Source organism: Bacillus sp. EU63 (assembly GCF_038592915.1).
Taxonomy (GTDB): domain Bacteria; phylum Bacillota; class Bacilli; order Bacillales; family Bacillaceae; genus Bacillus; species Bacillus velezensis.
On sequence record NZ_CP151944.1, the window covers coordinates 2351902 to 2409572 of the forward strand.

24 protein-coding genes (2 of these 24 only partly in view) are annotated in these 57671 nt (G+C 49.1%); 8 read left to right on the plus strand and 16 right to left on the minus strand.

Annotated elements, in window-relative coordinates:
* The 11 genes in view from NYE38_RS11625 to fabD are tightly spaced (at most 51 nt apart) and all read right to left on the minus strand, a layout consistent with a single transcriptional unit that may run on beyond the window.
* Positions 1 to 203, minus strand: the 5' end (the start) of a protein-coding gene (locus tag NYE38_RS11625; RefSeq protein WP_340802503.1) for a type I polyketide synthase. The gene continues 7516 nt to the left of window position 1, outside the view; 203 of the gene's 7719 nt are visible here — the first part of the coding sequence; its start codon is at positions 201 to 203; its stop codon lies beyond the left edge, outside the window.
* A gap of 4 nt (positions 204 to 207) precedes the next feature.
* The gene (locus NYE38_RS11630) at positions 208 to 15822 is read right to left on the minus strand and encodes an SDR family NAD(P)-dependent oxidoreductase (RefSeq protein ID WP_340802501.1); all 15615 of its coding nucleotides are present in this window, start codon (positions 15820 to 15822) and stop codon (positions 208 to 210) included.
* 51 nt (positions 15823 to 15873) lie between these two features.
* Complete coding sequence (locus NYE38_RS11635; RefSeq protein WP_340802499.1) at positions 15874 to 16686, minus strand: SDR family NAD(P)-dependent oxidoreductase; 813 nt, start codon at positions 16684 to 16686, stop codon at positions 15874 to 15876.
* A gap of 7 nt (positions 16687 to 16693) precedes the next feature.
* Entirely contained in the window at positions 16694 to 21601 is a 4908-nt protein-coding gene (locus NYE38_RS11640; RefSeq protein ID WP_340802497.1) for a beta-ketoacyl synthase N-terminal-like domain-containing protein, read from the minus strand.
* A 39-nt stretch (positions 21602 to 21640) separates the two neighbouring features.
* Entirely contained in the window at positions 21641 to 27937 is a 6297-nt protein-coding gene (locus tag NYE38_RS11645; protein ID WP_340802496.1) for a type I polyketide synthase, read from the minus strand.
* An 18-nt stretch (positions 27938 to 27955) separates the two neighbouring features.
* The gene (locus NYE38_RS11650; protein ID WP_340802494.1) at positions 27956 to 40549 is read right to left on the minus strand and encodes a type I polyketide synthase; all 12594 of its coding nucleotides are present in this window, start codon (positions 40547 to 40549) and stop codon (positions 27956 to 27958) included.
* A gap of 39 nt (positions 40550 to 40588) precedes the next feature.
* A complete protein-coding gene (locus NYE38_RS11655; protein ID WP_014418315.1) occupies positions 40589 to 41326 on the minus strand; it encodes an SDR family oxidoreductase in 738 nt (245 codons plus the stop codon).
* Positions 41327 to 41340: 14 nt separating this feature from the next.
* Positions 41341 to 42705: an AMP-binding protein gene (locus NYE38_RS11660; protein WP_014418316.1), complete on the minus strand. Its 1365-nt coding sequence runs from the start codon at positions 42703 to 42705 to the stop codon at positions 41341 to 41343.
* On the minus strand, positions 42702 to 42974 hold the full coding sequence (locus tag NYE38_RS11665; protein ID WP_017418095.1) for an acyl carrier protein: 273 nt from the start codon (positions 42972 to 42974) through the stop codon (positions 42702 to 42704). Before NYE38_RS11665 ends, NYE38_RS11660 begins: the two co-directional genes overlap by 4 nt.
* A gap of 24 nt (positions 42975 to 42998) precedes the next feature.
* Positions 42999 to 43979 carry an LnmK family bifunctional acyltransferase/decarboxylase gene (locus NYE38_RS11670; protein WP_340802492.1) on the minus strand — a complete coding sequence of 327 codons (981 nt, stop codon included), beginning with the start codon at positions 43977 to 43979 and terminating at the stop codon, positions 42999 to 43001.
* Between the two features lie 40 nt (positions 43980 to 44019).
* Entirely contained in the window at positions 44020 to 46278 is a 2259-nt protein-coding gene (gene fabD, locus NYE38_RS11675) for an ACP S-malonyltransferase (protein WP_017418096.1), read from the minus strand.
* Between the two features lie 734 nt (positions 46279 to 47012).
* Here fabD and loaP point away from each other — a divergent pair.
* Both loaP and NYE38_RS11685 read left to right on the plus strand, forming a co-directional pair.
* Positions 47013 to 47543: an antiterminator LoaP gene (gene loaP, locus NYE38_RS11680; RefSeq protein WP_025649872.1), complete on the plus strand. Its 531-nt coding sequence runs from the start codon at positions 47013 to 47015 to the stop codon at positions 47541 to 47543.
* A gap of 35 nt (positions 47544 to 47578) precedes the next feature.
* Positions 47579 to 47812, plus strand: a complete 234-nt coding sequence (locus NYE38_RS11685; protein WP_025649871.1) for a cupin domain-containing protein — start codon at positions 47579 to 47581, stop codon at positions 47810 to 47812.
* A 75-nt stretch (positions 47813 to 47887) separates the two neighbouring features.
* Here NYE38_RS11685 and NYE38_RS11690 read toward each other — a convergent pair whose 3' ends face one another.
* Positions 47888 to 48766 carry a LysR family transcriptional regulator gene (locus tag NYE38_RS11690; protein WP_022552993.1) on the minus strand — a complete coding sequence of 293 codons (879 nt, stop codon included), beginning with the start codon at positions 48764 to 48766 and terminating at the stop codon, positions 47888 to 47890.
* A gap of 138 nt (positions 48767 to 48904) precedes the next feature.
* Here NYE38_RS11690 and NYE38_RS11695 point away from each other — a divergent pair, with 138 nt between their 5' ends.
* From NYE38_RS11695 to NYE38_RS11705, 3 genes are all read left to right on the plus strand, one after another.
* The gene (locus NYE38_RS11695) at positions 48905 to 49228 is read left to right on the plus strand and encodes a GlpM family protein (protein ID WP_021494284.1); all 324 of its coding nucleotides are present in this window, start codon (positions 48905 to 48907) and stop codon (positions 49226 to 49228) included.
* A 138-nt stretch (positions 49229 to 49366) separates the two neighbouring features.
* Positions 49367 to 50383, plus strand: a complete 1017-nt coding sequence (gene namA / locus NYE38_RS11700) for an NADPH dehydrogenase NamA (protein WP_003153250.1) — start codon at positions 49367 to 49369, stop codon at positions 50381 to 50383.
* 113 nt (positions 50384 to 50496) lie between these two features.
* Positions 50497 to 51270: an alpha/beta hydrolase gene (locus NYE38_RS11705; RefSeq protein WP_014418323.1), complete on the plus strand. Its 774-nt coding sequence runs from the start codon at positions 50497 to 50499 to the stop codon at positions 51268 to 51270.
* Between the two features lie 49 nt (positions 51271 to 51319).
* On the opposite strand, the gene rpmG is transcribed toward NYE38_RS11705, so the two are convergent.
* Both rpmG and rnz read right to left on the minus strand, forming a co-directional pair.
* Positions 51320 to 51469 (minus strand): 50S ribosomal protein L33, encoded by a 150-nt coding sequence (gene rpmG, locus NYE38_RS11710; protein WP_003153246.1) that lies wholly within the window; start codon positions 51467 to 51469, stop codon positions 51320 to 51322.
* A 78-nt stretch (positions 51470 to 51547) separates the two neighbouring features.
* Positions 51548 to 52474, minus strand: a complete 927-nt coding sequence (gene rnz, locus NYE38_RS11715; RefSeq protein ID WP_017418101.1) for a ribonuclease Z — start codon at positions 52472 to 52474, stop codon at positions 51548 to 51550.
* 208 nt (positions 52475 to 52682) lie between these two features.
* Here rnz and zwf point away from each other — a divergent pair, with 208 nt between their 5' ends.
* Positions 52683 to 54152 (plus strand): glucose-6-phosphate dehydrogenase, encoded by a 1470-nt coding sequence (gene zwf / locus NYE38_RS11720; RefSeq protein ID WP_013352785.1) that lies wholly within the window; start codon positions 52683 to 52685, stop codon positions 54150 to 54152.
* An 87-nt stretch (positions 54153 to 54239) separates the two neighbouring features.
* Here zwf and gndA read toward each other — a convergent pair whose 3' ends face one another.
* Together gndA and NYE38_RS11730 are read right to left on the minus strand one after the other, a co-directional pair.
* Complete coding sequence (gene gndA, locus NYE38_RS11725) at positions 54240 to 55649, minus strand: NADP-dependent phosphogluconate dehydrogenase (protein WP_013352786.1); 1410 nt, start codon at positions 55647 to 55649, stop codon at positions 54240 to 54242.
* 108 nt (positions 55650 to 55757) lie between these two features.
* Positions 55758 to 57002 carry a DNA polymerase IV gene (locus NYE38_RS11730; protein ID WP_340802482.1) on the minus strand — a complete coding sequence of 415 codons (1245 nt, stop codon included), beginning with the start codon at positions 57000 to 57002 and terminating at the stop codon, positions 55758 to 55760.
* 75 nt (positions 57003 to 57077) lie between these two features.
* Between NYE38_RS11730 and NYE38_RS11735 the strand changes: the two genes are divergently transcribed.
* A complete protein-coding gene (locus tag NYE38_RS11735; protein ID WP_014418326.1) occupies positions 57078 to 57359 on the plus strand; it encodes a hypothetical protein in 282 nt (93 codons plus the stop codon).
* 32 nt (positions 57360 to 57391) lie between these two features.
* Positions 57392 to 57671, plus strand: the beginning of a protein-coding gene (locus NYE38_RS11740; protein ID WP_007408393.1) for a membrane protein insertase YidC. Its footprint extends 557 nt past the window's final position; the window shows 280 of its 837 coding nt (coding positions 1–280); its start codon is at positions 57392 to 57394; the stop codon falls past the right edge of the window.

The window sequence follows — 57671 nt, forward strand, 5'->3', positions numbered from 1 at the left end:
GTTACAACAGGCTGCTTAAAAATAATCTGTCTTAATTCTATAGGCCTTTCACCGAGATACCCGGCGGCGAGCCGATACAGCATATCTATTAAAGTCACGCCCGGGAGGACGCGGATTTGATGAACGCGATGATCCCGGACGATATAATTCGTATGGCTGATTTTCTGCAGGAACGTTTTGACTTGATCGGTGGCAACTGCCAATCTATCACACCTCGCTTATTTCAAACATTGCTTCTGTGCCCGCCTTATTTTCTTCCGCTTCGGACACCTGTGCTTTTTCAGGCCAATACCGCTGTTTTCGGTATACTGTCTGGCCGCCTTTCGGTTCCATGGCCGCTTTTCGCTCTTTCGGTATTCCTTCGTTGCTGACAATGATATGGGCATTATTCCCGCCCAAACCGAACGCGCTGACCCCGGCCCTGAGTATCTCTTTTTTTCCGTCCCACCGCTTCAGCTCAAGCACAGGATAAAGCGGCGAATCATTAAATTGAAAGCGGGGGTTCGGTTTATGGCAATGCAAAGTCGGCGGCAGTTCTTCATTGGCAATCGCCAGCAATACTTTGATGATTCCCGCCGCGCCCGCCGCACTCAGCAAGTGGCCGATATTGCTTTTGACGCTTCCTACACCGCAAAATTGTTTTTCATCGGAATAAGCAGACAAGACATTGGTTAATCCTTTTAATTCAATCGGGTCGCCGATCAATGTACCGGTTCCGTGCATCTCTACGTATGTCATGGTGTCCGGCTCGATTTCCGCTGATTGAACCGCCTGCTCAATCAAGTCCTGCTGCGCCCGGGGATTCGGCGTCGTCACGCCCATTGTGCTGCCGTCATTATTTATCGCAGAGCCGTCAATAACGCCGTATATTTTATCTTCATCTTCTATCGCTTTTTCGAGCGGCTTGAGCATCAGCACACCGCAGCCCTCTCCGATTCCTGTTCCGTCCGCACCGGCATCGAAAGATTTTGAACGGCCATTTGGCGATAAGATTCTCGCCGCGCTCATTGTGAGAAAAGGTTTTTCATCAAGCAAAATGTCAACCCCGCCCGCAAAGGCCGCTTCCGCTTCTCCATTTTGAATAGCCTGCACGGCCAAATGAATTGCCGTAAGCGAACTGGAGCAAGCTGTATCTACGACCAGGTTGGGCCCTGTAAAGTTATAAATGTGCGCCATGTGTGCGGTAATAAAATTTTGCCCCGCGCCAATAATCGCGTCTTTTTGCAGATATTGAAATTTCTGATGAAACGCACCTGCCCTTGCACCGGCAAAAACGCCGATACGGCGGCCCCAGAGATCCTCTTTTTGATAACCGGCATCGGCCAAAGCTTCCGCGCTCACTTCGAGCCACTGCCTTTGCAGCGGGTCTATCATCGGTGCCAGCGTTTCTGAAATATTAAAATACTCCGGGTCAAATTGATCAATATCGTGAATAAAACCGCCCCATTTACTGATGCTTTTTCCTTCTTGATATTCACCCGGCTGATAGTGTTCCCCGGTGTCCCATCTGTCCGGCGGAACTTCAGTGACGGCATCCGTTCCGCTGCGGAGATTCTTCCAAAATTCTTTTATATCCCCCGCTTTCGGAAAATGACAGGCCATGCCGATGATCGCAACCTTTCCCCGTTTCCCGGGCTTATCTGCCGTTTTTTTGCTCCGTTTCGGCATCTTCTGCAAAGGGACCTTCTCCGCGGAAACTGCTGTATCTGCCGAAAAAGCTTCCGGACAATGTGCAGCTAAATAATCCGCGAGCTGTTCAATGGTAGGATGCTCCAGAAGGACAGTCGGATCAATTGAAACGGATGGCAGTTTTTGATCGATCTTTGTCAGCACTTGCGCCAGAAAGATAGAATCCATTCCGTATTCCTGAAAAGGCACATCGATATCCATATGCGTTTCATCGATACTCAGCTCTTTTGCCAAAAGCGACCTCAGCCAAGATTGAATATCAGTCCGGTTATGTCCCCGTTTTTTGGTTTCAGGAGGTTTGGAAGCTGCTTTCATTCCTTTATGGGCGGCTGGCTTGGCGTTTTCCAGCGCTTTGATGTCCCAATCATGTTTCACTTGTGCCGGCAGCACGACAGCTCCGGGTTTTTCTCTTAAAATGTAATCAAGCATCTTGAGACCTTCTGCGTCAGAGTGCCGCAGCAATCCCGTTTGCTGATACATCCCGCTTTTTATATCCCTGCTCATGCCCGTCTCATCCCATGCCGGCCATTGTATGCTGATGATGCCGCTCTTATTGTTTTCTGCAAAATAGTCCATGTAAGAATTAGCCATCGCATAATCGCTCTGTCCCACCGCAAGAATCGGGACGGCTGCCGAGACAGATGAAAACAGGGCGAAAAATGCCGGCGCATCATCCTTTACACTCTCATACAGACTGTGAAGACCGTCTGCTTTCGGGGCGAGCACCCGCGCGATACTGTCTTTGGATTTGCGGAGAAAAGCAGGGTTTTCACGGTCCGCAATTCCCGCGCAATGCAGAATGCCTCCGACAGGTCCGAGCGTTGAGGTTACCTCTTTTATAAGCCGTCCGACGGCCTGCTTATCCGTCAGATCAACTGCTGAGACGCACACTTTTACGCCTTGTGATTCCAGCTGCCGGATAAGCTGTATTTTTTCCGAAACGACAGGGTCTGTTTGCTCAAGATCCCACTCGGTTTTCGGCGGCAGCTCCTTTCTGCCTGTCAAAAGCAGTTTCTTCACACCATACGCTGAAACGAAATGCTTGGCGCATAAAGCGCCGAGACCGCGCGTTCCTCCGGTTATCATCAGGACGGCGTCTTTTGGAAACACAGTCCGGTCTGTTTGCACGGCTTCAGGTTCAATCTGATCAGTCTGCCGAAGAACATAGCTGAAGCGCATGCCGTCCCTGCAGCAAACAGCAGACTCCGTTAAGTCTGATTCAATTTCTTGTTTAATAAAAGCGGCTGTCTGCTCCAGCGGCTCTTCAGGATCAATATCGGCGTGACAGGTGAGAATATGGCTGTATTCATGCCGCAGCATGCGATAAAGTCCCGCTTTTTCAATACCATGCATAACGGCAGCCTTATTTTTGAATGATTCAAGCCCTTTTGTAAGATAAAGCATTTTCATGTTTTCTTGTCCGCGGCCGTATTCAATCAGCTGCTGCAGCGATGCCACCCAGCTGATGTCCTGCCGCTTTTGTCGAGAGCCGCAGCCAGTGAAGTCAATAAACCCGGAATAGACGGCCGCATTCGCATCCTGTAAGAAAGAGATGAGCTGATTTTCCTGCACAATGTCAGCATCATTCAGCTGTTTTTTCACCTCGGCGGCAAGGTCTTTTGTATCCTCGGAAACGATGAGCGCTATTTTGCTGAATGGCTCGGATGAAGACACTGCCTCGCAAGGCTCCCATGTTTTCTGCAATAATACTGTTTTTTGATTCGAAAGCGGCAGCTGCTCCCGTTTCGGCACCCAATAGCGGTCTGCTCTGAACGGATAGGAGGGCAGGCTGATGCGGCGCGGCTTACTGTCCGTATACAGCTGCTCCCAATCTGTGTCAAATCCGTTTGCCCAGAGCCGCAGCACTTTCTTGTATTTCTTTTTCTCAAGCCAGGCGCTGACGAGATCAGCGGCGTCTTCATCGTCTGAGAACATGGAAATCGTGTTATTCTCGCGTTTTTTACGGCCGCTGATGATATCTTCGCTGTTTTTTCCCAACAGAAACGCGTTCAGTTTTTCAGTCAGTTCCTCTGCGGAGCCTGCAATGATTCCCAGCCTCGCTTCCATCGCATCCCGTCCGGTCTGCAGTGTGTATGCGGCATCTGCAAGATCGATATGGCGGAATGATCCGTTTTGGATAAAATCGCGAAGGAGACGCGCTCTTTCTTTCAGCCGCTCTTCATTTTTAGCCGACAAAACAAAAAGAGATGACGCTTTCTCACGGGTTTCCTGCTGTTCCGTCTCACTTCTGCCCATGTATTCTTCAATAACGATATGCGCATTGACGCCTCCGAAACCGAATGAGCTTACACCCGCCCGGCGGGGCAGGACCCGGCCGTTTTCATCACGCAGCGCTTCCCACTCCTTTGTTTCTGTCACAATGTAAAACGGGCTGTCCTTCAATTTGATATGGGGATTGATGTTCTCGCAATGCAGACTTTTGGCGAGCGTCCGATGTTTCAGCTGCATCAATACTTTGATAACGCCCGCAATGCCTGCCGCGAGCTCCAAATGTCCGATATTTGTCTTCACTGAGCCTATCCCGCAATATCCGCCCGGAGCCCCGTCTGTTTGGAAAGCTTTTTTCAATGCATTGATCTCAATCGGATCTCCGAGTGCCGTTCCTGTTCCGTGCGCTTCTATATAAGTGATGGTTGACGGGTGAATACCGGCTTTTTGATAAGCGCTTTTCAGCACATCCGTCTGAGCCTGCGGATTCGGCGCGGTAAGCGACGCTGAGCGTCCGCCGTGATTTTCCGCTGTACCGCGGATGAGGCCGTAGATGTGGTCCCTGTCACGCTCAGCCTCTGAAAGCTTTTTCAAGACAATCATGCCGGCACCTTCTCCTCTGACATAACCGTCAGCCTGATCAGAAAATGTTTTGCAGCGCCCGTCTTCACTGAGCATGCCTGCTTTTTGAAAGCCGATATGCCCTTCAGGCGTGACGATCGTGTTGACGCCCCCTGCGACCGCCATATCACAATCTCCCGTTTCAATGGCTTTTACCGCGCGGTGAATGGCGACTAAAGAGCTTGAACAAGCGGTTTCTACCGGCTCGCTCGGCCCGTGGATATCAAGAAAATAACTCATCCGGTTCGGCCCGACGGACGGCACGATTCCGGTCATCGTATACCCCTCGACAGGAAGACCCGCCTTATTGATTAAGGTTTGATATCCGCTTCCCAATGTGCCGGTGAAAATGCCGGTTTTTGTTCCGGCAATCCGTTTTGCTGAGTACCCCGCGTCTTCAATGGCTTTCCACACATACATCATTAATAGACGCTGCTGAGGATCCATCATTTCAGCTTCTTTCGGAGATATCCCGAAAAACAGCGGGTCAAACCCGGCGATTCCATCTATAAAACCGCCCCATTTTATTGACGTTTTATTTGCATCCGCTGCCGGATCGCCGTAATATTCGCGCCAATCCCAGCGATCTCGTGGAATTTCTGTAATGCAATGCTCCCCTTTTTGTAAACGAGTCCAGAATTCATCTATGTCTTTCGCCTGCGGAAAAATACCGCTGATTCCGATAATGGCTATCGGTTCAGTTTTTTCTTCTGATTTTCCTTTTACGGATACGGGCGTTTCCCGCTTGACATGAACGGCCGCCGGAGCTTCAGCTTTTCTTATTCCGGCTTTTGGAGCGGTTTTTAAACTCTCTCTTTCTAAGCCGCTGAATGCTTCTTTCCATTCAGATATCAAATAGCCGCTCAGTTTGCGCAATGTCGGAAATTCAAAGAAGATAGTCGGGCTGAGCTCAAGCTGATAAGACCGATTTAGTAGATTTGTAAATTCAGTGAAAATGATCGAATCAAATCCGTATTCCGTCAGTTCGCTGTCAGCCTCAATATCTTTCATGCTTACCTTTAAAAGATCTGATACATGCCGCTTTAGTTTCTCTTGCACCTGATCTTTCAGATCTCTTGCATCTGCCACTGCCGGAGCTTTTCCGGCGGCGCTTTGTTCTTCGCCCAGATCGAAAATATGGCTGCGAATCCGTTTTTCGTCGCCTTCTGCCACCATGACCTGGTGTTCTCCGGTGGCAAAAGCGGCGTAAAGCGCTTGGATGCCTGAGGCCGATCGCATGGCTTTCATTCCGGTCTGTTCATACATCAGCCGTTCTGTCTCTTTGTCCACGCGCATACCGCCCTCTTCCCAAAGCGGCCAGTTGACGGACAGGGTCTGCCCGCTCCGCTCGTTGTCCCGCACGAGACGGTTTCGGCGGGCTGCATAAACATCCATAAATGCGTTGGCTGCCGCATAACCGGCCTGCCCCGGATTTCCCATGCCTCCCGCCAAGGAAGAAAACAGAATGAAAAAGTCCAGCCGCACATCTTTCGCTGCTTCATCAAGATTGATAAGCCCTTTCACCTTCGGCGCCATGACGGTCTTCCGTTCGTTTTCTGTCTGGTTCAGAATGTAGTTGTCGGCGATCACGCCTGCGCCGTGAATGATCCCGTCGAGTGTTCCGTGCTCCTCCTGTATGCCGCGGACGAGGGCGGTGACCGCCGCCCTGTCTGTCACGTCAGCCGGTTGATAAAATACGCGGGCACCCGACGCTTCCAAGCGCCGTAAGCGGGCGGAGCGGTCTTCATCAAGCGCTTCCGCCCTCCCCGTTAAAACGAGGACGGCGTTTTTGACGCGGGAGGCTATTTCTTCAGCGAAAATCAGGCCGATGCCGCCCGCTCCCCCGGTGAGGAGGTAAACCCCTTCGTCTTTCCACGGAACGGCGCCGCTTTGAGGGGCCGGCAGATGACGCCAGTTTCTGACGAGACGTTTGCCGTCTTCATAACGGATTTCCGCTTGTTCAGGATGCGCCCGGTTTTCTTTCAGCTTGGCAAAAAGCGATGATGCTGACTCGTCCGGATCGGCTTGGATGACTTGGCCGTACAGCTTCGGATGTTCAAGGTGAGCCGTTTTCAGAAAAGCGGCCAGCCCTGCCAATACATTGTCTTCCCCCCTGTCGGGGACAAGAAGCTGGATCAGCGTTTTTCCCTTCTGTTTTTCTTTGATAAGACGCGTGACGATCGCTGACAGCTCCGCCGCGCAGGCGTCATAACGGTCTTCAATCGGACCTTCGCCGTCAGCCGCACATACGGCGCCGCTTATGTCCTCAGCGTTCATTCCGCCATACAGCGTCACGTATCTGAAAGACTCTTCTTGTCCGCCGCCTTCACTCGGCGGTGATTCCTGCCACTTTGGCTGAAGCAAGAGCGGTTTTTCCTCCGTGTCCTCTTCCAGAAAACGGGCGGTGAGCCCCGTCAATCGGACACATACCGCGCCGTTTTCATCACACAGCTCAATATGATAGGCGCCGGCCGCTGAGGAAAGCACCGCCCACATCGTCTCACGGCACGCAGAAAACACCTGCATATCCTGCAGGGCAAACGGCAGAAACGGCCGTCCGGACGCGGAACCGTCTGAGAGCACGAGACCGATAGAAGCCTGAAGGGCGGCGTCCAGCATGCTCGGATGCAGGATGAACGGCTCCTTTTCTTCGCGGGCGGACGGCGGAAGAGTGAGCTTTGCGAGCACTTCTCCGTTTCCGGCATAGACGGCGTCAAGCGCCTGATGAGACGGTCCGTAGGTGATGCCGAGGCTGTCGAACGCTTCATAGCACTCAGCCTTTGACATACGCCGGCCGCCGCAGCGCGCCTGAACCGCTTCCACATCGAGAACAGGAGCACGTTCCGTCTCTTCGAGCACGGCCTTTCCCTGGAAAAAGACAAGCGGCTCTTCCCCTTCGGCATACGCTTCAAAAGCGATGTCTCCGTTTTCTTCCGGCTGAAGCTTTACATGAAGCGTCACTCCTTCAGAAAGCGCCGTCACCGGACGGAGCCAAACGATCTGTTTGAGCCGGACACCCGTTTTCCCGCCGGGCAAGTCTTCAGCAGCCAGCGTAACGGCGGCCCGGGCCATTTCTAAAGCAGCCGTGCCCGGAAGCACCGGTTTTCCATTGACGATATGATCCGCAAAAAACGGTTCATGCCCTGAAAAAACAGAAGTAAAGCGCTGGGCGGTAAAGGTCGATGTATTCGCATGGAGCAGCGGGTGAAGCTTTTCACGTTCAGCTGAATTCCGGCTTTCAAGCTCTCTCTGAAGACGATCGGACGCCCAATACGTCTGCCTGGCAAACGGGTAGCCCGGCAGATTGCCGATTCGCGGCAAAGGTCCGCCATAAAGCAAGTCCCCTTCGATTTCATAACCTTGACAATAAAAATCTGCCAGCACGCATAACAGCTCCTGATACTTTCTATGGTCAGAATATGAGGCGCTGCACTTGCCGAGCACTTCTATTATGTGCTCCTGAATATGCTGACGGCCTGCAAAGTGCTGCGGTACTTTTCCCGAAAACACATAAGGATGATGTTCATTAAGCTTTGCCTGCTTCCATACATACACTGCGTCATCAGCATCTTGCACTACGATGGCGGCGCGATGGTTAAAATGATGCCGTCCTTTTAACAACGTATAGCTGAGCTGGGCCAGATCATTTTCTTTCAGTCCGCCATTTTCCGCCCAAGTGATCATATCTTCGATTTTTTCCTGAAGGGCCTCCTCTGTTTTTGCAGACAAAGTAAGTAAATATGCAGGGGCATCACGATGAGGTGAAGCATTGCGCTTATAGCTTTCCATAACGACATGGGCGTTTGTTCCGCTCATCCCGAATGCGCTGACTGCCCCCATTCGGTTTTTACCCGGCAGAGAAGGCCACGGTTTACCCGTTTTATTCACATAAAAAGGACTCTTCTCCCAGTTGATATAGCGGTTTTCCCCGCTGCAATGCAGACTGGCGGGAATCATTTCACGGGAAAACGCCTGTAAAAGACTGATCAAACTGACAATGCCTGACGCGGCAAACGTGTGGCCGATATTGGTTTTAATTGATGTGAGCGCGCAAAAAGCTTCTTCGTTTGTATAGGCAGAAAATGCGTCATAAAGCGCGTTAATTTCCACCGGATCACCGAGTTTTGTACCTGTACCGTGTGTGACGATATATTCGATATCTTCAGGGTTGATACGCCCCCGGTCATAAACGGAAGTAAGCAGCTGGGTCTGCGCGACGCCGCTCGGAGCGGTAATTCCGTTTGTTTTCCCATCATAATTGATGCCGCTCGCCCGAATCACCCCGTAAATCGGATCACCATCTTTTTCCGCCTCTCTCAGCGGCTTAAGAACAACCGCCGCGGCCGCTTCCCCCGGAACCATGCCGTCAGCCCTTTTATCAAACGCGAAGCATTTCCCGTTTTCCGACAGCATTCCGGCTTTATCTATCGTTTCAAAAAAGTCCGGGGTATTCATGATATTCACCCCGGCCGCAACAGCTGTTGTGCACTCTTTATTCTGCAGGCTTAATACCGCCTGATGGACAGAAACGAGCCCCGAAGAACATGCTGTATTTATCGCCATCACAGGACCGGATAAATTCAAGTGATAAGCCAGCCGCGCCGCCAAAATACCGTTATGATGAGACGTGACATTGCCTTTGTCCCGTGTTAAAAGGTGATAATCTCCTTCTTCCGCCCCCACAAACATACCGATCGTCTGCTGCCTGATATGACTGGCGCCGTAGCCGGCGTCCTCAAGGGCCCTCCACGCTTCCTGAAGAAGCAGCCGCTGTTTCGGATCCATCGTTTCAGCTTCCCTCGGCGATATTTCAAAAAATAAAGGGTCGAATTCGTCCGCCCCCGGTACAGCGCCGAGTTTCCATTTTGAACTTGTGAAGCCTTTTTTTGCGACCGGTGCGACAACGTCCTCTTCCTGAAACAGAATGTCCCACAGCTCGTCCGCCGTGCGCGCCTGAGGAAATCGGCCGCTCATGCCGATAATGGCAATGGAATCAGCTGCCTGACTGCCCTCGGTTCCGGCATTCAGCTTATTTCTTCCCCACTGCTTCTTTCGCTTTTCCGTTCCTCCCTTTTCAAAGACAGATTGATCTGCGGATTCAGGTTTCTTTTCTTCATAGACATGCTCCATGACGGACTTGTGTTCCGTCAGAAAATAGCGGACGACCTTCTCCAGTGTGGAATGTCCGAAAAACAGGGCCGGTGTCACTTCAATTCCGTAGTGAGCGGACAAAGAAGAGGCGAATTCCGCCAAACTGATAGAATCAAAGCCGAAATCAGCCAGATTGTCAGCGTCCGTCAGTCTGTTCTTGTCTATTTTCAAAAGCCCCGCCGCCAGTTCTTTCACATCCCAGGTTACGCATTCTTCCAGCGTGAAGCCTTTCATTTCACTCCGCCTTCCTGAAAACGGGACGTTCCTGTTTACAGAACCCGAAATCGGCCGTTCGCCTTGATCTATCTGCAGGAAGCGTTTGGCCCTCGACGGAAAACCGGCCAGGACGAGATACTGGCTGGACGGCTGGACTAACAATGTTTCAAAAGCTTCGAGTCCTTCCTCTGTGTATAAATAACGCTGTCCGCTTGATTTTAAATACATATCGGTGCTTTCCGCCGTGCCGACATGCATCCCCCCTTCTTTCCAAAGCGGCCAATTGATTGCAAGTGACTTGCCGCTTCTGAGTCCGAGGCTCACAAGTTTATCCCGATGACGGACAAAAGCCATTTGGAAGCGGTTCCCCGTCGCGTAGTCACAAGAACCGAAGTCTCCTAAAATCGCTGAAGAAGAAGAGAAACAACAGAAGAAGTCAAGCGGCTCCCGTGACAGAACCTGATCTAACACCGCAGTGCCGTCCGCTTTTGGCGATAAGACTTGCTGAAAGGTTTGCAGATCTTTCTCCAGAATGCTTTCAGTGCCTTGAAGACCTGCAGCGTGAATGACACCGTGAATCGGCCCGCATCCTTTCTCTTTCGCTTCTTGCAAACCTTTCTCCATCTGAGCTTGATCTGCGGCATCCGCCTGCACGTAAAACACCTTGGCGCCCGATTCTTCCAATCTCTTTATCTTGTTCAGCACCGGGCCGCCTGCCGCTGATCTCCCCGTCAAAATGAGCGTAACCGGTCCTTTTTCAGCAAAATATCCGGCAAATAACAAGCCTAAACCCCCGCATCCGCCGGTAATCAAGTACGTTTTCCCGCTTTTTATCACACGCTTCTCAACAGGGGCAATATCCGTCTGCTTCATTTCCATGACGTGACGGATTTCCCCACTGTACATGACACTGCGGAACGACTCGCTGTGAAGTTCTTCACATACGTTATGGATCAGTTTTTCTAACGGTCCTTTTTGTCCAAAATAAACCGCGGCCGTATCCGTCTCCGGCAAGATCAGTTTCAGCGACCGTTCCAGCCCGATCCATGACTCGGCGTAACTGATATCGGTATCAATCCCGCACTGAGCGGAAAGAAGGATTCGCCTCGGTTTAGAACGCAAAGAAGCAGCTGCGCGGATCACATGATACAGAATAGAATAGTCTTTCACGACCTTTTCATCTTCAAGCGGCCATCCATATAAAACGGCATCCGCTTTGCCTGCAGCCGTTTCAATATGCCGAAACGTTTCTTGATATGCTTGTCCGTCAGTGATTTTAATTTGATAATGCGTGTTTGAAAGCTTTTGAGTTTTCTCACCCTGTGAAATAAAAAACACGCCGGCTCCCGGATAAAGGGATTGTAAAGACCGATAAGCATGCATTCTGGCAGCTTCTTCCGTAAGAAAACAGATGACCGTTTTCAGCTCTTCATGAATGGATTTCATCAGAGGCTGCTGCGTCCACCTTTCCTCAAATATCATCATCTCGGATTGTTCCTCTTGCCCGTGATCCTGCTGAGACGGGTGTCTCATTCTTATCCCTTTGATTTCTGCGCAGACAGTGCCGGTTTCGTCACAAAATTGAATGTCACAGCCGGTTTGATTCTTTTTATTCATATACATCCACATGCCGGATGAGCACGGACGCATGACGCGCAGTTCTTCAACCGCTTCAGGCACGATATGGACTGACGGCTCCGTTTTTGCCAGGACATGAAAAGCTGCGTCCAGAAATTCCGGCGGCAGATGATATCCCGGATTACGGACGCTTTCATCTGTGAGAGCAAGCTTCGCCCAAACCGCATTTTCTCCCGCATAAAGCTTTTCAACGGTGCGGAACTCCTTACTGATCGTTACACCTGATGTGCCTGGTGTTTCATAATCAAATGACAGCGGGCGGCAGTCTTTTTGTAAGGAGGCAATATCCAGCACGCGGGATGGCTGTATGTTCCCTTGTCCGATGATTCCATAATGATGCAGCTTCTCTTCGTCACTGTATATTTCATAACGGATGCCTTCCTCGTCTTCAGACAGAAGGGAGAGATTGACGCCCGCACCGTGATGTCCGCCGGTAATCGGGTCAGTCCATGCCGCCGTTCGGATCCATATCTCTTTTTCTTCAGAGCTGTCCGCCGCATGATGATAAGCCGCAAGCGCCATTTCTAAATAAACGGCTGCCGACAGAACCCGCTCCCCTCTCACATCGTGGAAAACGTGTTCCCGGCCTGTAAAAGAAGTATGATAGCTTTGCTCCGCCAAGGTTGACGTATTTTCATGCAGAAAAGGATGCACATATTCAGTTGTTCCTGTTTTTGGTTCTTCCCGCTTCATCCAGTAGCTTTCTTTTGCAAATGGATAAGACGGCAGACTGATACGATGCGGCAGCGCACCTTTATATAAAGATGCCCAATCGACGGGCGTCCCGTGAACCCAGGCATTCAAAAGACTGTCAAATTGACGTTTTTCCGTCCAATCACTGACTGTGCCTGCCGTCTTTGTGACAGCACTATCACCCCGGCCTGTAAACACCCCGCTTACGGAACCGGCATGATTCAGAAAAGCAGTCAGCTTCTGTTCCAATTCAGAAACAGAGCCCACTGTCATCGCCAGCCGTTCTTCCATCGGGACCCTGCCGACTTGAAGGGTAAATGCCGCGTCAAGCAGGTTCGCATCTGTAATTGTTCCGTTTCCGGCGGCATCCGACAGCAACAGAGCCCGCTCGCGCAAGCGGTCTTTATCTTTTGCCGATAAAACAAAAAGTGCCGGACGGCCGGTGTCTGCCGAAGTCATTTCAGCCGGTTCATACTCTTCTATCAGCAGGTGGGCATTTGCACCGCCCGCTCCGAAAGAAGATGTACCCGCGAGTCTCGGATATTCCCGTGTTACTCCTTCAGATTCTATGACCGGCCGTCTCCATTCCGCCGTTTCCTGCTGCACGATAAAAGGAGAAGTTTCAAAATCAATTTCCGGGTTCAGCTGCTCAGAATGCAGCGATGGCACCAGATATCCGTGTTTCATCTGAAGAAGAATTTTGGTGACCGCAGCAATGCCCGCCGCACTTTCCAGGTGTCCGATATTGGATTTAACAGAACCGATGGAACAAAATTGGTTTGCATCCGTGTAGCGTCGGAAAGCCTTGGTTAACCCTGCGATTTCAATCGGATCTCCCAAGGAAGTGCCGGTGCCGTGGGCTTCCAGATAGCTGATTGCTCTCGGGTCAATCCCTGCCCGCTCCATCGCCTCTGCGATCACTTCTCCTTGTGCATTCGGATTCGGAACGGTGAACCCGTTCGTTTTGCCGCCGGCGTTCAGAGCGCTTCCTTTAATGACACCGTATATATGATCATGATCTTCAACAGCCTTTTTCAACGGCTTTAACACGATACAGCCGACGCCCTCTCCGTCAACAAACCCGTCAGCCTTATCACCGAACGCTTTGCACGCGTTTGACGGTGACAGCATTCTCATAGAAGAAAGTCCGATATAATGAACCGGATCTGTAATCAGGTTTACGCCGCCGGCAATCGCACATTCAGATGCACCTGTTCTGATGCTTTCTGCGGCGAGATGAATGGCGGTTAAGGATGAGGAGCATGCGGTATCGACCGCGATGCTCGGACCGTGAAAATCAAACACATAGGATACGCGGTTCGGGATAAAGTGGTAGTGGGCCCCTGTCGGATAATTGCCGTTCATGACACCCGCAAAGACACCAACCTTTTTACCGGCGCATAGTGAATCAGGGGTATACCCGGCATCCTCAAGGGCCGCATAAGCGGTTTCCAGAAACAGTCTCTCCTGCGGGTCCATGCGCTCCGCTTCTTTCGGGGAGATTTTAAAAAACAGCGGATCAAATTTATCAATGTCTGTTAAAAAGCCGCCCCACTTTGTATACATCCGGCCTTCCTTACCTTTTGTCTCATCATAGTAGTCCCGCCAATCCCAGCGGTCTTTCGGAATTTCGGTGATTCCGTGTTCACCGGTCTTTAACCGTTCCCAGAACTCATTAACATTTTCAGCTCCGGGATACTTCCCGGCAAGACCGACAATTGCCACTTCAAGGTGTTTTGACGGCGGTTCGGAAGCGGGCGGCGCTTTTTCAGAAAAAGATGCCGCTTGGCGCTTCGCCAATCCGGCGCTTTTTTTGCGGCTTTGCTTTTTCTGTAAAGTGTGCGGCGTCTTTTCAGCTTCTTTATTTGTCTTGAAAATCCCGGCCATATCTTCCTGTCTTGAGCTGACGAGATATTCCGCCAATCCGCCGATTGTCGGATACTCGAATAACAATGTGCTGCTGATATCAGGAACGTCTTCCCGCACGCGGTTGGTCAGCTGTACGATTAAGATGGAATCGATTCCGTATTCTTCAAGGGGCGTATGGGCTTGAACGTCCTCAATCGGCATCTTTAAGATGACGCTGACGATCTGTTTCAGGTACTCTGTGCTTTTTTCAAGCAAAGAGCCGGATGATACCGCTTCAGTATGAGGGAGTTCTTCAGAAAATCGCGCATGCAGTTCGCGCTCCTTCGTTTCAGCCAAGTATGCGGCAAGCTCTTCTATCGTCCGGTATTCAAAAAACAGCGTGCTGCTGATATCAGGGACGAGATCCCGCAGCTCATTCGTCAGCTGAACGATCAGAATAGAGTCAATGCCGTATTCATCCAGAGGAGCCAGCGGGTTTATCTCTTCTGCCGGCATTTTTAATACTTTTGCCGCAGCCCTTATCAGAAAAGCCGCTGTCTTTTCCGAAAGCCCCTCTCCCGCTTGTTTGATGGGGAGCTGACGATCAGAGGATGTTCGCGGTACGTTTGATTGGCGCTTTTGCGCGGTGTAAACTGCTTCCCTGCTCTGCCTGATGACTCCGTTGCTTTTCGCCGTGATAATCTGCTGGGTGTGCAGACGTTCGTTTTCAGCCGGAAATTGAATGGAATGAAAGCCTTCAGCCATTAAAACGGATTTCCATGTTTCCGGATAAAGGCCGGGGCACCCCGGAATCCGCAGCGCCTCGTCTTCGTACAGCCACCAGCCCTCTAACAAGCCGAATGTAACATGTGTAAACGGCGTATGCCCGCCCAGTTCATTAACAAGCAGCAAACCCTCCTTTTTCAATACGGCTTTTGCCGTCCGTAATGTTTTCCGGATATTTTTGGTGGCATGCAGCACGTTTGCGGCAATAGCGATATCGTAGGTTCTCAGATGTAATCCCTGGCCCGCCGCAGGCTGCTCCACATTAAACAGCTGATACGTCAAATACGGATTGTCCGCGCCGTATTCCTTTTCGGCATGCATTAAAAAAGCTTTTGACAAGTCGGTATAACAGTATTCCTGAATATGGTTTTGATAGGGGCGGAGCTTTTTAAACAGTGTGCTGCTCGTTCCGCCGGTGCCCGCTCCGATCTCCAGCAGACGGATGTTTGCCTCAGGATTGTTTTTAATTACATTTTCCACATAAATACACGCTTCATTTGCCAGCACATCGTTGTAATAATCAGCGAGAATGTTATGCTTATAGATTCCTTCAACAAGCTCCATTGAAGAATCGGGAAACATCACGTCAGTGGCTTTTATTTTGCCTGTTAAAATGTCAGGCAAAGCTTGAATGACGGTATGCGCCAGCAGTGCCTGCGCTTTCATATCCGGATCTTTCAGCCATTCGTTTTTCTTCTTATGCCACTCTTCCCAAACCGCGGCCGTTTCACCGCTTTTAAAATCGCTGTCTAAAAGACGGATACTTTCTTCCAGCCAGCGCTCATATAAAGGCAGACAGGAAGCCGCCGGCGCTTCGCCGGTCAGACCCATTGAACGCAGCGTCACCCGCAATACTTGCAGCAAAAGCCGATTCAATTCTTTCATTTGATTGCTTATTTCTGTTCTTAAGGATAACTGTGTACGGTCTTTTTGTTTGTCTCCCTTACCCAAAACCTTATCCTCCTAAGAAAATTAAATTTGCTCCGTCATTTTGACAGGCAATCAGATAGTCACAAATTCATGAGGGTTCATTCCCTCGATCGGAATCGGCTTGGTCAGCTTCATCAGCCCCATGCGGGAGATCGGCTGCGTCAGCAGAGTTTCCAGCGCCTGCATCCCTTCCGCCCGGCTGATCAGCCCGAGACCGATTGCACTCAGTCTGTCAAACTCTTCAGAAATGTGATTGTCAGCCCGCTCCCAATACCCCCAGTTCATCACTTTGACCGGGCATGACAGCCGTCCGGAAAGCTCATGGGCAAATGCGTCTTTAAATGCGCACCCCGCCGCATAATGACTTTGATTCGGATTCTTAATATATGAAATAACCGAAGAGAAAAAGAGAATAAAGTCCAAAGACTCTTTCGCAAATACTTCGGCAATGTTGACGGAAATATCCACTTTCGCCGCAAGGCCGGCGTGAAACTGTGATTCTTCCATATCTTTTACGCTTTCATTCGCAAATACCATCGCTGAATGAACGACGCCGCTGATGGTGCCGTATGTGTTTTTAATCTGTTCATAGGCGCGCTGAAGCGATGGAAGATCAGAAGCATCTGCGGCTATATATTCGGGAGCCGGGCCTGATGGCCGGTACCGGTCTATTTTTTGGCGTATCCGGCTGTCCAGCGGCCGCCTCCCGATCCAGACGACTCGGGCTTTATACGTCGTCACTATATAATCTGTCCAAACCTCGCCGATGCCACCCGCACCGCCGATGATGACATATACGCCTCCATAGCGGTAAGGAACACTTTCAGACGGCCCGCTTTGGACCGGAAGCAATTGAGGCCGGTACCATTCCTGATGTCTGCGCACCCATGCTTTACCCGTACGGTCGCGGGGCAGGCTGAATATGTCTTCTGCGGGGAAACCCCCCCCCGTCTTCAAGATCGGCCAGACGGATGTGCCAGCTCGGATGTTCTTTTGCGAGAGACCCGACGAAACCGTGCACACCGGAATGAGCGGGACGCACCTCATCATATTGGGTGATAGGCTGTGCTTGGTGCGTAATCACCGTCATCCCGAGCTGCTCTTTTCCATACCCGAGACCGATAAGAGCTTTGGCCGCTCTGAAAATTTGCAGCACCCCGCTTTTTTGATCATGGCTGTCAGAATCAGCCGGCTGAGGGGCAAACCAGATCATATGCTGAATCTCACCGAGACGGCGGAGCCGATCGGATATCACTTCAACGGAAGCACTTTGGCCGATATCAAATCGCACAGCTTTAGGAAACAATCGTAAAACCGCGTCCGCCTGCCCGTCTGTACCGCCTATGATGACAGCTTTTGCTTCAGAAATGGGGAAGCCGGTTTGGTTGTCTATCGGTTCCGCGTCCCATACCTGCATCAGTTTGACGGCTCCGGTAAGGTTACCCGGCAGATCGTATTGCTTATTATCGGTTACGGCCGGCGCACTTTCGGCCATCCGGGCAGAAAATCCTTTTATCCTTACACACACATTGCCGCGTTCATCACATATATCAATGTCCATTCTTCGCACGGCCGGTGTTTCATGCGTCACAAACACGGCCGCCCACATGTTTGGACTGCACGGATGAAAAACGGTCAGTTCATGTAATTCAAAAGGCATTAACGGCTGCTCCGGATAACCCGCTTGATCTTCATTCATAACGCCGATGGCCGCCTGAAAAGCGGAATCAATCAGACTCGGATGGAGCACAAACTGTTCGGCTTCATCAGAAACGGAAGCAGGGAGCACCAATTTAGCCAAGGCTTCTTTTTCCCCGCAATAAATGTGATCAATTCCTTGATGTGAAGGTCCGTATACAATTTCCGCCTTTGCAAACGCCGCATAGCAGTCTTCTTTTGACAGCACTTTTTTGCGGCAGCGCGCTTTCAGCTGTTCAATATGCAAAAACGGCGCCTCAGACAGCGGCTCAATCACAGCACTGCCTTCACAATAAATGTCTGAATCATTTTCATTGCTGTACACTTGAAATGAAACATTGCCGTTATCCTCCAAGGAAAGCCCTGTCGTCATACCCAGCGGCTCTTTTTTATGAACGGCCTGGCGTATCCAGCTGATATACCGCAGCGAAATGCCGGTTTTAGCCGTGTATTCAGCGGCTAACGGCGCGGCAGCCAGTTCAGCCGCGGCTCTCGCCATTTCAAGATAAGCCGCCCCGGGGAGAACACGCTTGTTTCGGACGATATGATCGGCTAAGAAGAATTCATCTCCGTTCAGTATCGTACTGAATTTTTGTTCTAACAAATCTGATGTATTGCGGTGAAGCAGCGGGTGAAGCCTGCTTTCTGTCTTTACGGAAGTGACGGGATGATCGGGCTCCGGTATCCAATATCGTTCCTTTGCAAAAGGGTACGTCGGCAGACTCATCCTGCGCGGTTTCTCCTCCTGATACAGCCGCGTCCAGTCTATCTCAAACCCTTTTGACCACAGCTCCGCAAGTTTTTTGTAAGTGCCGCTGTCCATCCATTTTCGGATCAGCTCCTCCGTATCCTGATCATCATTCAGGAAACCCCTGATTTCCGTTCCGCTATCAGACCGCCCTTGAAAGCATTCGTCAATCTGCCGTTTTCGTTCTGTAAATTCGGTTAATTTCCTGATCAGGTCCGCTTGATCGTTCACTAAAAAAACAAGCCGTTCTTCCATTGCCAGCCGTCCCGTTTGCAGCGTATACGCCAGTGACCGCAGGGAAAAAGATTCATCAGGCTGCTTATCTAAGCCGGACTGGCCGAAAAGACCGAAAAGAATATCCTTATGTTTCTCATCGTTTGTAAGACATTCTGCTAAAGTCCGGACGGAAGTATGCTGTATGAGATCAGTCATGTCTATTGCCAGCCCGTATTGATCCGTCATCAGCTCAGAAAACTGTGTCAGCTGCATGACATCCAAGCCGAATTCCTTCCAATCCTGTTCGCCATCTACCGAGCCGGCCTCTACATGCAGAACATCCGCCAGAACACTGCGCAACGCATTTTCCAGCTGATTTTGCATTGTAACTCTTTTGTCATGAAGCGGCCCGCTTCCTTCAAGCGCTTTATCTTTGAGAAACATCAGCAGCCGGGCAGCGTATTCCTTCAGCCGCTCCGGATTTTTCGCTGATAGAGGCACGATATACGGTCTCTCTTGATTCTCCGTAATGCCGGGGTTTTTGGGCCTGTACTCTTCTAAAATGAGATGAACGTTTGAACCCGTCGCCCCGAATGAACTGATGCCTGCGCGTCTCGGACAGGAATGTTCACGGCCGTTCTCTGTATACACCGGCTTTTTCCATGACTCGGTTTTTTGCTGCACGTAAAATGGCGAGTCCTCTAAACGGAGATACGGATTAATCGTCTCTGAGTGCAAAGAAGGGACAAGCGTTTTGTGAAACAGCTGCAAAACCGTTTTATGAAGCCCGCTGATCCCGGCGGCTGATTCCGCATGTCCGATATTCGATTTAACGGAACCGATCGCACAAAATTGCCGATCCTCCGTAAACGTGCGGTAAGCTTTAACAAGACCTTGTATTTCAATCGGATCTCCTAAAGAAGTTCCGGTTCCATGCGCTTCCACATAAGAAATCGTCCGGGGATCAATCCCCGTCTTTTCAAGGCATTCGGCTATCATATCCCCCTGCGCCACGGGGCTCGGCACGGTAATCCCGCTGACGGTTCCCACGTGATTGACGGCGCTGCCTTTTATCACCGCATAAATATGATCCTTATCTTCTTCGGCTTTGTGGAGCGGCTTCAGCAGCACGGCCCCGATGCCGTCAGCTGAGACATAGCCTGTGCCGCCTTCGCCGAACGTGCGGCACAGCCCGTCACTCGAATGCATATCCATTAAGCCGTATGTGATATATTTTGTCGGGTGCAATGATAAATTGACGCCTCCGGCAAGAGCTGCTTCACATTCACCGCGTCTCAGACTTTCCGCCGCCATATGGACGGCCGTCAAAGATGACGAACACACCGTGTCAACCGCCATGCTCGGCCCGTGAAAATTGCAAAAATATGAAACACGGTTTGCGATCGGCGCATAGTTCAAGGGATAAGGAAAGACCAGCCCTTTCGCCGCAGCTTCAGCGCCGGCGAGAGAATAATCCATATGCATCACCCCGGCAAACACACCGACGTTCATTCTCTTATTCGGCCCTTTCGGCTGAACGATTGTTTCCGGGGTGTAGCCCGCATCCTCAATCGTTTCCCAGCATGTTTCCAAAAACAATCGTTCTTGCGGATCTTTAGCTTCTGCCTCCCGCGGAGAAATCCGGAAAAATTTCGCATCAAAACAATCCGGATCGTCTATAAAACCGCCCCATTTGGAAATCGGCTTGCCGGACGGCGATCGCAAATGCTCATATTTCCTCGTATCCCAGCGGGAACGAGGCACTTCCGTTACGCTGTTTTCTCCATTTTTTAAATTTGTCCAAAATTCACGAAGATTTTTGGCGCCGGGGTACCGTCCCGCCATCCCGACGATCGCAATATCTCCATTCTGCGTTCCGGCTGATGCCGACTTTTTCACGCGGATTTGGGTCGTCCTCTTTTTTTCCCGGGGCAAAGGCTCAGCACTTGAATGTCCGCTTTGAGCATGGCCGAAACCGGCTCCGTAATGTTCGCACAAATATCCCGCCAATTCCGCGATTGTCGTGTATTCAAATAACAGCGTCGGCAGTAGCTGCGTTCCGATTTTTTGTTCAATTTCCTTCACCATGTCCAACAGCCCCGGAGAATCCAGCCCCATTTCATAGTAGCCGATATCCGGGTCAATCTCTTTCACAGGTTTGTTCAATCGGGCGGCAAGCAATTCTTTTAAATAAAGGATGCACTGTTCAGTAAGGCCGGCGGAAGCCTCCGCACGGCGGGGCTCAGAAGGCGCCGGTTCCGCTTGCGGAGCCGGGACGGCATTCCGCCCGTCAGGTTCTTTCTTTTGCCGTTTCTGATTGATCAGTTCCGGGTCCCTCACCAGTTTATTGGCGAAGTTTTTCAGTTCGCCGACTTTTCTGCCTTCCTCATTGAAAAACTCCATTGTCACGTAAACGAGATCTTTCTTACGGGTGACGGATTCTTTTTTTATCTTGGTGATACATGTTGTCTGCAGCAATTCGGCGCAATAAAACGATTCATAAAACAGCGGCAGAAATAATTGCCCCTCCTTCCTCGTCAAAGGAGCGAGGTATACATTGGAGCCGATGCTGCTCGCATCTATCAATGCGGGATGAAACATCGCCTCTTCTGCATGTTCAAGCTGATCCTTTTGCACCGACAGATCAATATAAATCTCTTTTTCAGTTTGGTAGACGCTTCCGCAGCCTTTCATCATTCCTGAATGAACCAGTTCTTGATCCCTGCATTCCGCGTAAATGTCCTCAAGCGGTATTTCTGCCGCCGTTTGTTTTACGGCATCCATCCGGACGCTCTCTTGGAAGCCGGCGGGCTTGACGGAATGCATTTGCGCCGCGGCATATACCTTTGTCTCTGCTGCTTCGTCACCTTGTTTTTGCCCTTTCACCTCTACCTTCCACTGCTCTTCGCCGTTCTCTGTACAGTCAACGGAAAGCAGGATTGATTCTCCCTGTTCAGGAGCTAAAGGGTGAAAAATCGATAAGTGCCTGAGTTCAAGGCCGGCATGAAAAAAACCGTTTTCTCTGAAAGTCTGATAGATCAGGTCAATATAAGCCAGACCCGGCAGCAGTTCCTTTCCATAGGCTTTATGATGTTTCAGAACGGGATGCTGATTGTTAATAAGAAGCTGCTCTTGCATATGAACTTCCTCCATATCGACGTTCAATTTTCAGCGCAATCAGTAAGTCTTCATTTGTTTCCAAAACGTATTCGGACGGGACTTATGTGCGTTTTCATGCAGGCTTTCGGCTTTGTCCGGACGAATGGGCCGGCGTTTTAATTCCTGTCTCGGCAAAGGCTTTCTGACCGGGGTATACGCCTCTTGCTCCCAGGCTTCCACTATGACATGGGCATTCGTCCCTCCGTCAGCGAAGCTGCTGACGGCGGCAATCCGCGGTGAATCCGTCCATTCACGCAGCGCGTGCGAAAAATAAAACGGCGAGGCGGACAGATCGTAATGCGTCATCGGCTCTTTGCCGGAAAGGAAAGGCACACGTTTTCGGCGCGAGAGCATAAGCACTGTTTTAATGAAACCGGCAATCCCTTCAGCACATAACGGGTGTCCGATATTCGGCTTCATCGACCCCAATTCGCAAGGCGCGCTGTTTTGCATACGGTATACCGCTTCAATCGCCCTCAGCTCCAAAAGATCCGTTACTTCAGAGCCAGAACCGTTTGCTTCAATGTAGCTGATATCCTCCGCTTTTCTGCCGCTTTTGGCAAGCGCCTTGGCCATCACTTCTTTCTGCGCCTGTATATTCGGTGTGGCAGGCCCCGCGGTTCTGCCGTCATTGTTTACGGAAATGCCTTTAATGACCGCATGAATCCGGTCCCCGTCTTTTACAGCCTGGGCCGCTGTTTTTAAATACACCATTCCGACGCCTTCTCCCAATACGATGCCGCCGGTGCGGCGGTCAAAAATATGAAACGCAGGCTCTTCACTTAACAAATTGCGGAGTTCGAACATCCGGTGGGTTTGACCGGATTCCAGCAGACTGACTCCCCCGACCACCGCTGAGTCGATTTCACCGCAAGAAAGCGCCTGTATCGCCATATTCATACCGACAAGCGCTGAAGAACAGGCCGTATCCAAAACAAGACTCGGCCCCTTCAAATCAAAGAACTGAGAAAGATTGGCCGCTAAGTAATTCGGGCCGGCGGCGACTATCGGATTTTTTGCATGCTTCAGACGGTTTTCGTCAGGCATACTGCCCCCGCGTCCTCCTAAATAGACACCGGCTGACCTGCCTTTCATTTCTTGTAACGAGTAACCGCTGTCTCTGAACAGATGAAGCGCCTCTTCTAATAAAAGAAAGGACTGGATATCCATTGCCTTGATGTCTTCTTCGGGAATAAGGAAAAACTCCGGGTCAAAATGCGTTACATTTTTTAAAAGGCCCGCATAATCCGCCTTCTCCGTTTTCCAGCGCTCTTTCGGCACCCTTTGAATGGCTGACGTTCCTTCAGACAGCAGCTTCCAATAAGCTTCAATTGATTCAGCTCCCGGAAAACGGCAGGACATTCCGACAACAGCGATATCTTGCGCCGCTGCACCGCCAGAAGGCTGAATGACAGCGGCTGCCGTTTGTTTGGGAACGTCCGGGATTACAGGCTGAACCGGTTTTGAAACGGCAGCTTTGATTTCCGGATATGCTGTTTCAAGCCATCCGGCCAGCGCAGCAACCGTAGGGTATTCATACAGCACCGCCGGGTCAAGGTCAGCTTTGATCCTCTTTCCGATCGCTCTGGACACTTGGGCAAGCATGATGGAATCGGCTCCGTAATCTTGAAACGGTGTATCAGATTCAAATCTTGACGGCTCCAGTCTTAATTCCCGGCAGCAAATGCCCGTCAGCCACTCCTCAACGCTTTCTGTATCGGCCTGTTCCTGCTTCTTTGTTTCGGTAAGGCCGGATGAAAGCAGCAGACGGCCAGGCTCCCATTTTTCCGGGTGAATGACGGCCGGCATAATAACAGACCCGCAATCGCCTGCCATAATGGCATCAAACAGGCTCAGCCCTTCTCTGTCAGTGATGCTCTTTAAACCGCTTTTCAGATAGGCCCGGCTTTTTGATTCGCCCATACCCGTTTCTTTCCAGCTCGGCCATTGGATGCTCAGCACCGGAAAACCTTTTGCGGCCGCAAAATAATCCATATAGGCGTTAGCCATGGCATAATCGCTTTGTCCCGCTCCTAATTCCGGCATCACGCCGGACACTGAAGAAAACAGCGCAAAAAACCGGAGAGGCTCCTTGTGCAGCGCTTGATACAAAAGGTCCAGTCCGTCTGTTTTAGGCTCAAGTACGGTCATCATCTGTTCTCTTGTTTTGCGGATAAAGGCCGGATGATCGAGATCTACGGCTCCCGCTGCGTGTATCACGCCTCCTATCGGCCCCATCTTCTCTTTCACCCGGCTGACGGCCTGCTCATATTCAGGGCCGGAAGATACAGACAGCACTTCCGTTCGGACACCTTTTTGTTCGAGCTCTCTGATTCTTCTCACTTTATCGGAAAACGGGGAATTCCGTTTGACATGATCATCCCACTCCGCTTTCGGAGGCATTGTTTCTTTTCCGGTAAGCACGAGTTTCGTGACTCCATAACGTTCGGCAAAATGCCGGGCGAATAAATATCCGAGTCCCCGGGTCCCTCCGGTGATCCAAAGCACATGGTCTTTCGGAAATGAAAATTCTTTTTCTGCTAAGCTGTTTGTTTCCTTTAACCGCGCGTGATAGCGCACACCGTTTTGGTAACACACTTCGATGTCTTCAGAATCGCGAAAAAACTCCTCTGCGATCTGGTTTGCCAGCTCAGGATCTTCGGCAGTCCGTTCTGCATCCATATGCCGCGAGCGAATATCCTTATACTCACTTTGGAGCATCCGGTACAATCCGGCCTTTTTTGCACCTGAGAGATTTATCGTTTCATTTGCAAAAGGCTCAAGCCCCTTTGTCACACAAAGCAGCTGAAGCTTTCGGCCGCGGTTTCTGTTGTCAATGAGAGACTGCAGACGATGAATCCAGCTGTCATCATGATTGATTTCCGTCCCGCATCCCGTCACATCAATCAGACCGCCAAACCGGGCCGCGTCCCCGGATATTTCCGGTGACGCAGCGTCAATGATTTCAGACTCGGGGAAATAACGGGACAGCTCAACGGCCAAATTGCCTGTCTGGTGATCGGCGGCTATTCCGATGACGCCCGGCACTTCCTTAACCGGAACACTGCTGCTTTCTGCCCAGCTTTTCTGTAAAAAGCGGGTTTCACGCAATGTTTCAGAATGTGTTTCAGCACCGCGAACATTGTCCGGGGCTGCATCGTCCGGCCAATACCGATCCTTTATAAATGGATAACCGGGAAGGCTGATGCGGTTCGGCAGGCTGCCGTTATAAAGCTCTGACCAATCAATCTTCAGCCCTTTTACCCAAAGTTCCAGAAGCTTCGCGAATTTTTTTCGTTTCATCCATTTACGGACGGCGTCCTGCATATCTTCATCCTTAAAAACGGCTAGAATGTCTTTATACTGTTTGCTTTTTCCCCTGAAGCAGCCGTCTGTCCCGCCGTCAATAAAACGCTGCAGTTTTTCCGCTAACTGCTCTGTCGACGTCACAATAAATGCCGCACGTTCTTCCATCGCTTCTCTTCCGGTTTGAAGGGTGTAAGCCGCATCCCGGAGGCTGCGGTCTGTGACGTCATTTTTTCTGATCGCTTGAAGAAGCTGCTGCGCCCGCTGCTTCAGGCTGGCCTCCTGTTTGGCGGATAATAAAATGACTGCGGGATCTTCATCTGTGAATGGCTCAGAAATCTCCCTATCAGGTTCAATATATTCTTCTATCAATATGTGGGCATTTGCCCCGCCCGCGCCAAAAGAAGAGATTCCCGCGATTCTCGGAATCTCCTTTTGCGCTCCGTTTTCCTCAATGACCGGCCGCTTCCAGTCTGCCAATTCACGCTGCACCACAAACGGCGTCCGGTCAAATGCAATATTCGGATTCAATTTTCGGCAATGTAATGAGGGGGCAAGCTTTCGTTTTTGAAACTGGAGCAGCAGTTTCGTTACACCGGCAATGCCTGCCGCCGCTTCCAAATGCCCGATATTGGATTTAACTGAGCTGATGGCGCAAAAGCCTTTATCTGACGTTTTCGTTTGAAATGCGCGGGTCAAACCGTCAATTTCGATCGGATCTCCGAGTTCAGTGCCCGTGCCGTGGGCTTCGATACAGCTGATCATCCGCGGATGTATTCCTGATTTTTCAAGCGCGCCGGAAATCACGTCAGCCTGGGCGCTCGGACTCGGCACTGTATACCCGTTTGTTCTGCCGCCGTGATTGATATGAGTGCCGCGAATCACCCCGTAAATACGGTCCTTATCAGCTATCGCTTTTGACAGCGGCTTTAACAGCACGGCCCCGACGCCTTCCCCGGGAACAAATCCGTCCCCGCCTTCACCGAAACTTTTACACGTTCCGTCTTTTGAAAGCATTCGATAGGCGCTGAGCTCCGCATAAGCCGAAGGATGCGTATACACATTCACACCGCCGGCAATCGCCATGTCGCATTCGCCGCGAAGGATGTTTTCACACGCTTCATGAATTGCAGTCAGCGAAGACGAGCACATCGTGTCGACCGGCATGCTCGGCCCTTTCAGATTAAGAAAATAGGAAACTCTGTTGGCCGCTGAACTGAACGACGTTTTCGGCTGCAGGGTGCCGCCGTTTTTCCAGTACATTCCGTACCCGTTTTTCGTAATGCCCGCAAAAACGCCGACCCGGCCGTTATACAGATTCTCAAGCTGTTCCTTCGTATAACCGGCATCCTCCATCACCTGCCAGCACATTTCAATAAAGAGACGCTCCTGCGGGTCCATATTCAAAGCATCACGGGGTGAAATTTGAAAAAACAGCGGATCAAAGAAAGCGGCATCTTTCAGAAACCCGCCCCGCTTACTGTAACTTTTCCCTTCTTTCACGGCCGCTTCGGGATCAGGGTTGTAGTACTTGTCCTTTTCCCAGCGCTCTTCGGGAATTTCCGTCACACAGTCTTTTCCGGCTGCTAAGTTATCCCAGTACGCTTCAAGTGTTTCAGCTTGCGGATAACGTCCGCTGACTCCGATAATCGCAATCCTTTCTTTTGTCTGGTTCTCATTGGAAAAAGAAGGCCGTTTCTTTCGCTTGATAAACGACGGAAGCACCGGAAAATCTTCATTTGCCAAAACCTGTTCTGATACGCCTGAACGGTGCTCATCATCATTTGTCCATTTTCGGCATTCTTTTGGATAATCCGTGACAAAGTGAGCTGCCAGGGAGCCCAGTGTCTTATATTCGTAAAAAACCGTTTTGGAAAGGTCACCGAAAAGCAGAGACAATTCGCGATTCAATTTCGTCACAGTGACTGAGTCGATTCCGTAGGTTTCCAGCGGCTCTTCAGTATCTATGTTGGAAACAGCAATTTTTGTAGTCAGGGCAAAAAGCGTTTTGAGCTGAAGAAGCGTTTGTTCATACAAATGTTCACTGCGGTGTTCGGCACTGATTTTTCCGGAAGCGCCCGTCTTGATGACAGGCTGCAGCTTCAACCCCGACAGGGAAGCCCATATTTTTCCTTCTTCGTCACATAAATCAATATAAAAACTCCCCGCCTTTTCTTGTATCTCGGCCCATACCTTGTCAGGACAAGATTCATAAAACAAAAGCTCGTCCAAAGAAACCGGGGCGAACGTTTTATATTCTTTGCCGCCAAGCAGCGCGCATGCCTCTGTCACACTTTGCATCACACAGGGAGGGAGGCCGAATCGGGCGGATTCTTTTTGGTCTGTCAATGGAATTGATATATCTGCCAGCATCCGTCCTGCTGAAGCGTAAATACGCTCAATTCCTTTCATGTGCTCACTGTATTGAACGGTATCGTTCTGAGTGATGGCTTCAATTTGCTGCTGATCCATCAGGAAGCCGCTGTTTTCCTTCAAGCGGCTGATATCCAGCATGCCGGGCGCAGCATCAACTGGCTGAATCGTCCCTTGGCTGTACACATCATGATAACTGTAATCGGAAGAAAATGGATTATAAATCTCAAACCTTTTGGCTTCACCCTTTTCGGGTATCAGCCTGATTTCGATATGGAACGGCTCAGCCTCAGTCAGAATGGGCTTTGACCACACGATATGTGTCAGCCGGACAGCCTCAGTCTCCTTTACTGTCAAAACAGCCGCGGCTCTCGCCATTTCCAAAAGAAGTTCTCCGGGCATAAGCTTTTTACGCTGTAAAGAAACATCAGCGAGAAAAAATTCCCGGCCGCTGAAAGCTGCCGAGAATCCCAGTCCCGTTTCATCGGAAATATGCTGCTGAGCAAGCGGATGAAGGGAATCCGCTTGGCGAAGTCCCATCCGCATATCATAATCGCGCAAAATGCCGATCGCATCCTGTTTTGTCATTTTTTTATTTTTGACGTCAGAAAAAACCCGGTGCAGAAACTCTTTCATATGGTTTCCTCCATTACGCTAATCCCTGTAAAAACCGATCGTTCTTTTTACAGCGGCTTCTATGCTTATTTCGTTTTTCTCCAATTCATCTAGCAGGCGCTCATAAGTCTCAAGCGGGGACGTATCAGTCTCGTAAGTCTCCCGGTGCCTTATATGCTGCGCACTGTGCGGTATCCAGCAATGTGTTTTCGCAAAAGGATAGACGGGCAGGCTGACTTTTTTTGGCCTTTCGTCCGGATATAATTTATTCCAGTCGACATGTAAACCTTGCACCCATAATTTTGCAAGTATTGCATACTTTCCTGCTTCCATCCATTGATCTACGGTTCCGCTCATTTCTGCGTTGTCCGTCATCTCTGTAAACAGCTGTTTCATCGCTTTGTTCCGGCCTGTAAAGAAATTCTGCCCCGTCTCCTTGCCGCTGAGGAAATCATTCAGCGCGTTCGTAAGCTCTTCTTTTGTTTCAGCAATGACGGCAAGGCGCTCTTCCATTTCATCCCGGCCAAGCTGAAGCGTATAAGCGATACCCGCAAGAGCTCCGTCAGCTGAATGTGACTTTTCCAAATATCTGCGCAGCTGTTCCGCACGTTCCTTCAGCTGTTCCGCCGTCTTTGCCGAGAGAATGAATAAGGACGGCTGAAGTTCACCGGACGTCCATTGTTTCTCTTCAACAGGAGAAACATATTCTTCGAGCACGACATGAGCATTGACACCGCCAAATCCGAACGAGCTGACACCCGCTCTCCGCGGCAGTTCATTTCCGCTATCATCAGTCGCCGCTTTCCACGGCTGAGTGTCGCGGACGAAATAAAACGGGCTGCCGTCGAGGCTGATATACGGATTAACGGTTTCACAATGCAGACTTTTAATGAGCGTTTTGTGCTGCATCTGCAAAATAATTTTTAAAAGCCCGGCCATGCCGGCGGCAAGCTCTGTGTGGCCGATATTCGTTTTGACGGAACCGAGGCCGCAATGAGGCTGATCGGGCGCCGTTACTCCGGCTTTCTGATAAAGCGCTGCAAAAGCCGCTTTGAGTCCGTTGATTTCTATCGGATCTCCGAGCGCCGTTCCCGTGCCGTGAGCTTCAATATAACTCACTGTACGGGGGTCGATGTTCGCTTGCTGATACGCTTTTATCATGACTTCTGTCTGTGCTTTCGGATTCGGCGATGTAAGGGAAGCCGCCCGTCCGCCATGATTTTCCGCCGTTCCGCGAATAACGGCATAAATACGGTCGCCGTCACGTTCCGCATCGGATAATGTTTTCAAAACAATCATGCCGGCACCTTCAGCTCTGACATACCCGTCCGCTTGATCGGAAAATGTTTTGCAGCGCCCGTCTTCACTGAGCATTCCCGCTTTATTAAAGCTGATATGCATATCCGGCGACACAATGGCATTGACGCCTCCTGCAATCGCGATGCCGCAGTCTCCGGCCTGAATTGCCCTGACCGCACGGTGAATGGCGACCAATGAGCTTGAACAGGCGGTTTCAATCGGTTCGCTCGGCCCATGTATATTCAGAAAATAGCTCATGCGGTTCGGACCGATTGACGGAACCGTTCCGGCGGCGGAAGAACCCTCAATCTCTATATGGAACTTTGAAGCTTCCTGAGCGTAACCGCTGTTTGCCGTGCCTGCAAAAATGCCTGTATTTGTACCTGACAGGCTTTTGGCAGAGCAGCCGGCATCTTCAATCGCTTTCCATACATGCATCATTAAAAGTCTTTGCTGAGGATCCATCATTTCGGCTTCATGCGGAGAAATACCGAAAAATAAAGGATCAAATTGAGCGGTTTCATCAATGAAGCCGCCCCACTTTACATTGCTCGCATTTTTATCTTTCTGCGGATCTCCGTAATACTGTCTCCAGTCCCAGCGTTCCGGCGGTATTTCAGAAATGCAGTCCTTTTCTCCGGCTAAATTCTCCCAAAACATTTCCGGATTTTCAGCCATTGGAAATGCACAGCTGATTCCGATTATCGCCACGGGCTCAGGTGCAGCTGCGGTTTTTGTTTTAGGAAGGCGGGACGGAATCGAGAATGGCTCCGTCTTCATTTTTTTACGCACAACCGGTTTCTCCGTTTCTGTTTCTGCCTGTGAGCCGAATGTATCCGGATGTTCCGTCAGCAAGTATTGGGCAAAACTAAAGACTGTCGGGTATTCAAAAAACACGGCCGGTGTCAGTTCAAGCCCATACATTTTATTTAGTTCATTTGCAAACTGCGTGAATGAAACCGAATCAAATCCATAATCTCTCATCTCTGATTCAGCATCTATCTCGTCTTCTTTCACCTTCAGAATGCCTGATATCATATGTTTGAGTTCCGCTTGTACTTTATTTGGCAGATGGACGTGCGTCTTCCTTGACACATGAATGCTACGGGACGATTCCGGCGCTTCAGGCATCAGGTTTTTTCGAATCCGTTTTTCGTCGCCTTCTGCCACCATGACCTGGTGTTCTCCGGAGGCAAAAGCGGCGTAAAGCGCTTGGATGCCTGAGGTCGATCGCATGGCTTTCATTCCGGTCTGTTCGTACATCAGCCGTTCGGTCTCTTTGTCCACGCGCATACCGCCTTCTTTCCAAAGCGGCCAGTTGACGGACAGGGTCTGCCCGCTCCGCTCGTTGTCCCGCACGAGACGGTTTCGGCGGGCTGCATAAACATCCATAAATGCGTTGGCTGCCGCATAACCGGCCTGCCCCGGATTTCCCATGCCTCCCGCCAAGGAAGAAAACAGAATGAAAAAGTCCAGCCGCACATCTTTCGCTGCTTCATCAAGATTGATAAGCCCTTTCACTTTCGGCGCCATGACGGTCTTCCGTTCGTTTTCTGTCTGGTTCAGAATGTAGTTGTCGGCGATCACGCCGGCCCCGTGAATGATCCCGTCAAGTGTTCCGTGCTCCTCCTGTATGCCGCGGACGAGGGCGATGACCGCCGCCTTGTCTGTCACGTCAACCGGTTTGTAAAATACGCGGGCACCCGACGCTTCCAAGCGCCGTAAGCGGGCGGAGCGGTCTTCATCAAGCGCTTCCGCCCTCCCCGTTAATATGAGGACGGCGTTTTTGACGCGGGAGGCTATTTCTTCAGCGAAAATCAGTCCGATGCCGCCCGCTCCCCCCGTGAGGAGGTAGACCCCTTCGTCTTTCCACGGAACGGCGCCGCTTTGAGGCGCCGGCAGATGACGCCAGTTTCTGACGAGACGTTTGCCGGCTTCATAACGGATTTCCGCTTGTTCAGGATGCGCCCGATTTTCTTTCAGCTTGGCAAGAAGCGATGATGCTGACTCGTCCGGATCGGCTTGGATGACTTGGCCGTACAGCTTCGGATGTTCAAGGTGAGCCGTTTTCAGAAAAGCGGCCAGCCCCGCCAATACATTGTCTTCCCCCCTGTCGGGGACAAGAAGCTGGATCAGCGTTTTTTTCTTCTGCTTTTCTTTGATAAGACGCGTGACGATCGCTGACAGCTCCGCCGCGCAGGCGTTATAACGGTCTTCAATCGGACCTTCGCTGTCAGCCGCACATACGGCGCCGCTTATGTCCTCAGCATTCATTCCGCCATACAGCGTCACGTATCTGAAAGACGCTTCTTGTCCGCCGCCTTCATCCGGCGGTGATTCCTGCCACTTTGGCTGAAGCAAGAGCGGTTTTTCCTCCGTTTCCTCTTCCAGAAAACGGGCGGTGAGTCCCGTCAATCGGACACATACCGCGCCGTTTTCGTCACACAGCTCAATATGATAGGCGCCTTCCGCTGAGGAAAGCACCGCCCACATCGTCTCACGGCACGCAGAAAACACCTGCATATCCTGGAGGGCAAACGGCAGAAACGGCCGTCCGGACGCGGAACCGTCCGAGAGCACGAGACCGATAGAAGCCTGAAGGGCGGCGTCCAGCATGCTCGGATGCAGGATGAACGTCTCCTTTTCTTCGCGGGCGGACGGCGGGAGAATGAGCTTTGCGAGCACTTCTCCGCTTCCGGCATAGACGGCGTCAAGCGCCTGATGCGACGGTCCGTAGGTGATGCCGAGGCTGTCGAACGCTTCATAGCACTCAGCCTTTGACATACGCCGGCCGCCGCAGCGCGCCTGAATCGCTTCCACATCGAGTACAGGAGCACGCTCCGTCTCTTCGAGCACGGCCTTTCCCTGGAAAAAGACAAGCGGCTCTTCCCCTTCGGCATACGCTTCAAAAGCGATGTCTCCGTTTTCTTCCGGCTGAAGTTTTACATGAAGCGTCACTCCTTCAGAAAGCGCCGTCACCGGCCGGAGCCAAACAATCTGTTTGAGCCGGACACCCGTTTTCCCGCCGGGCAAGTCTTCAGCGGCAAGTGTAACGGCGGCCCGGGCCATTTCTAAAGCAGCTGCGCCCGGAAGCACCGGTTTTCCATTGACGATATGATCGGCAAAAAACGGTTCATGCCCTGAAAAAACAGAAGTAAAACGCTGGGCGGTAAAGGTCGATGTATTCGCATGGAGCAGCGGGTGGAGTCTGGCTGCTTTCTCACTTTCCGCTGAGCCTGTTTTGTCAAGTGACACATCAGCTTTTGTCACCCAATATCGGTCTTTGGCAAAAGGGTAGGCCGGGAGACTGATGCGGCCCGGGTTGCGCTGATAAAGAGCTGACCAATCGACGTCAAGTCCTTTAACCCAAAGGTCAAGCAGCTTTCCGTATTTCCCTTTTTTCAGCCAGGCATTTATGGTAAGCGCCATATCTTCATCAGAAGTGAGCGAAGCCGCCAATGAATGATGTTTGGCTGTCCTGCCCCGCCAGATATGAGCATGTTCGATATTATGATCGTTTGAGAAACTCATAAGCTTCATTTTCAGTTCTTCTATCGACTCGGCCGTAAATGCAAGCCGCTCAGCCATCGGTTCTCTTCCCGCCTGAAGCGTGTAAGCGATCTTGGCCAAATCCCCGTCAGAACGTTTTTTTCTTATGACATCATCCAGAAGCTGGCGGGCGCGCTCTGTCAATTGGTGCTCATTTCGCGCTGATAAAATAATAACAGCCGGTTTTTGCGGAGAAACAGCTGCGGTTTCCATTGGTTTCAGGCTGTCAGACGGCACATATTCCTGAATGATGACATGCGCGTTTGAACCTCCTGCTCCAAACGAGGAAATGCCGGCAATTCTCGGATATTCCTTCATTTCACCCGTGATATTCAAGACAGGTCGTTTCCATTCCGTTTCTTTTTGCTGTACGAAAAACGGAGTGTGCTCAAACTCAATATTCGGATTCAATTCCGCCGCATGCAATGAAGGGGCAATCCTCTTATGTTTCAATTGCAGAAGCAGTTTGGTGATCCCCGCAATCCCGGCAGCGCTTTCTAAATGTCCGATATTTGATTTAATGGAACCGATGGAACAAAACTGCCGGTCTTCTGTTGTCAGGCGAAAAGCTTTCGTTAACCCGTCGATTTCAATCGGATCACCGAGCGCAGTGCCCGTTCCGTGCGCTTCCAAGTAACTGACCGTTCTCGGGTGAATGTCTGTCCGTTTCAACGTCTCTGCGATCAGATCAAACTGCGCTTTCGGATTCGGCACCATATAAGCGTTTGTCCTGCCTGCTGCGTTCAGCATGCTTCCTTTGATAACGCCGTAAATATGATCGCCGTCTTTCTCCGCTTGAGCAAGCGGCTTTAACACAATCGCCCCTACTCCTTCACCGTCAACAAAACCGTCCGCACCGTCTCCGAAAGATTTGCATTTATCACCGGGAGACAGCATTGAAAAAGCGGACAGCCGCTCATAGTGGGCCGGATCAACGATAAGATTGACTCCGCCGGCAATCGCTGTTTCACTCATTCCGCTCCGCAGGCTTTCTGCGGCGAGATGGACAGCTGTTAAAGAAGAAGAGCATGCTGTATCCACAGCCATACTCGGCCCTTGGAAATTGAACAAAAACGATACTCTGTTTGCGATAGACCAGTCGCTGGGAACTGTCGGGTAATTGCTGTTCATCACACCGACAAAGACTCCGATTTTCCGGCTGTCACAAAGCGCGGCCGGGGTGTACCCCGCATCTTCAATGCTTGAATAAGCAGTCTGCAGAAACAATCTTTCCTGCGGATCCATCCTTTCAGCTTCCGCGGGAGATATACGGAAAAACAGCGGATCAAATGTATCAATGTCATCGAGAAAACCGCCCCATTTTGAATAAATGGACCCCCATTTTCCGCGTTCCTCGTTATAAAACGTTTTCCAGTCCCAGCGATCTTTCGGCACTTCAGTAATAGAATGCCTGCCGGCTTTTACATTTTCCCACAGCTCATTAACGTGATCGGCGCCCGGATACCGGCCTGACAAACCGATGACAGCGATATCCCGGATATAGGGATCTCCGTTCGTCCTGCTGCCTTCCTCGTTTTGAGGAATCTTGTTTTGTTTTACATTCAGATTATCTGTGTGATCAGACAGCTGCTCCTCACGCACACCCATCGCTTTCATAAATGCTCCCCGCTGAGAAAGAAGCAGGTAATCCGCAATTTCTTCTATCGTCTGATATTCAAAAAAGAGGGTGCTGGTCATTTGGTCAAACACGTTACGAAAAGCATTCGTGAGCCTGACGACCAGAATAGAATCCAAACCGTATGCGGTTAAGGAAACCGACGGATCCATTCTCCCGCTCGGAATCTTCAGCGTTTTTCCTATTAATTCCGTCAGATATGTGATGCCCCGTTCTCTTACGTTTGGAATCGGCGCGGCGCTTTCTGCGGGAGCCTGCACCCGTCCGGCGTTTTCGGGATGAGCCGGTCCATTCCCGAATTGCCGCTCGAGCGCTTCTTTACGGGAAGACAGAAAGTAATCAGCAAGCTCATCAATGGTTTGATATTCAAAAAACAAAGTGCTGCTGACAGAACCGAAGACGTCTTTTAACGCGTTGGTCAGTCTGACGACCAGTATGGAATCCAATCCGTATGCGGTTAAAGGTTCATGGGATAAAAGACGATGCGCCGGCACTTTAAGCGCTTCACCGATGACCTTCTTCATCAGTTCAACGCTTTTTTCTCTCAGGCTGAAATGCAAGGTATCATCCGAAAGACCATCTGCGTCATACGGACGGCGCTCCGGCTTTTCTTCTGACGCCTGCGGGAGGGCAAGCCTGACCGTTCCGTCACTTTCAGCCGCTATAATCTGCTGGCCTAAGTCGTGTGCGGCTTCAGCCGGAAACAGAGGATGGACGAATCCTTCAAGCGAAAGCGCTTCCGCCCAGCCGGCCGGCTCAACCCCCGGACAGCCCGGAATCCGTAAATCATGATCCTCATACAGCCACCAGCCTTCAAGAAGGCCGAACGTCACATGGTTGAATATGGTGCGGCTGTTGATCTCATTTATAAACAGCTGGCCGTTTTTTTGCAGCATTGCTTTCGCATGGCGCAGCGCAGAGCGGATATTTTTTGTCGCATGAAGCACATTGGTCGCGATCACTGCGTCATACGTGCCGATGTCCGGCGCTTCTGTTGATACCGGCTGCTCAGCGTTGAATATTTTATAAGTGACATAAGGATATTCCGGATCGAATATGTCTTCTGCATGTAAAAGAAATGCTTTAGAAATATCCGTGAAACAATATTCGGCAATATGCGCTTCATACGGTTTCAATTTTCTCATGACCGCGGCGCTCGTCCCGCCCGTTCCGGCTCCGATTTCTAAGATGCGGATTTTCGCCTGCGGGTCTTTTTCCAGACGTTCCCGCAGAACTGCAATCAATGTGTCAGCAAGCTTGTCATTGAAAAAATCAGAAATGATATTATTGCGGTAAATGCCTTCCACAAGACGGAAGGAGGAGTCAGGGAACATCACTTCCGTTGCCGGAAGCTTACCGGTTAAAATGTCTGGAAGCACACGCAATGTCTCTTCTGCCAATCTGACATGCGCCCTCATGTCTTTCTGGCGCAGCCAAGTCTCTTTTTTCCGCTCCCATTCCTCCCACACCTGCCCTAAATCCGTTTTTTCCGGAGCAAGCGCTAATGTATTCAGGAGGACAAAGCTCTCTTTCAGCCATCTGCTGTATTGTTCCGTTATGCCGGCAGCCGATTGAAATAACGGCAAAGCCTGATCAAGCCCGGCTCCCATCTCATAAAGGGTTGATACAAGCATTTTTTCAATAAGGGATTCCATCTCTCTCATGCAGCTCATGACACTTGATGCTTTTAACCGCTCAGCTTCGTCATTCTGCGTGATGTTAACCGCTAATTGTCCGAGTGCGGAAGGAATCTTTTCCGGATAAACCGTTACTTGTTCTTTCAGATCGTCCTTCATAAAAAGCGGATCTGTCGTTTTGATCAGCGCCAGCTGGTCATGAGGTCCGGAAAGCAGGGTTTCCAGCGTTTTCATCGCTTCGGGCGCCTCAATAGAAGCGATTCCGTCCCGCTCCATCCGTTTCCGGTATTGTTCTGAAGCGACAACGCCGACACTTCCCCAAAAGCCCCAATTGACAACTTTTACGGCATACGGCGCTTTTTGGGAGATCCGCTTAGCAAAAGCGTCTTTAAACGTGCACCCGGCGGCATAATTGCTTTGTCCCGGCGCTTTTTGAAACGACATCATCGAAGAGAAAAACAGCAAGAAATCCAGGGGTTCCCCTTCAGCTACCCGGGCAATCTGCAAGCTCACATCAGTTTTTACAGAAAGTGAAGCGCGGAACTGATCCTCTTCCATATTGGCAAAACTTTGGTCTGATAACACGATGGCGGAATGAATGATTCCGCGGACCTTTCCATTTTCCTTCACAATGGTGTCATACGCCCGTTTGAGAGAGTCATAATCCGCGGCATCCGCGCTGAAATATTGCGGTGCGGGACCTAAAGCTGCAAGTCTTTTCAGCTTTCTTTCAATCTGTGTATCTTTTTTCCGTCTCCCGATCCAGACAATTTTCGCCTGATAGGTCTGAATCATATATTCAGTCCATACTTCTCCTATTCCGCCTGCTCCGCCGATAATCACATAAACCCCGCCGTGCCGGTATAATGAAGGCTCATCTGCATGAGGCCGGCAGACGGCCAATTGCTGTCTGTGCCACTGACCTGCACGAAAGACCCACGGATTTCCCTCGGGGTCCGCCGGTAAAGAGAAGACATGGGGAAGATGCCGGTCTCCCCTTTGAGATTCCAAATCAAGAAGCCGGATGCTCCAATTGGTGTATTCTTTTGCGAGCGATCCCGCTAATCCGTGTATGCTTGCATGACTCGGATTGACCTCATCATGTTCATGAATCGGCTGTGCTTGAAACGTGCAGATTGTCAATGATAGTTGTTCCGTGTCAAAATTCAGAAACAGAAGCGCTTTTATCAGCCGGAAAAGCTGCATGACCCCGTGCTCCTGTCCCTCGGCCGTATCCGCATCATAAACGGATGGAATGGGATGATCCGGCGCCGCCCATATCATGTGTTGAAAAGAATCTTGCGCTTTCAGTGTTTCAGCCATTTGTTCCGCGCTGTCCAAAGAAGTGATGTCCGGAAAACGGACATCGGAATACATCTCTTTCAAAGCCTGCTGAACATCCGGCCCGGCCCCGATGACGATTATTTTTTCTTCACGCATGAAAGACATGCCGGTTTCCGGAATGGTGACGGTGTTCCAAACCGGTGTCATAAGCAATTCCGTTTCACGGCTTTTCTTCGGCGTGACGCCGGCTTTTTGGTTAAACCCGGCGCTTTCCTGCACCTCTTTTATGATAAAATCTTTCACTGCCGCCAGCAACACGCCGCGCTCATCACAAATATGCAGATCAAATTGGTGAACGGAGGCCGCTTTTACCTCCGCATGCACAAATACGGTTTTCGCTAACGGTTCAAGCAGCTGTATTTCTCCGAAGGAAAACGGTACGATAAGCGCAGGCTCTTTTTGAAATTGCAGCACATGCGCCATTGCAGTTTGAACAGCGCCATCCATTAAGGACGGATGTAGGATGTACTGTTTAAAATCGGCTTCCAAGTGTGACGGGAGCGTTAATTTGGCCAGTGCTTTCCTTTCTGTATAAGAGAACTCGCGGATGACCTGAAAACTGTCCTTTTGCACGATTCCCGCCTCAGAGAACGAGTGATAGATGTCTTTCGGCTCCGTTCTCTGCGCAAATGGCGCCGGGAGCTGAAAAGCCGGGGCCTCAAAAGACGCTCCTTTTTCTTTACAAATCACTTCTCCTTGCGAAAAGAGGATGCCGTCCGCTCCTTTTTCTTTAATAACATAACTTATACGCTCTTTTTCCGCTTCAAACTCTATCATGACGGATCTTAGGTCTGTCCCTGTCACAATCGGCTCCATGTACCACACATTTTGGAGAGAGACGACCGGGCGTTCTCCCCACAATCCCGCGCCGTATGCCGCCATTTCCAGATGACAGACTCCGGGAAGCACATATTTTTCGTTCACTAAATGATCTTTAAAGAAATATTCATCCTTGGAAAATATCTTTTGAAACATCCCTTTCCGGGCGGATGAAATATTCTCATCAAGCAGAGGATGCAGCGCTTCACGCCTTTTGGTATTTTGGGGCTTTTTTGTATACCGCTTTTTTTGATCGGTCAGCCAGGACGTTTCCTTTAAAAACGGGTACGTAGGAAGCGGAACTTTCTGATACGGCGTTTCCGGCTTTTTGCAACCTTGAAGACCTTTCACCCACAGCGCGGCAAATTTCTCAGGATCTGAAACGGATTGGCCTGAAACGTCCGGCCGCCCGGGTGACGCTTTTCCGAAGTAAATATGCCTTTCGTCTCTGTGACCGCTTACAAATCCGTCCAATCGCTGTTTCAGCTCAGAAAGGGATGATGCAATGACAGCAAGCCGGAAGGAGAAAGGCTCTCTGCCTGACAATAGGGTGGCAGCGATATTTTCCAGACTGTATCCGCCGGCAGAAGGCAGGTTTTCCAATCGGGCAAGAAAGGAGCTTAATTTCCCGGCATATTCTTTCAGCTGCTGTTCGGAATGTGCGCTTAATACGACAGCATGCGGTTTTTGCTCAGTATTCTTGTCCGCTTGCCGTTTTGGCTGATAAGCACCTACGATCAGATGGGCATTAGAGCCTCCTGCGCCGAATGAACTGATTGCGGCGATTCTCGGTTTATCTCCTTCAGCCGGCCACGGCCGGTTGTTTCGAACGATATAAAATGGCGAATCAGAAAAAGAAATCTTGCGGTTCAGTTCCTCGGAGTGCAGACTGGCGGGAAGCGTTTCATGTTTCATGCTTAAAAGCACCTTGATTAAACCGGCGATCCCTGCAGCCGCTTCCAAATGTCCGATATTGGATTTCACCGAGCCGATTCCGCAGTCATTTTTCTCATCGGTCTGTTTATCAAATGCCATAGACAGGCCGCGTATCTCAATCGGATCGCCGAGCGCCGTGCCGGTTCCGTGAGCTTCAATGTAGCTGATATCCGCCGGACTTACCGCGGCTCTGTTTAGAGCGGATAAAATCAAGTCCCGGTGCGCTTCCGGATTCGGCACCGTATACCCGGTCGTTTTGCCGCCGTGATTAGTGGCGGACCCCTTAATGACACCGTAGATGTGGTCTTTGTCCGCAATCGCTTTTTTCAATGGTTTTAACAAAACGGCTCCCGCGCCTTCGCCGGGCACGTAACCGTCTCCGCCTTCACCGAAACTGCGGCATTTTCCTTCAGAAGACAGAAAATGCGATTGGCTTAAAAACATGTATTTTTGCGGATGTAAGCTGAGGTTGACGCCTCCGGCCAGCGCCATTTCACAGTCGCCCGACATAATGGCCTGACAAGCCTGATGGACGGCGACAAGCGATGAAGAACACGCCGTATCAACAGCGATGCTCGGGCCATGGAGATCAAGGAAATAAGAAACCCGGTTCGGAATGCCCCAATATAAGGAGCCGGGGCCTTTGTACTGATCTTTGAGGAAACCTTCTTCGTGTGCAATTAATGAATATTCATTCCAGGTCACTCCGGCGAATACACCGATTTGATCCGTCGGCCTCGCCGCCGGGTTCCCGTAACCGGCATCCTCCATTGCTTCCCAGCAGCACGTGACATACAATTTTTGCTGAGGGTCCATTAAATCAGCTTCCCACGGGGAAACAGAAAAAAACAGCGGGTCAAATTGATCCGGATGATCAATAAAACCTCCCCATTTACTGTATGACGCGTATTCTGCCGTTTTCTCTTCCGAGTAATAAGAGCTGTCCCATCTATCCTCTGGGATTTCGGAGACACAATCTTTATTTTCTATTAAATTGGTCCAAAAATCATGCTGGTTTTCCGCTTTCGGAAACATCCCGCTCATTCCGATAACCGCAATATCAGAGCTGCCGTCCGTTCCCGGTTCAGGCACCTTTTCAGCCGCCTGTACAGGAAGCAATTCTTCTTCCTGCCGACTTCCCGTATCAGGCTCCGTTTCTTTGAATTCAAGAACGCTTTCGGGATTTCGTTTCTGCGCACTTAAAAACTCACTCAATTTCTCAATGTTCGGATATTCAAACAGCAGCGTTTCAGAAAGGCCGGTAAATTCTTTATGCAATATGGTCATGATTTCTTCACTGATGAGAGACGTCACGCCAAGAGTAAAAAAAGCGGTTTTATCTTCTGCTTCGGTCACCTCGGCACCCAGCTTTTGCGCTATTACCGTTCTTAAAAATTCGTTAATACATTTCATGAGGATACCATCCCTTGTACAAAAGAATTTTTCTGTGCTTTAACAAGTTAATCCGCCGTCTATCGCAATTGTCTGTCCGGTCATAAAGGACGATTCAGGAGAAAGCAGGAAACGAACGAGTCCGGTCATATCGTCTGTTTCGCCTAAACGTCCCATCGGCGTCCTTCTGATAATCTGCGATTTTTGTTTTTCCGGCATATTTTTCGTCATATCGGTGTCCACAAAACCGGGCGCAAGTGAATTGACACGGATTCCTTTAGACCCGAGCTCCCTGGCCAGGCTTCGCGTCAAGCCGTCAAGAGCCGCTTTGGATGCGCTGTAGACTGAAGTGCCTTTAAATCCTCTTGAGCCGATAATGGAGCTTATGTTAACGATTGATCCGGAATTTTGTTTCAGCATGACACGGGAAACGTTTCGGGTCAGCTTGATGACTGAACCAATATTCAGATTGAGGATGCGGTCAATGTCTTCATCATTGGTCAGGGGCAGAAGCTGATCAAGGTTCAAACCGGCGTTATTGACCAAGCCGTCTATTCTGGAAAACTTGCGGTATACTTGAAGAACAAACTGTTTCATGGCGGCAGCATCCGCCGCATCCGCCGCTTCCCAATAAAAGCGGCCGCGGTACTTTTCACTCTCTCTCAATGTGTTAATAAAATCAGATTCACTGCGGCTGAAAGCGGCTACTTTGTAATCCTCATCCAAAAGCGTCTGTACAATCGCTTTTCCCAGCCCCCGGCTTCCTCCGCTGACGACCGCTACTTTTCCGTTATTCATATTTGCCTCCTGTTTTACACGTTTCTTATTTTTTTAAATCGATCATTAGACAGTTTCCGATCTGTAACAGAGATGATCTGCGGTATCTGATATGGCTGCAGCTTCTGTCTGCAATGAGCTACGGCCCGCTTTCTGAAAGATTTGATATCTTCCTCTTTTTCAAGCACGGCCTCTGCCGCGACAATCTCGCCCGTAATCGGATTTTTTCTGCCCGTTATGAGAACATCCCGGACATTCGGTATCTCCAGAAAGACGCTTTCCACCTCTGCCGGAAACACTTTCTCTCCGCCCACATTAATGATTTCACTCTTTCTTCCGAGAATTCTTATATATTCGCCGTCTGTTTCCACCTGGTCACCGGTGTCGTACCAGCCGTCCTCATCGAAGGGTGACGGTGCGTTTAAATAGCCGAGCATCGCTGACTCAGAACGAACCCAAAGCGTGCCTCCGGTAATTTTGGTCTCTGTTCCGGCACCGCCCACTTTCATCCAAGTGGATTGGCTGTCTTTTGATTTCGTTGAGAATATACCCAGTTCAGTTAATCCGTATGTTTGTTTCAGCCTTACATCCGGAAACAGCCGGTGGATGCCGCGCAGCGTTGATTGGGGCATCGGTTCTGTGCCGTAAGTGATCAGCCGGAGTGAAGAGAGGTTATAGCCGGCATCCGCCTTGGACATCAGCAGCATGTTTAAAAAGGTCGGGGTGGCGGGGAGCACTTGGACAGCATGTTTGTCGACCGCCTGATAAACGGACTCCGGCGTTCTGCTGTCTGATGTGACGATCGTCCCCCCGTTAAACAGAATCGCAAACAGCGTATTAATGCCGCCTATATGATCCAATTTCAGAAAAATAAGCGTACGCAGCGGTTTTCTCTTCGCCGTTTTATATTTTTCAAGCAGCCGGCCGGCGCTTAACACGGATGCTTTGCTTTTGCCGGAGGTTCCCGATGTGAAAATAATAATGCCTGACTCCCCTCTCTCGCGCAGGTCATCAAGCAGAGGGTGAGAGGCGCTTTCAGAACCTTCACGAAGCGTCCAGCTGTCATTTTCATTTATTTCAATGATTTGATTCACTTTCGCGTCTTCAAACATATCGAGATGCTTTTCCCTTGATTCATTGCTGAGAGGGACAACGATATTTCGGTTTAACAAAAGCGCCATCAGCAAAAAAATGGCGTTCGGGGAATAATCCCCGATAAGCGCCACACATTCTCCTTCACGTATTCCGTTTTGTTCAAGTTCTTTCTGAAAAAAGCTGATTCGTGTCAGCAAATCATCATACGTAAAAGTCTGCCCTTTAAAAATGAGAAACTCACTGTCTTGCGTTTCCCTAAGCTTATCAGTCACCCAGCTGATATCTCCCCCGCTTTCTGTTTTCATGATTGAGCACTGTCCATATATTTTTGATAAATATCACAAATGCTGCCGACGGTTGTAATGCTGGAAATTGTTTCTCCTTGGGAAAAAGGATCTACTCCGGTTTCCATCTCTATCTGTGCGACTAATTGAGCGATATCCAGTGATGAGAAGCCCAGATCCTCTATGACTCTCACATCATCTCCCGCTTCGACGGCCCGATATGACTGCTGTTCTTGAATGTCCTGAATGATTTGAGCGATGATCTGCTTCATTTCCTTGGTTTGTTCCATTTGCTTTCAGCTCCATTCTTCATTTTATAAACTTCTGATGACCCGTTTATAATCCGGAATATGATCTTGTGAAGAGGTCGGCACCGCCAGCAGCTTATCCACCTTGGAAATGGCCAGCAATGTATGATTTCTTTTCATATAGACTTCAATCTGATAGCTGATTTTCGCCACCGAGATCATACCGAGGGACTCACCGTGAAAGTCGGGATCGCATTCTTCAATGTGTCCCGTCATATAAATATCAAGCTCTTCATCTGCAAAACAATTTCCGTAATAATACGTCTCTCTTTCAAGCAAAAATAAATGCCGCGAGATTGAAACCGGAAAACCCGGCTTCGACCGGCGCGTCATCCATTCAAATTCCGCCGCATCCATTATCTTGCTGAATTTCGCAAACACCATGGCATGCCCGGGCGCAGCATCCTGATCAACAGGAACCCGATATGAAACGGGGTCTGCTGTTTTGAGATTGCCCGGCTTCATACCGAAGGCGTCCGTTCTGATTTTCTTTGACCGCATCAGCGCGTAAGGCGGCTTGGCTAGCTTAGAAAGTTCCGCAATGCATTCAGCCTTAGGCGCTGAGACTTTGCGGGTCGAACCTTCTGTTTGTGTGACGTCGACGACAATTAAACTATTGGCTTTCATAGAAGGAAACCGTCCGCGGTCCCACTCGCTTTTATCAGAGCTGACCGCTCCTTTCGGCCCGAACAAATAATCAGATTCTAATATGGTTTCTCCAAACCGGGAGATATCGACTCCGACGGAAACCTCGTCCCATAATCGGTACTGATCAAGAGGCTTATCTGAAGGAACTTTGAGATGTGTCATAAAATAAGCCGGATACAAAATCAGCCCTTGGTGATCGGCCATCTGATCAGGCCGGAATCCCGTTCCGTCCGTTAAATGGTGACTGTGTGCGTTGCCGAATAACAGCAGCAGCGCGTACTCATTCAAATTCCCTAACCCGACATGGCTCATCGTTAATTCATGATTTTCAATCAGCATGGTCTGTCCTCCGCAGAAAAAATGTAATGGCTGGTCATACTCAGCCTGTAATCGATACCAGCCTTTGCGCAAGAAGGCCGGCTGTTTCTTCCATGAGCTGTTTGCCGATCAGATCGACATGCCTGTTTCTCCAATTTTCAAGCGGGGTTCCTTTCACCCATTGATTAAACGCGCCGAGCGCAGGGCCGCAATGAATTTGGTAATCTATTTTACTTTCGCTTTTTCCTTCCAGAGCGAGCCTTGTCGTATGAGAAAAATACCATTTAAATACCATCGCCATTTTGTGTTTCGGATTCTGTTCGGCTTTGGCGATCTGTGCAGGAGATTTATCACGTTTCAACTGCTCATACACCTCTTCAAAACTGCGCTGGAAATACTTTTCTTCAATTAATGTTTTCGTTTTTTCATCTATTTCATCTAAAGAATTGTATTGTCTGTACAAGTCAAAAAGTTTATTGGCTCTTGCCGGGAAAAACAGGCCTTTTTTCAGCACCTGCACCCTTGCTCCCGCTTCAAACATATCTCCCGCGGGAGCGTATGACGTATCCTGCACGTTCGCTTCTTGAAGCAGATCTTTCACTGAATCACTTGTCCCGGCTTCGACCGTGCATTGATTAATAGAACCGGTTCCGATAAATTCGGCGCCGAGCAGAAACGCCGCAGCAGCCGCTTCCGGAGTGCCGATGCCCCCGGCTGCGCCGATTCTTACTTTTTTCGCATAACCGTGCTTCTCCATCATGCGGTCTCTGAGTCTGATCATGGCAGGCATTAATGTATACGGAATCCCTTGGTCGGTATGCCCTCCTGAATCCGCTTCAACGCAAATGTCATCAGCCATCGGAATTTCTTTGGCAAGCGCCGCTTCCCCGGCTGTCAGCCGATTATCAGACACAAGTCTTTCCAGCACATGAGCCGGAGCCGGACTTAGAAAGGCCTCAGCGACTTCAGGCCGGGATACTTTCGCGATGATTCTGTTTTGAACTGACACCGACCCGTCATGATTCCTGCTTAATCCCTTTGCCCTGTATATAACGAGAGCGGGGGTTATGCCCATAAATGCCGATGCTTCAATAAGATGAATGCCGTTTTTCAAATATAAATCTATCATTCTGACTTCCTTGTCAGATGACATCATATGATGAAGAAGATTCATTCCGAATGTTTCCCCTTGCCGCAGTGCAGACCGGATGGTTCCGATGGCCTGTCCGATCCGTTCGATACTCAATCCGCCCGTTCCGAAAAAGCCCAGCATTCCCGCTTTTGCCGCTTTAATGACCATCTGTTCCGAAGCAATTCCCCTGTACATGGAGCCCGTCATGTAAGCATATTGGATGTTATACTCTTTTTTAAAATCTTCGTTCCCTAATCTCATTCCCGCCGTTTTTTGCGAATCAGCTGCCGATGCTTTAACATCAGCAGTATCAGACTCTTCTTTCGGCATAGGTAATGGGACGGCATCTTTTTTAATCTGACGCGTCAGTTTTGTCAGCACTTCCCCGGGCCCGACTTCTGCAATTTCATTATTTTCAAGTCCCATCAGACGGCGTATCGTGTCCGTCCACTTTACCTGATTGGTCATTTGCAGAGTCAGATTTGTTTTGATTTCATCATTCTTATAAGGTGCGGCATGAAGATTTGAGATCACCGGAAAACGAAGAGGCAAAAACGCCGTTTCTTCTAAATAATCTGCAAACTCTTTTTCAGCATCTTTCATATAGCGGGAATGGAAGGCGCCGCTCACATTTAAAGGAAGGTACATTCTCACGCCGGCTTTTTCAAAGACGGGGCCCGCTTTTTCAATGTCTTGTTTCGTTCCGGCGATCACAATTTGCGAAGGTGAATTGTGGTTAGCGATATCAATGCCGGTCAGATGATAATCGGATAGAACCTCTTTTACTTGTTCAGCCGTAAACCCCAAAACCGCCGCCATGCCTCCGGGAGCTGCCTTGCTCATGAGCTCCCCTCTTTTTTTAACAAGCTGCAAACCGGTCTCAAAATCAAAGCAGCCGGCCGCAAATAACGCATTATATTCTCCTAAACTGTGCCCTGCGGCGTAATCAGGCTCTCTGCCGGACTCTTTCATTTTCTTTAAATAACTGAGTGCACTCACCGTATATAACGCCGGCTGGGTAAATTGCGTTTTCCCCAGCTGGTGATTCGGATCCTCCAGACACAATTCTTCTATAGAGTAGCCTAATATGTCATCAGCCTGACGTGTCAGATCTTGAAATTCATCAAACAGTCCGGCTCCCATTCCTTTAAATTGAGAACCCTGCCCCGGGAACACAAACGTAAGCATCTTATCCTCATCCTTTCCGCATCGCCAATTTTGCACATCACATGTGGTTCTCCATACAAAAACGTCTCTTATTTTCATATATTGACTGGTGTAAACACCGGCATAAAAATAAAAACACAAACGCGTTTGCGATTCAGCACAGGTTTAAAAATCGCAAACGCATTGTGTTTTCCTTTTCTAACATAATTTATATTAAAACATATTGCTTGTTTACTGAATGTTTCTCATGACAAGCTGCAGTGCCAATATGCCCGAAAACAGCGATGACGGCACACTTCTCCCTTATCATGTATATGTAGATATATACACTACAATCATTTTTATAATCCCTATTTCCTCTTCAACGTGCCGAAACAGCGATTGAAATTTAATAGGTGCTTTACATCAATTTAATAAATTTAACAAATAGTTGCTATTTAAAGAGAATAATATCAATTTATAGATAATAATGTCAAGGCTTTATTTCGTTATTTTCTGACATTTATTCCACAGTTTTATATTCGGTGGACAGTCGGCATAATTGTTTCGGGATAAATGTCAGATAATTCCCTGAACCCTTTTCATGTCAAAGAAAATTCATCGCTTCTCTGTCAATTGGGTCTATACTTATTTTTCATTTTCATATATTATGTAAAAAAAAGACGAATTAGAAAAATTTTTAATCACTTTAAATACTATCCATTAAATACTTTCTTTGTATAATAATTTCTTATTATTCTAAGGAGGATCCAGTCATGAAATGGTACGCACTTTTTGTAGAGTCCGGAAAAGAAGAAGCAGTTCAAAAATTTCTGGGTCTGCAGTTTGATGAGCAGGCTCTCTACTCAATCATACCCAAGAAAAAAGTCACAGAACGAAAAGCCGGAATCAAATACGAGGCACTCAAAAAGATGTTTCCGGGATATGTGCTGTTTAAAACGAAGATGACAGAGCGGACATTTCATAAAATCAAAGAACTCCCCATTTCATGCAGAATCGTGAATAACGGCGCATATTATTCCAAAGAGCGTAAAACCTATTTCACGACAATTAAGGATGAAGAAATCCTCCCTATTATCAGGCTGATCGGAGAAGGAGACACTGTAGATTATTCAAAAGTCTATATTGAAAATTCAAAAGTAACCGTTGCCTCAGGGCCTCTTAAAGGAATGGAAGGCATTATTAAAAAGATCGATAAAAGGAAAAGACGCGCCAAAATCTGCCTGTCTTTTATGGGACTGGACAAAATGGTCAACGTCGGAATTGAAGTGCTCTCCAAACCCTAGCATGTCAAAAAAAGCATCAACAGCATGTGCCGTTGATGCCCTTTTTATATAAACAAACGAAAGCCCGCCATCAAAATAATCCCGCTCACCACCGTCACGGTCAGACTTTTTGTTTTCAAGGCATAGTTGACCTGAAGCCGGGCTGCGCCCATGAGGCAACATCACATTTAGGGGAAGAATACATTTTAATCAAAAGCGGTGAATTGACGGTTGAGCTTTATGACGAAAAGCATGTGCTGACTTCGGGCGACGCCGCACAGTTATTTTAATTCCTCGGATGAACCGGTGACATATTTTATGCTGGTCTATTATGATGAACCGGCTTAAACGCATATCAGGCTTCTTCAGACAGAAGCCTGATGGACCGCAACCCATTCTTGTATGCATTGAATCAGTTTCTGGACAGAAGGTGTCTGCGTCTCCTTTGCATGAGCTGTCAAAATGCCGAGCTGCCTGGAGACATACCGGTCGAACCGTTTGATGAGCACATCACAATCATTCACCAAAAGCTGCGGCAAGATGCTGATCCCCAGATTGTTCCGCACCATTGCAATAATCGCTTCATCCCCTCTGATTTGATAAGCGACCCGCGGCGTGATCTTTTCTTCCTTCAGCACTTTCAGCACATCAAAATGTGTCTCCGGATAAGGCACGATACATTTGACGGACTCCATGACATGTAACGGAACCGTTTCACATTGCGCCAACTCATGCTGCGGGCTCATCACCGCTACAATCGGGTCCTCTGCCAACGGGTAAAAATACCACTTCTCGCTGTGGGATGTCCCGATCGCCGCATCAATCCGGTCATCTTTCAGCCATTCTTCCAGTTCAGTAGAATTTCCTTCAAACAAATGCACCTTAATGGAAGGATACAGCTCATTAAATTCCCTCAAAATTTTCGGCAGCCATTTTACAGCCACGCTCGTAACAGTGCCGAGCCGGACTTCCCCTCTTTCTAACCCATTAATATTATCAACGGTTTCAGACAGTTTTTCATAGTTTTTTTGAATTTCCTTCATAATATGTAACACTTTCAAGCCATTTGCGGTCGGCCTCACTCCATGCCGCTGTCTGATCAAAAGCGGAAAACCGTACTCTTCCTCTAATTTACTGATCATTTGGCTGATGTTCGGCTGTGTGTAATTCAATATGGCAGCGGCTTGGGTCAGGCTGCCGCTTTCAACCGTTTTAATAAAGGCTAAATGCTTCTTTAAATCCAACCGGCTTCATCTCCCGGATATCATTCTTTATTATCCAATGCATTAGTTATATTTAGTTTACTTATACATCACTCAAAAATAAAATGGCAATGTCTCCATCATTATACTTGATAACAAACAGAAGGTGAGCGTTTCAGCATGAGTTTTCTCATTCAATTTTTTATCGGCGGCACTGTTATGGCGGCCGCCGCGTATTTAAGCAAATCGAAATACTTATTTTTATCAGGCGTTATTACATTGCTTCCGATCATGACGTTACTGAATATTCACTTGCAGCTGAAAAATATGAGCCCCGACGATTTCAGAGCCGCTCAAAAAAACGGAATATTCGGTGCCTTCGGCGCGGTGATCTTCATCAGCAGTATTTTCATTCTGACAAACTGGTTCAAAGGAGGCCACGCAGTCATCGGTGCGTTTCTCATCTATATTTGCTATATGATCGGCTGTAAATGCCTGTTATGAAGATACGGCACCGATGTGTATAAAAAAATGCACTTCCAGAACAATAATAACAATGCACTCAGTCGTGAGCAGTTTATATGACTGAATGATCATGAATTGTTATAATCAATGTCTAAAACATTCCGGGAGGCGAAATAAATGGCCAGAAAATTATTCACACCATGGACCGTTAAAGATGTAACGATCAAAAACCGTATTGTTATGGCACCGATGTGCATGTATTCCTCACATGAGAAGGACGGAAAACTGCAGCCTTTTCATATGGCGCACTACATATCGCGTGCAATCGGACAGGTCGGCCTGATTATCGTGGAAGCGACAGCCGTTAATCCGCAGGGGCGCATTTCCGATCAGGATTTGGGCATTTGGAGCGATGATCATATCGAAGGTTTTGCCAAACTGACGGAACAAGTGAAAGCGCAAGGATCTAAAATCGGCATTCAGCTTGCACACGCCGGACGTAAAGCTGAGCTTGAGGGAGACATTTACGCTCCGTCAGCCATTCCGTTCGATGAGCAGTCCAAAACACCGGCTGAAATGACGACAGAACAAATTAAAGAAACCATTCAGGAATTCAAACAGGCAGCGGCGCGCGCGAAAGAAGCGGGCTTTGACATTATTGAACTTCATGCGGCACACGGCTACTTAATGCACGAATTTTTGTCCCCTCTGTCCAATCACCGTACAGACGAATACGGAGGCTCACATGAAAATCGCTACCGCTTCTTAGGCGAGACCATTGAAGCCGTCAAGGAAGTCTGGGACGGCCCGTTATTTGTCCGTATTTCTGCATCGGATTATACAGACAAAGGGCTGGACATTGCGGATCATATCGGTTTTGCGAAGTGGATGAAAGAACAGGGAGTCGACCTCATTGATTGCAGCTCAGGCGCACTCGTTCAAGCTGATATTAACGTCTTCCCAGGCTACCAAGTGAGCTTTGCGGAGAAAATCCGTGAACAGGCCGAAATCGCAACAGGCGCCGTCGGTTTGATAACGACGGGAACAATGGCGGAAGAAATTCTGCAAAACAACCGCGCTGACCTTATTTTTGTCGCGAGAGAACTTCTGCGCGATCCGCATTTTGCAAGGAGTGCAGCGAAGCAGCTGAATACTGAAATACCGTCACCGGTTCAATACGACAGAGCATGGTGATGAAGTGACAGCCGGAGTTTTTCGATCCGGCTGTCTCTTTTTTTATTTTTTGAGAAACGATTGCCGAAGCTTCTCCGTCTTCCCTATAGAACCAATTAGAGGGGATGACTCCAATGAAAGCAGCATGGATGGAAAGGACATATCTGATTGACGGGTGTCCGTTTTATACGAAACACCGTAAAGGCGCCGGCGAAGTGACGATCGTCTTTGAAGCCGGCTACGGCACTTCTTCTGAAACATGGACATCATTACTCGCTGACATAGATGAAGAATTTGGGGTTTTCACATATGACAGAGCCGGAATCGGCAAAAGCGGACAAAGCCGAAACAAGAGAACGGCGGACCACATGGTACAGGAATTAAACGCTCTTCTTCTGAAGGCCGGCGTCAAGCCTCCTTATCTTGTCGTCTCGCATTCATACGGCGCGATTATCAGCAGACTTTGGGCGAGCCGGAACCGCCGGGATATTCTCGGGATGGTGATGCTTGATCCGGTTTCTGAGGATCAGGAGACGAAAGTGCTTCCGCTTCTTCCCGAAGAAATGAAAGCCGCCTATTTGAAACAGTTCATATTGGAAGGATCACACGCGGAATTTTTGACGAGCCTTCGTCAGATCAAGCATCAGCAGATTCATTTCGGCGATATGCCGCTGTTGATTTTATCATCGGGAGAGCGGGATGAGCACTTAAAGCACGCTCATGAACAATGGGTGAAACTGCACAGAAGCATGCTTGATGTCTCTTATCAAAGCGGATGGATTCAGGCCAAAAACAGTTCTCATGCCATTCACCACGATGAACCGCACATCGTCCACCTTGCCATTTATGATGTTTGGTGCGCGGTGCGCCAGCAAATGAATGCTCCTGCCTATCAGGCGGTAAACTGATAAAACAAAAGCCATTGTGCAACGGCACAATGGCTTTTGTTATCGTGATCTATTTTGTCTCACGATGCAACGTATACTTTTTCAACCGGGGTGAATACTTTTTCATTTCTAACCGGTCCGGATTCGTCCGTTTGTTCTTCGTCGTAATATAATTTCTGTCCCCTGTCTCTGTACAGGCCAATGTAACATTCACACGCATCATTTTCACCCCTTATACAAATCGTAATTATTTCGTTTTATTATATCTCATCAGAAAAAAATGTCAAGCGTCCATTTTTTAAGACCGCTCCACAGTGACCTCCATGAAGTCAAATGCGATCTTACTGTTTTCAAATACCGCTTTCGCCTCATGTTCGAGACGCTCTATCGGCGATTCACCCTGATACCTTGCGCTGATATGAGTTAAAATCAGCTGTTTGGCGCCTGCTTTTTTTGCCGTTTGCGCAGCCTGTTCTGTCGTTGCGTGATAATAATTATGTGCGAGCTTTGCATCTTCCTTGGCAAACGTCGCTTCATGAACAAGCACATCCGCATTGCGCGCCAGCTCCGTTACCCGCTCTGATGCCCTCGTATCCCCGGAAAAAGCGACGATTCTCCCTTTTTTCGGCGGTTCCAAAAAATCCCGCCCGTTAATGATTCTGCCATCGTCAAGTGTGACCGTTTCGCCTTTTTTGATTTTCTGATAGACGGGTCCGGGCGGGATATTCATTTCTTTCAATCTGCCGGCCTGCAACGCGCCGGGAATATCCTTTTCCTGAACCCGGTAGCCGAACGCTTCCACGCCGTGAATGACGGATGCTGCGGTAACAATGAATTGCTCATCTTCAAAAACCGTCCCCTCTTCGATTTCATGTACGGTAAGAGGATACGTCAGATGAGTCGCCGTCACGTGCAGGCTTGTTTCGATAAAGGCTTTAATGCCTTTTGGCCCGTAAATCGTCAGCTCTTCTTCACCGCCCTGAAATGAACGGCTCCCCAACAGACCCGGAAGACCGTAAACATGGTCGCCGTGAAGGTGGGTGATGAAAATCTTCTCAATTTTCCTCGGTTTGATTGTTGTATGTAATATCTGATGCTGAGTGGCTTCTCCGCAATCAAACAGCCATACGGAACGCCTTTCTTCAAGAAGCTTCAGCGCGACGGACGTTACGTTTCTCGTCTTTGCCGGCATGCCGGCCCCCGTCCCTAAAAATAATAATTCCACAATGCTTCCTCCTAGATCTTTGTACTACTAAGGATACAGGATCAAGCTGAAAATGTGAATTCGCCAGGGGCGCCCCCGGCATGATTAATTTTTTTCCGCAAACCGCAAAAAACAGGCTGAAATGTTTGCTTTCAATGAATTTTAGATTTAAAATGAAGGAAATATGCGGGGTTTTAAACCATGCTTCAGATAAAGTGAGGTACTCTAAGTGAAAACAAACGACAAACCAAAAGCAGTAATTGTAATATTTGGTGCCACAGGGGATTTGGCAAAACGAAAACTTTACCCATCCATTCATCGTTTATATAAAAATGGTCAAATTGGTGAAGAGTTTGCAGTTGTAGGTGTTGGAAGAAGACCTTGGTCAAACGAGGACCTCCGGGAAACCGTTAAAACGTCTGTTTCTTCGGCTGGGCAAAAAGACACAGACGATTTCACGTCTCATTTTTATTACCATCCGTTTGATGTAACGAATCCGGGTTCCTATCAGGAGCTGAATGTCCTGCTTGACCGGCTTGAGCATACATATGAAATCCCGAACAACAGAATGTTTTACTTGGCGATGGCCCCTGAATTTTTCGGCACTATCGCAAAATCGCTTAAAAACGAAGGTGTCACGGCGACAAAAGGCTGGTCCCGTCTCGTAATTGAAAAACCGTTCGGCCACGACCTGCCGAGTGCGAAAGAGCTTAACAAAGAAATACGCGAAGCGTTCACAGAAGATCAAATTTATCGGATCGACCATTACTTAGGCAAGCAAATGGTTCAAAACATCGAAGTCATCCGGTTTGCGAATGCACTGTTTGAGCCGCTGTGGAATAACCGCTACATCTCAAACATCCAGATTACGTCAAGTGAAGATCTCGGCGTTGAGGACCGTGCGAGATATTATGAGAAATCAGGCGCACTCCGCGATATGGTTCAGAATCATATTTTACAAATGGTCGCTCTTTTGGCGATGGAACCGCCGATTAAACTGAACACGGAAGAAATCCGCAGCGAAAAAGTGAAGGTGCTGAGAGCGCTACGCCCTGTCGCTCAAAACGAAGTGAATGATTACTTCGTCCGCGGACAATACCAAGCCGGAACGATCGACGGCACCCCTGTAGCGAGTTATACGGATGAGCATAACGTAGCGCCGGATTCCAATACGGAAACATTCGTGTCCGGTAAGCTGTTAATCGATAACTTCCGCTGGGCCGGCGTTCCGTTTTATATCCGCACAGGAAAACGGATGAAAGAAAAATCAACGAAAATTGTCGTTCAATTTAAAGACATTCCGATGAACCTTTATTACGGCAATGAAACGAATGTAAATCCGAACCTGCTTGTCATCCACATTCAGCCGGATGAAGGCATCACTTTATATCTGAACGCTAAAAAATTAGGCGGAGCCGCACACGCTCAGCCGATTAAGCTGGATTACTGCAGCAACTGCAGTGATGAAATGAACACACCGGAAGCCTATGAAAAATTAATTCACGACTGTCTGCTCGGCGATGCGACGAACTTCGCCCATTGGGATGAAGTAGCGCTTTCCTGGAATTTCGTCGATGCGATTTCCGAAACATGGGCTGCCGACAAAACCCTTTCTCCGAATTATGAAGCCGGATCAATGGGACCGAAGGCTTCGGATGACCTCTTGGAAAAAGACGGCCTTCACTGGTGGAATATATAATAATCAAAAAACCGCGGCGCCGTTCATTACGGCCCGCGGTTTTTACATATCAGAAAAGCCCCCGCAATAATTGCGGGGGCTTTTTCATTACTTCATCCATTCAGTATGGAAAATGCCTTCTTTATCCGTGCGTTCATACGTATGCGCGCCGAAGTAGTCACGCTGCGCTTGAATTAAGTTTGCAGGAAGCACTGCCGTACGGTAGCTGTCGTAATACGCAAGTGCGCTTGAGAACGAAGGTACCGGCACGCCTTGGGCTACCGCAAGTGAAATGACTTGGCGAAGAGCGCCTTGGTAGCTTTCTGCGATATTTTTGAAATAGCTGTCAAGAAGCAAGTTGTCAAGCTCCGGCTCACGGTCATACGCATCTTTGATCTTTTGCAGGAACGCCGCGCGGATGATACAGCCGCCGCGGAAGATCATAGCGATCTCACCGTATTTCAGATCCCAGTTATATTCTTCTGACGCGGCTTTCATTTGGGCGAAGCCTTGTGCGTAAGAACAGATTTTACTCATGAAGAGCGCTTTTCTGACCGCTTCAATCAGCTCTTCTTTATTTTCAGTAACCGGCTTAACGTCAGGTCCTGACAGAAGGCCGCTCGCTTTCACACGCTCATCTTTCATTGCGGAAATGAAACGCGCAAACACAGATTCAGTGATAATCGGAAGCGGTACGCCTAGGTCAAGAGCGCTTTGGCTTGTCCATTTACCCGTTCCTTTTTGGCCTGCTTTATCAAGGATGACATCAACAAGCGGTTTGCCTGTTTCTTCATCTTTTTTGGTGAAAATGTCAGCCGTGATTTCGATCAGATAGCTGTCAAGTTCCCCTTTGTTCCACTCAGCGAATACTTCGTGAAGCTCTTCGGCAGACAGTCCGAGCACCTGTTTCAGAATGAAGTAAGACTCAGAGATCAGCTGCATGTCACCGTATTCGATACCGTTGTGCACCATTTTCACATAGTGTCCCGCTCCGTCCGGGCCGATGTATGTCGTACAAGCTTCTCCGTCCACTTTAGCAGAAATGGCTTCTAAAATCGGTTTCACAAGTTCATGCGCTTCCTTTTGGCCGCCCGGCATAATAGAAGGCCCTTTCAGCGCTCCCTCTTCACCGCCTGATACACCCGTTCCGATAAAGTGAATGCCGCTTTCGGCAAGCTCTTTGTTCCGGCGCTGTGTATCTTTATAGTATGTATTTCCGCCGTCAATCAAAATATCGTCTTTTTCCAGATGAGGAAGAAGAGATTGAATCGTCGCATCCGTTGCAGTTCCCGCTTTAACCATTAATAGAATTTTGCGGGGCGTTTCAAGAGACTGGACAAACTCCTCAATGCTGTATGTACCGACAACATTTTTGCCTTTTGCCTCTTCTAAAAACTCTTCCGTTTTGCTGCTTGATCTGTTGTACACAGACACAGAAAATCCCCGGCTTTCGATGTTAAGAGCCAGATTTTTACCCATTACCGCAAGACCGATAACTCCGATTTGTTGTTTTGACATATTCTAACGTCCCTTCTTCAAACGTTTAACCATTTTAAAATTTAAATTAAAATAAAATGATATTTATACTAAAGAAATTATCATAGATAACCCCTTTTTTCAAGTTATTCAGCTTTTCTTTTCATCCTGAAAAAAGTCTCTGTTAAAGCTCGTTCCCTTTGTTTTGCTTTCTTCTTTTTTCATAACGGCGCCTTTTCTGATCAGGTTTCGGCCGTACTTTTCATTCAGCTGATTCATCATCTGAAAAATCGGCTCGTCCTTTGCATCCTCCTTGAACGAAAACAGATCAAGCTGTTTATACGCCTGCTGTTTTTCAACCAGTTCCGTTCCGGTGATGCCGAGAAGCCTTACTGGATTTTGGTTCCAATGTTTGTCAAACAGCTCCATTGCCGCTTCCATGATGTCTTTTTTCTGATCAACCGGATTGTTGAGGGTCATGCTTCTTGTGACCGTTTTCCAATCCGCATACCGAATCATGATGAACAGCCGGCAGGCCATGACCTCCTTACGCTGGAGCCGTTCGCTCACAGACAGCGCGAGCCGGTCAAACACACCCGTTAATTCATCCCAGTCAGCCGAATCATGCGACAGGGTGGATGAGTTGCCGACGCTTTTAAATTCATAAATCCGCTCGGGATTGACTTCTGCAGGATGGATGCCGTTCGCTTTATCCTTCAGCCTCGGGCCGTTTATGCCGAGAAGCGTTTTCAGCGCATGTTCATCTCCTTTTGCCAAATCACCGATCGTTTTGATGCCGAGCGTTTTTATTTTTTCCGCAGTTTTCGTTCCTATACCGTGCATCTCTTCAATCGGAAGAGGCCATAAGACGTCCGGCAGCTCTCTTTTTCTTAAAATGGTGATGCCGAGCGGTTTTTTCATGTCAGACGCCATTTTGGCGAGAAATTTATTCGGGGCGATGCCGATGCTTGACGGAAGCAAAAGCTCTTTTTGCAGTCTCGCCTGAATGTCTTCGGCTGTCTCATACGCCCTGTGTCTGTGCGGTGTGTCCGTAATATCCATGTATCCTTCATCAATAGAAACAGGCTCGACTAAATCCGTATACTCCCTCAGAATGCTGAACATTTCTTTTGACGAACTCCGGTAGCGGTCAAAATTCGGAGGCACGACGATGAGTTCCGGACAGAGGCGTTTTGCCCGCCACACCGGCATGGTGGTCTTTACGCCCCGCGCTCTCGCTTCGTAGCTGCAGGTGACGATGATTCCTTTCCGTTCCTTCACGTTTCCGGCAACGGCGATAGGTTTTCCTCTTAAAGACGGATCATACGCCATTTCTACGGAGGCATAAAAACTATTCATATCGATATGAAATATAATTCTCCCTTTTCCGGCCACTCCCGGCGCCTCCTTTCCTTTCATAGACAACCTTATATATATGTAGTAAAATAAGAGCTGAATGGATGTGATAAAATGATTCTTGAGTCAATGAATGACTTTTTATTTTTAGTCGATTTTTTCACAATTATTCTTCCCGCTCTGACCGCGATCGGCATCGCTTTTCTTTTGCGTGAGCGCCGCGCAGGCGAGCATTGGAGAACGAAACGAATAGATGAACATCAAGCAGTCGTTCAGCTGAACCGAACAGACTTTCTTATTATTATATATCATCGCATTACAACTTGGATACGTAAAGTCATCCGCATGAATTCACCGGCGAATGATGATGAAGATGTCAGCTCCCTCCTTTTATAACGGCAAGTGAAGATAAAAAGGAGGAGACATAATTGTCTAAAACATATCAAAAATGGATCGCATTCGGATTATTTTTTATCGTACTGTGCACAGGCCGCTCGGCTTTTGCGGCGACATCTCAGACTCAGACGGGAGGCCTCGGGAATATCGGTTTTTTCCACGATTACCTGATCGAGCCGTTTTCGGCACTTTTAAAAGGTGTGGCGGGCCTGTTCCACGGTGAGTACGGACTGTCGATTATTCTGGTGACGATTATCGTCCGGATCGTTGTATTGCCTTTGTTTGTGAACCAATTTAAGAAACAGCGGGTGT

Bases quoted from the DNA above. Each gene is read 5' to 3' on its own strand.
- NYE38_RS11655 (WP_014418315.1), bottom strand. From the start codon at position 41,326: ATGAATAACGGAAAAGTAGCGGTCGTCAGCGGAGGAAGCCGGGGGCTG.
- gndA (WP_013352786.1), bottom strand. From the start codon at position 55,649: ATGTCAAAACAACAAATCGGAGTTATCGGTCTTGCGGTAATGGGTAAA.
- NYE38_RS11660 (WP_014418316.1), bottom strand. From the start codon at position 42,705: ATGAAAACAGAAAGCGGGGGAGATATCAGCTGGGTGACTGATAAGCTT.
- NYE38_RS11640 (WP_340802497.1), bottom strand. From the start codon at position 21,601: ATGCAAGAGCAGCTTCTTATTAACAATCAGCATCCCGTTCTGAAACAT.
- NYE38_RS11670 (WP_340802492.1), bottom strand. From the start codon at position 43,979: ATGCTGATTGAAAATCATGAATTAACGATGAGCCATGTCGGGTTAGGG.
- NYE38_RS11735 (WP_014418326.1), top strand. From the start codon at position 57,078: ATGATTCTTGAGTCAATGAATGACTTTTTATTTTTAGTCGATTTTTTC.
- NYE38_RS11645 (WP_340802496.1), bottom strand. From the start codon at position 27,937: ATGAAAGAGTTTCTGCACCGGGTTTTTTCTGACGTCAAAAATAAAAAA.
- NYE38_RS11705 (WP_014418323.1), top strand. From the start codon at position 50,497: ATGAAAGCAGCATGGATGGAAAGGACATATCTGATTGACGGGTGTCCG.
- NYE38_RS11685 (WP_025649871.1), top strand. From the start codon at position 47,579: ATGCCCTTTTTATATAAACAAACGAAAGCCCGCCATCAAAATAATCCC.
- NYE38_RS11650 (WP_340802494.1), bottom strand. From the start codon at position 40,549: ATGAAATGTATTAACGAATTTTTAAGAACGGTAATAGCGCAAAAGCTG.
- NYE38_RS11665 (WP_017418095.1), bottom strand. From the start codon at position 42,974: ATGGAACAAACCAAGGAAATGAAGCAGATCATCGCTCAAATCATTCAG.
- namA (WP_003153250.1), top strand. From the start codon at position 49,367: ATGGCCAGAAAATTATTCACACCATGGACCGTTAAAGATGTAACGATC.
- fabD (WP_017418096.1), bottom strand. From the start codon at position 46,278: ATGCTTACGTTTGTGTTCCCGGGGCAGGGTTCTCAATTTAAAGGAATG.
- loaP (WP_025649872.1), top strand. From the start codon at position 47,013: ATGAAATGGTACGCACTTTTTGTAGAGTCCGGAAAAGAAGAAGCAGTT.
- rpmG (WP_003153246.1), bottom strand. From the start codon at position 51,469: ATGCGTGTGAATGTTACATTGGCCTGTACAGAGACAGGGGACAGAAAT.
- NYE38_RS11695 (WP_021494284.1), top strand. From the start codon at position 48,905: ATGAGTTTTCTCATTCAATTTTTTATCGGCGGCACTGTTATGGCGGCC.